A 56,042-nucleotide genomic window follows, 5' to 3' on the forward strand; every position below is an offset into this window, starting at 1 on the left:
GTCTACGTGTCTATCCCCCACGACGACTGGGGGCATGCGGTCGACGACGATACCGCGCTGCTCGGCGCACGCCAGGTGGCGAGCGCCGCACAACCCGCCGAGGCCCAGGTCGAGGCGCTCGCCGAGCGCCTGAACGCGGCCCGCAACCCGGTGCTGGTGCTGGGGCCGGATGTCGATGCCTACGGCGCCAATGCCCAGGCGGTAGCCCTGGCCGAGCGGTTGAATGTGCCGGCCTGGGTGGCGCCCTCGGCTTCGCGCTGCCCCTTTCCGACGCGTCATGCCTGCTTCCGTGGTGTGCTGCCGGCGGCGATCCGGGGGATTTCTGACCGGCTCGACGGTCATGACCTCATCGTGGTCATCGGCGCGCCGGTGTTTCGCTATCACCAATACGCGCCGGGCCGTTACCTGCCCGATGGGGCCGCACTGGTGCACCTCACCTGCGACATGCAGGAAGCCGCGCGGGCGCCCATGGGCGATGCCCTGGTGGGCGATATTCACGCCATCCTCGAGGCCCTGTTGCCGCGTCTTTCGCAGAGCGACCGGACACGCCCCGAGCCGCAAGCCGCCCCCGAGCCGCAGGCCGACCCCGAGGGGATGCTGACGCCGGAGACGGTGTTCGACGTCATGAACGCGGTGGCCCCGGAAGACGCGATCTACGTCAAGGAGTCCACCTCGACGGTCACGGCGTTCTGGGAGCGTGTGGAGATGCGTCATCCGGGCAGTTACTTCTTTCCCGCCGCCGGCGGGCTGGGCTTCGGCCTGCCGGCGGCCGTCGGCGTGCAGCTGGCGCGTCCCGAGCGGCGCGTGATCGGGGTGATCGGCGATGGCTCGGCCAATTACGCCATCACCGCGCTGTGGAGCGCCGCGCAATATCGCATTCCGGTGGTCTTCGTGATTCTCAAGAACGGCACCTACGGCGCGCTACGCTGGTTCTCCCGCCTGCTGGATGCGGAGGACGCGCCCGGGATCGATGTGCCCGGGCTCGATTTCTGCGCCCTGGCCGAAGGGTATGGCGTCGCGGCCGTGCGCACGTCGTCGCGCCGGGATTTCGAGGCGGCCCTGGAAGACGCCCTCAAGGACGACAAACCCCTTGTGATCGAAGTGCCGACGACGACCATCGAACCGTGAGTTCGGGACGCTCGGCGCACGCCATGCCAGTGAATACCCAACAATGACAACGAGGGCTCACCATGAAGCACGCCATCTCATCCTGCCTTCTGGGGCTCGGTCTCACCGTCGCCACGGGCGTCCATGCCGACACCACGCTGCGTCTGGGCCATCTGTGGCCGGCGCAGTCCGCCGTCAATCAGGATCTCATCGAGGCCTGGGCGGAGCAGGTCGAAAAGGACGCGTCCGGCGAGCTCGAGGTGGAGATCTATCCCTCGCAGACGCTGAGCAAGGCCAGCAGCGCCTACGAGGGGGTCGTCAACGGCGTCGCCGATATCACCGTCACGCTGCAGGGCTACACGGCGGGACGCTTCCCGCTCACCGAGATCGTGCAGTTGCCGGGCGTGTCGGCGAGTGCGCCGCAAGGCGCCTGCATCCTGCAGTCGCTTTACGATGAAGGCGCGCTCGGGGACGAATACGCCGACTCCCATCTGCTGTTTCTGTTCACCACCGGGCCGGCCCCGCTGCACACGCGCGACACCGAGGTGCAAACGCCGGCGGATCTCGAAGGGCTGCGCATGCGCACACCCAGCGAAGTGTCCAGCGACATGCTGGAAAGCATGGGCGCGGACCCGGTGGGCATGCCGGCACCGGATATCTACACCGCGCTGCAGCGCGGCGTGATCGATGGCCTGAGCCTGCCCTGGGAGGCCATGAAGGTCTTCCAGGTCAATGAGCTGGCCAGCTATCACCTGGACATTCCCTACTACACGGGCGCCTTGATGGCGACCATGAATCGAGACACCTACGAGGCGTTGCCGCCCAGGGCAAGGCAGGCGATCGACGCCAACAGCGGCATGCGCTGGGCCAAGACGGCCGGCGAGGTGTTCTATCGTCTCGATGCCGAGGGCAAGCAGCAGGCGCGCGAGCAGGGCGATACCATCCACAGCGTGGAGGATCCCCTGAACGATCCGCAGTGGTCCGGTCCCTTGAAACGCGGTACCGAGCGCTACCTCGAGCGGCTGGAGGAGCGCGGCCTTGCCGATGCCGAGAAGGTCTACCAGGCCGCGCTCGAGCTGCGGAACACGACCTGCCAGCGCTGATGGCTTCGTCGGCCTGATTGATTGATCGGCGGCGGTCGCCACGGTCGAGGACGCCCGGCCGGCTTCGACGTGAGGTGCCATGAAGGCTGACCCGGCCCCGCCGCTGGGTTACATTCGTGGCTTCGTGCCAACAGGACCCGCTCGCGTCATGCTCAACCCGCGAATCAAGCTGCGCCACCTGCAGGCCTTTCTCGAACTCGCCAAGCGGCGCAGCTTCGTGCGCGCCGCCGAGAGCCTGGCGATCACCCAGCCGGCGTTGTCCAAGGCGATCCGCGAGCTCGAGGACAACCTGGGCACGACGCTGTTCGATCGCAGCCCGCAGGGTGCGTCGCTCAACCAGGCCGGGCTGACCCTGCTGCGCCATGCCGGGCCGGCGCTGCGCACGCTCGACGCGGGGCTCACGGCGATCGGCGAGGATTCGGGGCGTGAGCGCTGGGTGCGTGTCGGCGCCCTGTCGACCGTCGAGAGCCGCCTGGTGCCGCTGGCCATCGAGCGACTGCATGCGCGCTTCGACGACATCGGCGTGCGGGTCGATTCGGGACCCAGCGCTTATCTGTTGTCGCGGCTGCGCGGCGGCGAACTCGACCTGGTGGTGGGGCGCATGACCGCCGCCCGCGAGATCGGCGATCTGGCCTTCGAGCACCTCTACTACGAACCGCTGGTGGTAGCGGTGCGCAGGGGCCACCCGCTGGCCGGCAGTACGCCCGCGCTGGCGCGTCTCGTGGACTATCCCTGGATCCTGCCGCCGCCGCAGACCACCCTGCGTCAGCAGGTCGACAGCTTTTGTGTCCAGCACGGCTTGCGCGTGCCCGTGAGGATGGTGGAGACCCTGTCGCTGGCGATCAGCCGGCGCTATGTGCTGGATGGCGAGGCATTGTGGATCGCCCCCCGCGAGGCGGTCGACGAAGACCTGGCGGCGGGACGGCTGGTGCTGCTGGACGTGGGGCTGGAACGTCAGGGCGGTTCTGTCGGGGTGTGCCTGAACGCCAGCATGCAGCCCAAGCTCGCGGTCGAGGCGTTCTGCGAGGCGCTGCGCGAGGTGGCGACCGAACGCTAGCGCCTCGCAGAACCGCGTCTGGCTCGAAAGTGACGGTCAGTCGCTGTTGTTGAGCGCGAGCAGCCCGATACCGGTGGTCATCGGGGCGTAGTAGAAGCGGTGCACTTCCTCGACGCGCTCGGTCATGGCTCCGCGCATCACGAACCACATGATGACTTCGCCGCCCTCGGCGCCGGCCTCCGTCATGACCTCCTTGTGCGACAGTGCGGCGAGCTCGCGGGGCGCGTCCTGGATGCGTTGCAGCCACTGCTTGTCCCACTCTTCGTTGACATGCCCGAAACGCTCGCCGTTGAGCTGGTGCGAGAGACCGCCGGTGCCGACCACGGCGACCCGGATATCCTCGGGGTAGGCTTCGACGGCGCGGCGAATGGCCTCGCCCAGCTTGTAACAGCGCTGGCCGGTGGGCAGGGGATGCTGGATGACGTTGACCAGCAGCGGCACGACCTTGACCGGCCAGGCCGTGTCGTCGTGCTCCCAGAGCAGGGGCATGGCGGTGAGAAAGCCGTGGTCCAGCGCCATTTCCTGGCACAGGGTCAGGTCGAACTCATCGGCGACCAGGTGGTTGGCGAGATGTTCGGAGAACGCCGCGTCGCCGGGGAAGTCCGGCAAGGGGCGTTTGCCGTAGCCTTCGTCGGCCACGGCGTAGCTGTCGGCGACGCCCAGCGCGAAGGTGGGATAGCAATCGAGGAAGAATTCGGTGCCATGGTCGTTGTAGACGAGGATGACCACATCGGCCTTGACCTCCTCGGCCAGCCAGCGCTTGACGGGCGCGTAGCCGTCGAAGAGGGGCTGCCAGGCGGGGTCGGCCTGCTTGTGCTGGTCGTAGGCGCGCCCGATCGAGGGCACATGGGAGGAGCCGATACCGGCGACGATCTTGCCCATCAGGTTGCTCCTGGCACGTTGCGGGTGGACATGAACTGCTCGTAGCTCTCGCCGCGCATCTGCGCGCCGATGGTGTAGAGTCCGTAGCCCAGGGTGGCGCCGAGCTTGAGGAAGAAGAACAGGTTGCCGCCGAGCTGGGTCAGGCGTAGCCAGTCGCGTTCACGAATGGCCTGCTTCTGTTCTTCCGACAACCCGTAGCGCTCCTTGTAGGCTTCCTCGTCGGCCTTGAAGGCCTCGCGGTTCTCGGCGAACTTGAGCGAGTTGCACATCTTGTTGATGGCATACCCCTGCCGCGAGAGCGCGAGATCGAAGACATAGGTGCCGGGAATGCCCCAGCGGTCTTGTGCATCCGACATGACGTGTTCTTCCTTCTTTAATTGTGCGGTTGCCGGTGGCGTGACGCCTGACATGCGTCAGTCATCGCGATGCATGACGAAACGGGCGTGGCGTTCGGCGAAGCGCCAGGCGCCCTGGTCGAGCACGCACAGATCGTCGAATTCACCGATCATGGTACGGCCCGCCAGCGGCCAGCCGAAGTGGCCGTCCGGCGCGTTTTGGGTATCGGCGGCGAAGACCTGCACGTAGGTGCTGACCCGCGCGCGTTCGGGGCTTTCCACCTGGACACGGACATTGCTGCAGAAATGCCTCGTGATGCGCTGTGCCGGCCGTGCCCGGTAGCTTGCCAGGATCGCCTCGCGCCCCGCGAGCGGGGTCTCGGGGGCGGTGGGCCGAAACAGCTGGCCGTCGGGCGTGAAAAGCGCCACGAGGCCGGCATAGTCCTGACGGTCGGTGGCGGCGGCGGCCTCCAGGACCAGTCGGGTGCAGGCCTGTTCGATGGCGGCCCGGGATTCGTGGGGCAAGGCGGTCATGCGTGGTTTCTCCAGTCGTCGAGCGCTCGGGCGACGGCGGCGGGACGCTCCATGGGGCTCATGTGGCCGGCTTCCTCGATGATTTCGAGGCGGCTGCCGGGAATCAGCCCCGCCATTTCTTCGTGGCGTTCCAGCGGGCTCCAGGCATCCTGGCGTCCGCACAGCAGCAGGGTCGGACAGGCGATGCCGGCCAGTTGCCCGGTGGCGTCAGGGCGGGCCAGCAGGGCGTCGATCTGGGCGGCGAAGGTATCGGGATCCTTGCGCTCGATCATGGCGAGAATCGCTCCGACGAGTGCCTCGTCGTCGAGCCGTTCGGGGGGCACCATGCCCTGCAGCCAGGTCGCGCCCATCGCGCGCATCCCTTCCTGCCGGGCCCTGGCCAGCAGCGCGTGTCGGTTATCGCGCTCGCGTTCGCCGGGTTCTCCCGCCGCCCGGCCACGGAACCCGGTATCCAGCAGCGCCAGGCCGGCGACGCGTTGCGGGGCGCGACGCTGGATCTCGAGGGCGACGCGACCGCCCATGGAATGGCCCACCGCGATGAAGCGCTCGGGGGCGCCTTGCAGGGCGACATCCGCCATGGCGCCGATGGAGTCGGCCATGCCGTAATCGGGGGTGGGCAGCGTGGGGGCGGTGAGACGGTCGCGCATGTCGGCCCACACGGCGTCGTCGCACAGCAGGCCCGGGAGCAGCAGCAACGGTGTGGAGGTCATGGGGTGGCTCCCGGCTCTCGCCGTGCAGCGCTGCGCAGGGCGACGCGAGTGTATACGAAGTCCGCCGAGTGTGAGCTGACCACCAGGCCGGTGGGGGAAGAAGACGCGACAGTCATGGACCAGAACCTAGCGTTGAAGACAGTTTCTTTATCCTCTCAGCTCGTCCGCGGCGCGAATAATGTTTTTCACTGGTGCCAACATGCGTTTTGCTTATGCCTCGAATGCCATCGCGGCGCGGATGGCCATGCTCCCTTTATGGCATATCCCGCGGCAGCGACGTGCGGCATGCTGGGATGAGATCACGTCGAGGAGCCTTTCATGACCGAGTTGCATCACGAGGCGTTCGACTACGAGCCCAATATGCGACGTTTGCGCGCGGTCATCGCGGTGGCCGAGGCGGGCAGCGTCATACGCGCAGCCGAGGCCTTGCACCTGTCGCAGCCCGCCGTGACGCGCGCGGTACGCGACCTGGAGAAAGAGCTCGGCCTGGCGCTGTTCGAGCGTCACCGCAACGGCATGTTGTGCACCACGGCGGGCAAGATCGTATTGCATCGCTTTCGGCGCGCCCTGCACAAGCTCGGCGATGCCGAGTCCGCGCTGGCGCGGATGCAGCCCGAGGGCCATTTCGAGCGACTCACGCAGCGTCTGTCGCACCGTCAGTTGACGGTCCTTGTGGCCGTCGCCGATTTGCATAACGAACCCTTGGCGGCGCAACGGCTGGGTCTGACCCAGCCGGCGGTCAGCGGCAATCTGCGTGACCTGGAGCGCCTACTGGGCGTGTCGCTCTTCCTGCGCACGCAGCGCGGTATGCTGGCCACGGACTGTGGTGCGGTGCTGATTCGCCATGCCAAGGTGGCCCTGCGCGAGCTTTCCCTGGTCAGCGACGACCTTTCCGCCTGGCAGGGCGAGGTGCGGGGACGGCTGGTGATCGGCACCTTGCCGCTCTCCAGCTCGCTACTGGTGCCGCATGCCGTGGATGCCCTGCTGCGTGAATTGCCGGGGTTGAGCGTGACGATCATCGAGGGGACCTACGCCGCGCTGTTCGAAGCGCTCCGTAATGGCGAAATCGATATCCTCATCGGCGCGCTTCGCCAGGCGGGTACCAGCGAGGATACCCATCAGCAGCGCCTCTTCCACGACCGACTCGCCGTCGCGGTGCGCCGCGGCCACCCCCTGATGCAGCATGCCTCGCTGACACTGCGCGACCTGCTCGATGCGCAATGGATTGCGCCGCGACAAGGCACGCCGGCGCGCGTGAGCTTCGAGCAGGAATTTCGCAGCGCCGGTCTGGAACCGCCCTCGGTGGCGGTGGAGTCCGGCAACCTCAGTACCATTCGTACCCTATTGCTTAATAGCGACCGCGTGACCCTGGTATCGCCACACCAGGTGTTCTTCGAGGTTCAAAGCAACCAGTTGTCGCTGCTTCCCATCAAGCTTACGGGCACGCTCCGCCCGATCGGCATCACCACTCGCGTCGACGATTCCCCGACCCGGGCCCTGAAAGTGCTCAAGGACATCTTGCTGAGGCTCGGAGAGCGCATGGCCGATCCTGCTTCTCTCGCCCGTACGTGAGCGGGATAGCAAAAACGTATACCCAAGCACGCGATTTGAATTTGTTGCGATGACTGAGAGCCGGGTAGGGTTCATTCAGACCATTCCTTTTGTGCTTTTAACGTAGCGAAAGGAAATAAAACAAGACTAAAGTTCAATAAAAATCGGGAGACGCCGGAATGAAAACGCTAAAAAGCCGTGCCCTGTTAACCCTGACCGCAGGCGTGGCGCTGGCCGCCAGCGCCGGCGCCAGTTCCGCGGAAACCTTGAAGCTCGCCCATTTCGTCGCGCCCGCTCATGTCGTCAATAGTTCCATCGTTGACCCCTTCAAGTCGGGTGTCGAGGAACAAACGGATGGCGAGCTGGACATCAGGGTCTACCCGGGCGGAGAGCTGGGCTCTGGGCCCAAGGAACAATACCCGCGTGTACTGCAGGGCGTTTCGGATATTGTCTGGGGAATTCCGGGTTATACGTCATCGCAATTCAAGAAATCGATGGTCGTCGAAATGCCCGGTGCCATTCCAGAGGGCATGCACGGCTACGAAATGCTATGGAACGCCTATGAAGATCAGTTGAAAAGCGAGTTTCCCGGAACCAAGCCATTGGCGCTCTGGACCAGCGAGCCGAATATTTTCATCATGAAAGACGACGAGATCCACAGCCCGAAGGACCTGGAGGGACTCAAGATTCGTGTTCCGGGCGAAATGGCGGCGGCATTGATCGACGCCTATGGGGGCACGCCACTGCAAATGCCCGCGGGGGAAGTTTACAATGCCTTGCAGACGGGGCTGATCGACGGTCTTGTCACCGGGGCGAGTGCCGTCAACGATTTCAAGCTCGATGAAGTGGCCAACGTCTATTCGGTGGGCGCACCGCTGGGCCATATCATGTTCTATCTGACCATGAACCAGAATAAATACGATGGTCTTTCCGATGAGTTTAAGCAGGCTATCGACGACAGTAGCGGAATGAAACTGTCACGCAGCGGGGAACAGGGTTGGAACGCGCTTGCCGATGAGACGCTGGAAGCATTGCGTGCCGAACCCGACAATACGGTGATCGAACTCAGCGATGAGGAAGTTGCCAAGTTCGAGGAAATCGCCGATGCATTTCGCAAGCAGCGCCTGGCAGAAAAGGGTGCCGAGGACGTACTGAACGCCATGCGTGGGGAGTGAATTCCCGATGAGTCACTTTCCCGCACTGGTGATCCGTACGCTGGATAGGTTCGTGAATCTATCCAGTGTCATCGGCACCCTGGCCCTGATCTTCGCGGTGCTGGTCACCCTGGTCGATGTCACGGGGCGCCTGTTCGGCGCCCCTCTGCCAGGGGGGCAGGATCTGTCGCAAATGACCATGGTAATCATCGTCTTCGGCGGCATGGCTCTTTGCGATAGGCAGGGGGGCAATATCGCCGTGGATATATTCGAGGACAAGTTTCCCCGGCGAATGAATCATTGGCTGGATGTCGCGGGGTGGGCGCTGGGGTGTGCCATCTTCGCGGCGATCGGCTACACGATGCTCGACGCGGCGGAAATATCGAAAATGCTCAATTTGAGCACCAACATCATTGCGATTCCCAAGGCGCCCTTCCAGTATATCTTGTCCTTTTTTGCCTTCTTGACGGCACTTTCCATGCTGGCCCGCATCGTCACGACAGTGTCGACCTCCGCCCCCGACAGCGCGCCCCCGCGAAAAGGAAGATGATTTATGAGTACCGAGTTGGTTGGTGCCTTGGGCGTCCTGGTGCTATTGACGCTTTTGGTACTGCGAATCCCCGTGGCCTTTGCAATCTTCATCGTGGGCTTCGGTGGGATAACATTGCTCGATAGTCTCAACTCCGCATTGAGCCTGCTGGCCAGCGAAACCTTCACCATTGCCTCGAATGCCGAGCTGATCGTCATCCCTTTATTCATTCTGATGGGCAACATCGCCACCGAGGCGGGAATGAGTCGCAAGCTGTATGACGCCGCCTATGCGCTCATCGGTTCCGTGCGCGGTGGCCTGGCCTCGGCCACGGTGGTGGGCTGTGCGGGGTTCGCCGCGCTATGCGGCTCCTCCGTGGCCTCGGCATTGACCATGGGGCGTGTCTCGCTCAGCGAGATGGAGCGCTACGACTATAGCCCCAAGCTCTCGACCGGCTCGGTGGCCGCGGGCGGTACGCTGGGAATCCTCATTCCGCCTTCGACCGGCTTCGTGATCTACGCCATCCTGACGCAGCAGTCCATCGGCCGCCTGTTCCTGGCGGGCGTGCTACCGGGCCTCATGCTGTGTCTGCTGTTCGTCGCCCTGATCATGTTGCTGGCGACCCTCAAGCCCGTCCTCGCGCCCCCGGGGCCCAGGACTTCCTGGCGAGAGAAGCAGCAGGGGCTGCTGGGGGCGACGCCCATCCTGATCATCATCCTGTTGACGATCGGGGGGATCTATACCGGCATCTTCTCGCCGGTCGAAGCGGCCGCCGTGGGCGCCGGACTGGCGATCGTCTTCGGCGTGGCCATGCGCAAGCTGACCCTTTCCGCCTTCTGGCGTGCGGCGCAAAGCTCGATCACCACCACCGCCACCGTGATGCTGATTCTCATCGCCGCGCACATGCTCAATCCTTTTCTGGCCTTGAGTCACATTCCTCAGGCCCTGGGCGATTTTCTGATGGCCCTGGATATCGGTGCCTATGGCGTCCTGCTCTTGATATTGGCCTGCTATCTGGTGCTGGGGTGCTTTCTGGAAGGCTTCGCCATGCTGGTGCTGACCATGCCGATCTTCTTTCCGGTGATCACCCAGCTGGGTTTCGACCCCATCTGGTTCGGCGTGCTCGTGGTGTTGACGCTGGAAATGGGGCTCATCAGCCCGCCGGTAGGCGTGAACGTATTCATCGTCAAGTCCGTTGCTCCCAACGTGCCTCTACGCGACATCTTCGTGGGGGTCATGCCGTTCTGGCTGGTAATGATCGTGGCCGTCGGGCTGTTGATCGTCTTCCCCGAGATCGTGCTGTTTCTTCCCGATACGATGATGGACTAGCGCCGCATCGCGGCAGATTGGCGACAACCGTAGTATCGTTATACTTCTAGAACAAAAACCAGAGACCGGGGCAGGTTGAAGCAAGGGGATACCCTTTGAGGGGACCTGCTCCCGGCGCAGTGCCGCTCGCGAAACGCGTTACCAGGGACGAAACCTGATTCTAGGTCAACCCCGTTACGCCATGGCCAGGCGATGCATGATACGCCTGGCCATCAGGCCGGGCTTGTCGGGCGCGAAGCTCAACTCGAACTGTTGGGCTTCGTTGTCGGTCAGGACGACGTCCATGATCCATTCCAGCGCTTCGACGTCCTCATGATACGCTTGTGTACTCGCATCGCGCATGAACTCATCGATGCCGGTATCGTCGATGCAATAGTCGCGTGAGTTGAACCACCAGTAATGGATGGAGTGATTGGTCTCCGGGGTAAAGCAGTGCGTGATGTAGTAGCCGTATACCGACGGTTTTCCAGGCTCTGGATGTTTATCGAAGATCTGAGCATGAGCGGTATGCACGGCGGGTGAGAGGAAGCGCGCCTCGGAGGTGCGGTCGACGTTCTTGTGCATGATATCGGCCGGCTTGCCGTAAATGCCCGGGGGTGGCGCGTTATCCAGGCGGCGATGAATCAATACCTGATCGCCCTCGGTGGTGGCGTTCATGCTGGCCCGCGCGTACTCGGGCGTTCCCACCGTACCCGGGTGCAGGAAGGGAAAGTGGGTCTGATCGATGAGGTTTTCATGCATCGAGACATAGTCGGCCTTGATATGAAAATCGCCGGTCACGTTGCCCCACTCGGGAGAGGCCAGCCAGGGCAGTTCGGGAATCAATGCCTCGTCGGCGAGGTTGGCATCGCCCATCCAGATCCAGGTCAGTGGGCCACGGTCGGCGATGGGGTAGGTTTGCACGCAGGCATTGGCGGGCACATGGGAGATCGCGGGCAGGTGCGCGCAAAGCCCGTCGGGTTCGAATTGCATGCCGTGATAGCCGCACACCAGCCGGTCCCCTTCCAGCCGACCTTTGGCCAGCGGAAAGGCACGGTGCGGACAGCGGTTGTGCATGGCCACCGGGCGGCCGTCCCGGGTGCGATACATGACCACATCCGTATCGAGCAGGCGGCGTGAGATGGGGGTGCGACCCACTTCGTCGCGCCGTGCGCAGACATACCAGCAGTTGCGAATCAAGGGCGTGGCATGGTTGGCGAACTGGCCCCCTTCTTCCATGGGCATGGCGTCGAAGATGGCTTCCTCATCGAGCGGTATCGCTTGGCTAGCGTGGTTCATGACAAAGGTCTCCTTTATCGCTTTTTTATCGTCTAGAGTTCGAGCTCGATCGACGTCGAGCGGGGACGAGAGCAGCACAGGGCGATTTGCCGGTTGCTGCGTTTTTGATCAGAGGTGAGAAAGCGGTCGCGATGGTCGATATCACCGACGACCTGCCTGACCGGGGTGATACACAGGCCGCACTCTCCACGGCGACAGTCCGAGAAAGTCTCGACGCCAGCCGCTTCGAGTGCTTCCAGCAAGGTATGGTCGGGCGAGACGTGAACGCTCGTCCCCCGGATGTGGACCGTGACGGCTTGATCCTCTTCCTTGTGGGCGGCGTTGAAGACTTCGTGGCGCAGGCGTTCCGCCGGCCATCCCAACTGCTGCGCCGCTTGGCGGGTGCCCTCGATCAGCGCCGGAGGACCGCATACGTACACCGTGGTACCGGCGGGCTGCCGGGCGAGCAATGCCTTCAGGTCCGGTCGACCACGGGATGACGTCGCGTCATGCACCGTGACGGCGTCGCCGCCCAGCGCCTCGACCTCCTCGACATAGGCCATGGCGGCACGGCTGCGCCCGACATAGAGCATTCGGACATCGCGACGGCGCATCACGCAGGCGCGCAGCATGGGCAGAATCGCGGTGACGCCGATACCGCCTGCGATGAGCAGAACGGGGCCGTCATCGGAAGTCAGCCGAAAGGGGCTGAGGGCGGGAGACATCAGCACAGGGGTACCTGGAGTGAAATGCCGGTGGATGTAATCGGACCCCCGGCGGCGATTTTCGCGCTGTACGGCGATACGCCAGAAAGGCTCATGAGCGCTGGTGAGCTCGAGTGGCCCGACAAGTGAATAATGGCGCAAGAATCGGCCATCATTTCCGCCAAAGCGCAGCTCGACATGAGCCCCGGCGCGAGGCGCCGGTAGTGGCGTGCCGTCGGTCAGCCCCAGGGTGATTTCACAGATACGTTCAGTCAGTGGTTGTCGCTCGAGAACCACTGCAGCTTGATGTTGGCCATGCATGTTGTTGCCTCTTCTTGCTGCCGATCCATGTCGTCTTTCTTGACGTTAGGGGAAAAAGGAGAGGGCGTCTCATGCGGAAATGAAATAGCGCTTTGCATCTTTGATATAGTCAAAATCGGCTGCCAAGGGTCTCGATAATGTCGCATGACGCGGTGTCGCCAAGTCTTTCCCTTCGTGAAATTCGTGCCATCCTGGCGGTGGCGGAGCAGCGTGGTTTTTCCCGGGCCGCCCAGGTGCTCAATATCAGTCAGAGCAGCCTTTCACGTGCCATCCATCGTGCCGAGGCGGCGCTGGGCATCGCGCTGTTTCAGCGTGGCTGGAGCGGCGCTGAGCCAACGCCGGAGGGGGAAGTGGTCCGCCGGTGCTGTGCCCGCGTAATGGCCGAGATGACACATGAACGCGACTCGCTGATGGCGGCGGGACTGACCAGGATGCCGCTGCCCCTCGATTTGCGCTGGAGCGACCTGGCGTGTGTGGCTGCGGTGATCGATACGGGAAAGGCGACCGCGGCGGCCAGGTGGCTGAATACCTCCCAGTCGCATGTCAGTCGAACCCTCGGTGCCTTGTCGGTCAGGCTGGGATACCCCTTGTTCCGGCACACCGGAGAGGGATTGCGCGCCGAGCCACTGGCGAAAAGACTCGCCGCGTTACGCGATCGGTTGTGTGTCGAGATTCAGCCGCTCCAGGAGGAGCTGAGTCGTCTGTCGGGGCAGGTGACGGGGCGATTGGCGGTGGGGATGACACCGTTTTGCGAACAGGACAGTGTCGCCCAGGCCTTCGGCGATTTGCTGGTGGCCTATCCGCAATTGCATTTATCGGCGCTGCCCGGTAGCTATGTGATGTTGACGGACGCCCTTCGCCGAGGAGAAATCGACCTGGTGGTCGGCTTGTTACGGGAACTAGGACCGGATGATGAGTTGGCCGAGGTCAGGCTTTCCGAGGAAGAGCTCACGGTGCTGGCTCGCTCGGATCATCCCTGTGCCGAACCGCCCGTCTCGATGGAAGATCTGGTGCGGCAGACCTGGATCGTGGCGCCGACCGGGACGCCAATACGTGCCTACTTCGAACGCCTTTTCCTGGGCATGGGGAAGACGCCGCCCGTGCAGACCTGTGAAATCGTGACCTTCCATCTCGCCGAAAGCATGGTGCGCGAGAGCCAGAGCCTGGCTTTGTTGCTGTATTCGCCGCGCAAGGCGCGGGACCTGCCGTCGGGCCTGGTCCGCGTGCCGGTGACGCTGCCGGACAACCGGCGACACATCGGCGTGACCTATCGGCGCAGCGCGGGGCTGAGCTTCACGCAGCGGCAGTTCATCGATGGCTTGGCCAGGCGGCTCGCGGCTGATAGCAACGCTGGGAAAAACGCGTGTTAGAGATGCATGCCAGGGCCCTGGGCCCTGGCATCCACGACGTTTCTGTCATGACTCTCAAGCGCCGACCGCTAATTTCAGTATGCCGGTTGCATCGAAGTCATCAGGTATCGTGTCGCCGGCCCAGGCAACGAACTGGTCAGGGCGCACGAGAATGAGTGATGCGCCGTAGTCGGCCGTTTCGTCCTCCATCCCCGGGGCGGCGCTTTCGATGACCGTCAAGGGGATGTTCAGCCGGGTCGCGTCATCGGCAAAACGTGCCGCGGCGTTGGCTTGCCCGAGCGCGATCAGCGAAAACCCCGTGCCGAGCCGGTCGTGGGTCGTGCCGCCCTCGGGAAGCGCGCGCGGCGCGAGATGATAGCCAGCTTGAGCGGTGAAGCTATGCGCGCCCTTTGCGCTGGCGGTGCCGTCCCGGACGCCGGCCACGACGCGAGAGCCACGGTAGTTGGGCTGGAAGTCGCCGACTTCGTTGACTGCACCACGCGCGCGGGCGGACCAGACGGCCTCGAATGCGGCCGGGTCCGTGGCCGGGTCGTAGGTGGCCAGGAACTCGCGATCGGTCTCGATGGATTTTTCGATGAAGTCCTTCGCGGTGGACCAGAAGACCGGCCGGCGCTCGGCATCGTAGGAGGCCAGCAATTCGGGACCGCCCCAGCCCTGGAGGCGCGCGGTGAGTTTCCAGCCGAGGTTGCGGGCATCCTCGAAGCCGGTGTTGATGCCGTAACCGCCATAGGGAGGATGGTTATGTGCGGCGTCCCCGGCGATGAAGGTGCGGCCACTGCCGTAACTGTCGGCGATGGCGACGCGGCAGTCCCAGAATCCACGATGGCGGATATGCATGTCGATGGATTGGCCGACAGCGAGTTCGACGTACCACTGGAAGTCGAAGGTCTCTGGATCGGCACCGTCGGGCACGGGCGCATGGAAGAAGAACTCGCCTTCCAGGTCGACGCGACCGAAGAACATCCAATAGCCCTGGAGATCCGGGTGCAGGACATTGAAGAAGCTCTTGCCGGGATGCTTGTCCAACAGGGCGCGGTGCAGCGTATCGGACTGAAAGACCAGCAGGACCATCAATCGGTCGTGATCGAATACGGTCTGCGTCAGCCCGGCGGATTCGCGCACCGCCGACCGGCTACCATCCGCCCCGACGGCATAGGCGGCGCGGAACGTCGCCTCCGTACCGTCGGTGCGGTCGTGAACCGTGACGGTCACGCCTTCCGCATCCTCGCGAACTTCACGTACCTCCCGCCGGGTCAGCAGCGTCACGCTGTCCAGAGAGGCCGCCCGGGCGCGCAGGACGTCCTCGGTGGCGTATTGTGGCAACCGCTCGTTGTCGGCGCCGTAATAGGAGTGGACGAGTTCGCGCTTCATCCAGTCGTAGTGATAATCGCCCAGCAGCGTGCCATAGCTGGTCAATCCGCCAATGCCGAAGCCGGACGGCACGGTGCGGGCCGCGCGCAGTTCGGACTCGGCGCCCCAGACGCGAAAATGTTCCATCGTCCGTTGCGTCAGGTTCTGTCCCTTGGGGACGCGCTGCGGCGAAGGGTGCTTTTCGATCACCAGGACGTCGATGCCGCGCTGGCCAAGTTCTATTGCCAATCCCATGCCGACGGGGCCGCCCCCTGAAATGATGACATCCGCATCTTGTTGGTTTTTCATTGGTGTTTAACTTCCTCTTGTGGGGGGAGGTTGGTGTGTTCCGCGCCGGTGTGACGGGACTGTCGCAGCGTTACGGTGATGCTGGTGGCGGCGACGGGCACTGCCTGCGTGATCAGGGTGCGCAACTCGCGGGGACAGTCTTCCTGGCGCATGGTCATGCACAGCGCACCGGCGGGTTCCGCGGCTTCATCGAAAATCGGCGAGGCGACGCCGACGACGCCGGGCGTGACCTCGCCGAACGCGATGGCGTAGCCGTTCCGGCGCACCTCGCGCAGCGCCGAGATCTGCTCGTCGATATAGGCTTTTCGGGCGTCTTCGGGACCTTCGGGGGCAAAGGACTCGATGATCTTGCGCGCCTTACGGGATTGCAGGTGGGCGAGGATCGTGCGTGCAATGGCCCCTCGGTTCATGGGCATGACGCGACCGCGTGGATAGCTGCTGAGCGGGGCTTCCAGCGACGTCTCCGAGTGCATGCACAGGAGTCGGTTGCGGTACCAGCGCACGAGGAAGGCGGTACAGGCGTACTGTTCGGTCAGTCGTTCGACGACGGGACGCCCTATGCCGACCAGACGATCGGATAACCGCAGGAGATGGTCCATCTCGACGACCTTGGGCCCGAGCGTGTAGATGCCATGTCCGTTGGAGGCGAGCATGCCGGAGTCGGTCAGGACCTTGAGATAGCGGTACAGCGTCGGACGTGGATAACCGAGCTCAGCTATCATGGCGTCCGACGACCATTCCGGCCGTGTTTCGGTGAAAATGTCGAGGATCGACATCAACCGCGTAAGGCTTGATGAGGAGCTTCCTTCGGCCACCAATCAACTCCTTCCAGATAGACTCGGGATCAGCCGAGTGCGAAATATGAGAACCACGCCTACACAGATGGCCAGCAGATTGACCAGATAGCCACCCCAGCCCAGCGAGAACGGTAATATTCCCGCCAGCGCAATCATACCCAGAAGCACGCGTTCCATGAGGCCCAGAGACCGGGTCAGATAGCCGTAGATGGCGCCGGTCGCGAACCAGACTCCCACCAGCGCCCCGATGAGTTGCCATATGATGTCGGCGGGGGCGGCCTGCATGACCAGGCCGGGCTCGAACACCATGACGAAGGGGATCAGGTAAGCCACCCAGCCCATGCGGAACGCCTGCCAGCCGGTCTTCATCGCTTCGGCGCCGGCCATGGTCGCGGCGGTAAAGCTGGCCAGGGCGACGGGAGGCGTGATCATCGACAGCATGCCGAAGTAGAGCAGGAACATGTGCGCTGCAATGGGGTCGATCCCGGCTTGCACGAGGGCGGGGCCGATCAGACTGGCCAGAAGCACGTAGACCCCTACGGTGGGCATCCCCATGCCCAGCACGACACTGACGAGCGCCGCGATGATCAACAGTAGCATCAGGCTACCTTCCGCCATCGCCACCAGATTCAGCGTTAGGGAAAACGCCAGGCCCGAGATATTCAGGACGCCAATGACCATCCCGGCGGCGGCCGCGATGATGACGATCTCGATCATGCCTTTACCCGCGTCGGGAAAGGCGCGCAGCAGATCGCCCAGGTGACTGCGCTTGCCGCGGTAGGGCAACACCAGTGCCAGCACGGCCAAGGCCAGGGCGGCTGCGAGTGCGGCGAGTTCCGGACGCCAGTTCAGGCCGAAGAGGCCGAAGATGAGGATCGCGAAAGGGGCGACGAACTGCCAGCCATCCGCCAGCACGCGTCGCAGCGGACGAATTTCCACGTCCTCGGGCAGGGACATGCCGTTCGCGGCGGCGTGGGCGTCGATGTAGAAGAAGATCGCCAGGTAATAGAGCAAGGATGGGATCACCGCCGCCAGGATCACCGTGCCGAAAGAAATCTGCAGGAACTCCGCCATCAGGAAGGCGGCCGCCCCCATGATCGGGGGTGCCAGTTGCCCGCCGGTGGACGCCAGGGCCTCGATGGCGGCGGCCATGTGGGGCTTGTAACCCGCCCGGCGCATCAGCGGCAGGGTGACGCCGCCCGAGGCCGCGACATTGGCGACCGCGCTGCCCGAGACGCTACCGAAGAGAAAAGACGAGACCACTGCAATCTTCGCCGCCCCGCCTCGCGAACGTCCCACCAGGGCCAGGGCCAGGTCGTTGAAGAATGCACTACCGCCGGAACTGACGAGAAGCTGACCCAGAAAGATGAATGAAAACACCATGCTGGCCGTGACCATCAGTGGCAAGCCGATCAGGCCGTTGGTGTCCATGACCACGTAGATCGCGAGCCGGTCCCACAGGATCTGTCGCGTCATCCCGAAGGGGAGCAGGTAACCGACGAGGCCGTAAGCGAGAAACAGGGCCACGATGACAGTCAGTCCGGGTCCGGTCAGCCGGCGTACGGCCTCGATCGTCAGCAAGCCGATAACGAGGCTGACGACCAGGCCGTCCACGGGCCGGTAGACCAATTCGTTGACGATCGTCGGGTAGCTCAGGGCGATATAGCCCGCGGCACAAAAGCCTGCCAGCGCCAGAGTCGGATCGAGGAAGCGAAGCCGTCCGGTGAAACGGGGCGCCACGAGAAAGGCCATGCCGAGCGCGAAGGCCAGAATTGCGGCCAGATACTGTTCGGTGTACAGGCTGAATCCCAGACGCTGCGGGACATCCAGCGCTTGAAGAATGGCGCAGAGACTCATGATCGTGGCCAGCGTCACCGTCAGCAGGCCATAGGGAGTGGATCGTCGTGGGGTGCCTGGAGATGAGAAGGTCATGGCGGTCATCCAGCAATCAAATAGTGGCAAGGTCCGGGCGCCTGCTGCGACCGCGGAAAGAGACGCGCATCCCACGGACGAGCCGTTGCGGTGTCCGTGAGGGAGTCGCGCTCCTTAGTTGTCGTTGTTCAGCACATTGAGCGCGCCGGGATGGTAGGGAACGCCAATATCGACATACATGGCCTCGGGATCCATGCTCTGAAACGCGCTGAAGGAGTCGACAAGCGCCTGCTTGTTGTCACGCAGGATCGTGACGATGCGCGCCACCGTCTCGTCGGGCACATGGGTACCCACGACCAGCAAGTAGTCATAGGCCATGACCGGCGTGGGAGTGTCGATGCCCGTCAGGCCCTCGCGTGGCTCGAGGGTCTCCATATAGGCTTGCGGGACGACCTCCTGCAGGCGGGATTCCGTCTCGTCGTCTTCCGGCAAGGGCAGAAATCGGACGCCGCCCGTGGAAGCGTCGACCTCGGTCACCTTGCCGGAACCGGCGGCGAAGAAGGCGCCCTCGGCCCGGCCAGCCACGAAAGCCTCCGCACCGCGAATGATATTGGGCACCATGACGTGCTCGATGTCAGATGGCTTGAGGCCGCCCGCGGCGAGTATCGCGTCGAGCACGCGATTCATCGTGGCCTGACTGGTGAAGCCGTAGGTCACGGCGTGCCCGGCCAGGTCGGCAACCGTCTGCATGTCGCTGTCGTCGCGCACGAAGACCCCCACCCGAAAGGGATAGAGACGTGCGGCCGGCGCAATATGTTCCAGGGCGTGGCCTTCGAAGTAGCCATGGCCCGAGATCGCATCGCTGACCTCGATGGCATTGGCAATGCCGAGATCAAGTTCCCCCATGTCGATCAGTGGCAGATAGGAGCTGGTGCCCGCACTGGGTTGCACCAGGGCGTCCATGCCGTTTTCCGACAGCACGCGTGCAATTGCGGCCCCCATGGAATATCCACTGGTGCCCTGACCCATCGTGCCGATGCCGAGTTGCTGTGCTTGTGTCGCCGAGGCGAGCAGGAAAAGCGCCGCAAAAGCGACAGTTTTTATTTTGAGATGGCTCATATTGACTCCTAAGACCTTCGCGAACGGCTTATTGTCATGCTTGGGATTTTGATTGTGTAATAATCTCGTATTTTGAGACATTATACGTTTGTTTATGCGACCAAGTGGTAACATCGCAGGGTGGGAAAGAATCCAAACGCAGTCAGCCCGGGATGCGACGCCACTCGGCGCCTATTGGCGGGCCTGCCGCTCGAGAGGAAAGAGACGGGAACGCCGCCGATATTCGCAACGATGGCGCGATACGCAGCGCAGCCATATCGCGCCGCGGGTCATCGTGAAGGAAACGCGTGAGGACGGCGGTGTCCCGGGGTCAGGCATCAGGGCACCGCCAGCGGGGATGGATAGGTGGGTCTTACAAGTCCAGCACCAGCATCTTGCTCTTGGCGCGTGAGCAGCATGGCGTGAACTGGTCGTTGGCGGCGCGCTCGTCGTCGTCGAGATAGAGGTCGCGGTGGTCCGGCTCGCCCTCCAGAACGCGTGTCAGGCAGGTGCCGCAGACGCCCTGTTCGCACGACACCATGATCTCGACGCCGTTTTCGCTCAACACCTCGTAGACGCTCTTGTCCTTGGGCACCGAGAAGGTCGCGCCGCTGCTGGCGATCTTCACGTCGAAACTCTCGTCGTCCTCGGAACTCGTCTCCACGCCGCTGAAATACTCGGTATGCAACTGCGACGACGGCCAGCCATTCGCCTTGCAGGTCGACATGACGTGATCGATGAAGCCGCCGGGGCCGCAGACGTAGATATGCGTCTCGTCGTCCGGCTCGCCGACGACGGTCGCGACATCGAGCTTGCCGGCTTCCGGGGCGTCGTCGTAATAGAAATGCACCCGGTCGGCATAGGCCGACTGTGAAAGGCGGTCGGCGAAGGCCATGCGCTCCCGCGAGCGGGCGCAATAGTGCATGTCGAACTGTGCCTGGGTGTGCGACAGGCGCTCGGCCATGCACAGGATCGGGGTGACGCCGATGCCGCCGGCGAACAGTACCGAGCGCTTGGCGGGCTCGAGCGGGAAATGATTCTTGGGCGCGCTGATCTGCAGGAGATCGCCCTGTTCGATCTCGTCGTGCATGGCGACGGATCCGCCGCGAGAAGTGGGCTCGCGCAGGACGCCAATGAAGTAGCGGTCGCGTTCCTCGGGGTGGCCGAACAACGAGTATTGGCGAATCACGCCCTCCTTGACGCGCACATCGACATGCGCGCCGGCGCTGAAGGCAGGCAGCGGACGCCCGTGGGGGTCGGACAGCTCGTAGCTGACGATGTCTTCGGTTTCCTGACGCTTCTGGGTGACTCTGACGAACAGAGACAGCGTGCTATCGTTCATGGAATGACCTACTGCCGGATAATCGGCGAACCGGGAAAGGGCCGGCGCGCACGCCGGTCCTTTCGTTATGCGATGTCCATCAACCGGCGGCAGCCTGCCGTTGCGGCTGTGCGTTTTCTTCCTTGAGGATCCGGTCGATGACCCGACGTGCCTGAACGCCGCCGCCGTCGATGTTGAGCATCAGCAAGCGGCGGTCCGGATAGCGAAGCAGGTTGCGCTGCTGGGACTCGAGCATCTCCAGATCTTCGGAGAAGATCTTGCCCTGACCTTCGCGAATCTGCTCGGTGAGGGCCTCGTCCTGCGGATTGAAGTTGCGCGCCATGCCCCAGAAGTACCAGATCGAGGTCTCGGTTTCCGGCGTGATGAAATCGACCACGATGCTGGCGGCCTTGTATTCGGCGGGGGCGTCGTAGCCGCCCTTGCCGGCGTGCGCGACCCCGACTTCGATCAGGATGTGGCTGGGCGGCGTGAAGCGGCAGATCTGCCAGCGATCCACCGGCACGTCGTCGGCGAGGTTGTTGCCGCGCAGCGCGGATTGCCAGAACGGCGGCGCGGGGATGTTTTCCATGTGCCGGGTGGTCAGCACTTCGTCGCCATTGACCTTGGTTTCCGGTGCGGCCTCCTCGATCTCGGGCTGGCCGATGCTGGACGCATGCACGTAGGTCTCATGGGTCAGGTCCATGAGGTTGTCGATCATCAGGCGATAATCGCAGTCGATGTGATAAAGGCCGCCGCCATAGGCCCATTCGGGGTCGTTGGCCCAGTGCAGCTCGGGAATCTGATCGGGGTCGGCCTGTTCGGCGTCGCCGGGCCAGACCCAGATGAAGCCATGACGCTCGACGACGGGGTAGGCCTGGATGCTGGGAAAGCCGCGCACGCGTTGTCCCGGCATGCTGGAGCACTTGCCGTCGCAGCCCATTTCGAGGCCGTGATAGCCGCACACCAGCTGGCCGTCGCGCACGAAGCCCAGCGACAGCGGGGCGCCACGATGGGGACAGAAGTCTTCCACGGCGGCGACCTGGCCGCCCTCGGCGCGGAAAAAGACGATTTGTTCGTTGCAGATCGTGCGGCCCAGCGGCTTTCCCTCGATCTCATCCGGTGTGCAGGCCACATACCAGGTGTTCTTGGGGAACATGGTAATCTCCTCATGATTGGTAAGTTTTGTTGTTCTTTGGATCCAAAGTAAAGGTTTTTGGCCCGTATAGCGTCAAGTTATCCTTTAGTTGGATCCAAAAAATCGGACGCGACAGGAGCGCCTAGATGCCGGATAAATCGGGAAAAAGTGGCCGCCTCGATGTCATTGCCAGTTTGCGAAAACTCATCAGCGAAGGGGTCTACGCCCCCGGCGAGCGGCTCAAGGAGCTGCACATCGCCGAGCGGCTCCAGGTTTCGCGAATGCCGGTGCGGCTGGCCTTTCGTACGCTCGAGCAGGAAGGCCTGCTGCAGAAGACCGGCACCCGCGGCTATGTCGTGCGTCAATTCTCGGAAGAGGATGTGCTGTGCGCGGTGGAAGTGCGCGGCGCGCTCGAGGGGCTTGCGGCTCGGCGTCTCGCGGAACAGGGCATGAGCGAGGTCGTGGAGGCAAGGCTGCGGGAGTGCCTGGATCGGGGCGAGGCTCTGCTCGAGAAGGGCTATCTGATCAAGGCGGATATCGAGGGCTGGAGCGGCCTCAATCAGGATTTTCATCGCGCCATCGTCGGCGCTACCGGCAGTAGCGTCATCCACGACGCGATCGCGCGTAACGATCACTTGCCCTTCGCGTCCGCCGACTCGATCGTCATCGACGACGCGGCGCTGGATCGTGAATATGGCAAGTTGCGCATGGCTCATGCGCACCATCAACTCGTATTCCAGGCATTGTCGCGTGGCGAAAGCGCTCGGGCAGAGATGCTGATGCGCGAGCATGCCTATATAGGCGTCCGCTACGGCGACCTCTTTGGCCTGGGCCAGGGCCCGGGGCTGTCAGGGCGGTGACGAGCGGCGGCGAGGGTGTTCCAGCGGGCCTTTCTTCAGCGTGCGCGCGGGGCGGATAGATATAACCCATGGGTTATAGGGCCAGGGCGACTTTTCATTTCACTGCCTCCTGGAAAGCGAGGGAGACTGGTGTCACAGGCTCGTTTCGGCGGGCCGCTTTCATTTCCATGACGATGCCAGCCATCGAGGACCGCCCATGAAGAACACGGACAACAAGCGCTTCATCCCGCGCGAGCGCAACTGGCATCCACCGGCCTATGCGCCGGGCTACAAGACCACCGTGGCCCGCTCGCCGCGACAGGCGCCGGTGAGCTTGCAGCACCCTTCACGCTCCGAACTCACCGGACCGAACTTCGCCTCGCTGCGGCTGGGCCCGCACGACAACGACCTGCTGCTCAACTTTCGTGAAGACCCCGCGCTCGCCGGGCAGGCCGGCCTGCCGATCGGCGAACGTATCGTCATGTTCGGCCGCGTGGTCGACCAGCTCGGCAAGCCGGTTCCCGAGACCCTGGTCGAGATGTGGCAGGCCAACGCCGGCGGCCGTTACCGGCACAAGAAGGATCAGTACATGGCGCCGCTGGATCCCAACTTCGGCGGGGTGGGGCGCTGCATCACCGACGAGCAGGGCTGGTATCACTTCCGTACCATCCGCCCCGGCCCCTATCCCTGGCCCAATGACATCAATTCCTGGCGTCCGGCGCATATCCACGTGTCGGTGATGGGCCCGGCGATCTCCACCCGCCTGGTGACCCAGATGTACTTCGAGGGCGATCCACTGATTCCGCACTGTCCGATCGTGCACACCCTCAACGATCCCGAAGCGGTCGACACCCTCATCGGACGGCTCGACATGGCGCGCAGCCGGTCGATGGATTACCTCGCCTATCGCTTCGATATCGTCACGCGCGGCGAACTCCAGACCTACTTCGAACCCGGAGCGACGCTATGAGTCAACGACCGACCCTGAGCCAGCAACCGACCCACGGCGGTTGCGTACTGTATCGCGAGACGCCGTCGCAGACCGCCGGCCCCTATGTGCATATCGGCCTGGCGCTGGATGTCGCCGGGATACCGCTGCGCGACGAGGAGATCTGGAGTCGTCTGGCCACGCCCGAGGCGGACGGCGAGCTGATCGAGGTGGTCGGTACGGTGATCGACGGCAACGGTGATCTGGTGCGCGACGCCTTCCTCGAAGCCTGGCAGGCCGACGCTCATGGCGACTATCAGCCCGATTATGCCCTGAACCGGCCATTCAACAGCTTCGGGCGTACCGCCACCACCGCCGAGGCCGGCAGCGAGTGGTCGTTCACTACCGTCAAGCCGGGGCGGGTGCCGGCGGCCAACGGCAAGCCGATGGCGCCGCATATCAACCTGGCGATATTCGCCCGGGGCATCAATGTGCACCTGCAGACGCGGCTGTACTTCGACGACGAAGGCGAGGCCAATGCCGAGTGCCCGGTGCTCGGTGCCATCGAGTCGCCGACACGTCGCCAGACGCTGATCGCGCGGCGCGAAGAGGGCGCGAACGGCACACCCCGCTATCGTCTCGACATCCGCCTGCAGGGCGACGGTGAAACGGTCTTCTTCGAATTCTGAAGTGAGTCGCCGTTGCATAGAGAACCCCCGCCATCCCGAGATGGCGGGGGTTCTTCGTTATCGTCAGGCGTCCGGGCCCGATACTTGCACAGGTGACTGGCCCGGGTATTAAAATCGTGGGAGGTCGTGTTTCGGTCGCTATTCTGTAGGCGTGTGGCTCGGAGGGTCGGGCATCGGCTTGCTGGCGTGCCGCTGGCTGACGTGTCATCTTCGTGGTTCAGCGAAAGCGAATAGATGGGTTATGCAGATATACAATCAAGATTGCCGCACCTCGAGCGGTGAACCCTTCAATCTGCGCGCCCTGCGTGGCCAGGTGCTGCTGGTGGTCAATGTCGCCAGCCGCTGCAGCTACACGCCGCAGCTCGCCGAGCTCGAACGGCTCTATCGGCGCTATCGCTACCAGGGCTTTACCGTGCTGGCGTTTCCCTGCAACCAGTTCGCCCACCAGAGTCCGGAATCGGCACGCGCCTTCGGGGCCTTCTGCGAGCGTGAATACAATGTGACCTTTCCGGTCATGGAGAAGGTTCGGGTCAATGGCCGGCATGCGCATCCGCTGTTCGTGCTGTTGCGCCGTCAGGCCCCCGGAATGCTGGGCAGCACCCCGATCAAGTGGAACTTCACCAAGTTCCTGGTCGGCCGCGACGGCCAGGTGATCCGCCGTTTCTCGCCGCGCGCCGACCGGCTGAGCATCGTGCCGGAGCTCGAAAGGGCCCTGCAGATCCCCTTCTCGGCCTAGCCGCCATCGCCCCGGCCCCTCAACGCGGCGGCTGCTGGCCGCGGACGACCATCAGGCGGGTCATCAGGGTGTTCCAGCGCGGCCGGGTGAGCATCGTGGTGAGCCCCGAGAACAGGGCCCAGAAGCCCTTGCGCCAGCCATGAAGCCGGCGATTGTGACCGACCAGCTGACGCAGCAGGCGATCCTCGTCGATGTCGCGCCAGCTGTCGGTGACCCCCATCTGCCGCCGGGCCAGCACCGGGGCGAGTTCCAGACGGAAGATCCACTCCAGCTGCTCGAGACTCAGCTCGTGGCGTTCGATCACTTCGATCATGCGCGCGTAGTCGGTTTCGCGGGGCTCGCTTTCCCGCCACAGCGTCGCCAGGGCGAGCCACAGTTCGCCCCGCTCGTCGACCAGGGTTTGCGGATCCTTCATGGCAGGGGCCTCCTCGGTGGCGATAGAGTGTGCAGGGTACGCGCCGGTGTTGCGAGGCGCGGTCGTTGCGCGTGGCTGTCCGACGCCCGGGGAGCGGGGCGGACAGTGCGCCGGCAAACCGCTAGAATAGCCGCATCGGCCGGTCCCGGTGAAACGGGGCTTCAGGCAAGGAACGTCCAAGTTATTCCAATAGAGAGTCGAGGTCTGACGTGATCATCAAACCCAAGGTCCGCGGTTTCATCTGCACCACTACCCATCCCACCGGCTGCGCGATGAACGTGCTCGAGCAGATCCAGGCGACGCGTGCCGCGCTCGGTGAACGCAAGGCCGCCGACGCGGGGCCGAAGAAGGTCCTGGTGATCGGCGCCTCGAGCGGCTATGGCCTGGCGGCGCGGATCACGGCGGCGTTCGGCTACGGTGCCAGCACCCTGGGGGTGTTCTTCGAGAAGCCCGGCAGCGAGAAGAAGCCGGGCACCGCCGGCTGGTACAACTCGGCCGCCTTCGATCGCTTCGCCAAGGAGGAGGGACTCTACAGCAAGGCCATCAACGGCGATGCCTTCGCCCACGAGACCCGCGAGAAGGCGATCGAGATTATCAAGCAGGACCTCGGCGAGATCGACCTGGTGGTCTACTCGCTGGCCTCGCCGGTGCGCAAGTTGCCCGACAGCGGCGAACTCAAGCGCTCCGCGCTCAAGCCGATCGGCGAGACCTACCGCGCCACCGCCATCGACACCAACAAGGACGCGATCATCGAGGCCGAGGTCGAGCCGGCCAGCGAGCAGGAGATCGCGGATACCATCCAGGTGATGGGTGGCGAGGACTGGGAGCTGTGGATCGACGCGCTGGACGAGGCCGGGGTGCTCGCCGAGGGCGCCAGGTCGGTGGCCTTCAGCTACATCGGCACCGAGATCACCTGGCCGATCTACTGGCACGGTGCGCTGGGCAAGGCCAAGGAGGATCTCGACCGCGCCGCCGGCGAGATCGACAAGCGCCTGGGCGAGAGCGGTGGCGGGGCCAATGTCGCGGTGCTCAAGTCGGTGGTCACCCAGGCCAGCGCGGCGATCCCGGTGATGCCGCTGTACATCGCCATGGTCTACAAGGTGATGAAGGAGCAGGGCCTGCACGAAGGCACCATCGACCAGCTCAACCGACTGTTCCGCGACCGTCTCTACGCCGACACGGCGCCGGAGACCGACGATGCCGGGCGCCTGCGCCTCGACGACTGGGAGCTGCGCGACGACGTCCAGCAGGCCTGCAAGGAGCTGTGGCCGAAGGTGACTACCGAGAACCTGTTCGAGATCACCGACTACGCCGGCTACAAGCATGACTTCCTCAAGCTGTTCGGCTTCGAGCGCGACGACGTCGACTACGACGCCGAGGTCGAGCCGGTCGCCGACTACGACGTCGTCCAGCTGTAAGGCGAGGTCATGATTCGGAACATCCGACACGGGGCGGGACGCTTGTTGCTGGGGGCGCTGCTGCTCGGCGTGCTGGGCGCAGCGGCCGGCTGCCAGAGCGTCTACTACGGGACCCTGGAGGAGATCGGCATCCACAAGCGCGATGTGCTGGTCGACCGCGTCGAGGATGGCCGCGACGCCCAGCAGGATGCGCAGGCGCAGTTCGACTCGGCGCTCGAGCAGTTCCGGGCGGTGGTCGAGGTGCCCGACAGCGAACTGTCGCGGGCCTACGAACGCCTGAAAAGCGAGTACGCGCAGAGCGAGAACGCCGCCGAGCGTCTCGAGGCGCGCATCGCGGCGATCGAGGAGGTCGCCGAGGCGCTGTTCGACGAGTGGCAGGACGAGCTCTCGCTCTACGAGAGCGACGAGTACCGGCGGCTCTCCGAACGGCAGCTCGATGCCACTCGCGAGCGCTACGCGGCACTGCGCGAGGCGATGCACGAAGCCGCCGAGAGCATGCAGCCGGTGCTCGCGGCGATGCGCGACAACATGCTGTTCCTCAAGCACAACCTCAACGCCCGCGCGATCGGCGCGCTGCGCGGCGAGGTCGACGGCATGGAGCGTGATGTCGTCGCGCTGCGCCAACGCATGCAGGCCGCCATCGCGCGTTCGAACGCCTTCATCGCCGAACTCGATCGTCGCGATGCCCCAGGAGAGTAACCCGGCGGGTGTGCCCCGGCAGGTCGGCTTCGTGTTGCTGCCGGGTTTTTCGCTGCTCGCCCAGGCGTGTGCCCTGGAGCCGTTGCATGTCGCCAACCTGCTGGCCGGCGAGCGACTGTATACGCCATCGACCTTCGGCCTCGACGAACGCGCGGTAAAGAGCGCCGCCGACCTGGCGCTGTCGCCGCACAGCGTGGCCGGCGACGATGCCGGCGCGCTCGACATGCTGTTCGTCTGCGCCCCGGCGGCGGTCGCCGGCGAGCATGCCGCGCTACTGGCGTGGCTGTCGCGCCTGGCCGGTCGTGGGGTGGCGCTGGGCGGTATTGCCGGCGGCACCGAGGTGCTGGCACGCGCCGGCGTGCTCGACGGCTATCGCGCCACGCTACCCTGGCAGAGTGCCGAGTCGTTCGTCCAGGCGCATCCGGCGGTGCGGGTCAGCCAGCAACTGTTCGAGATCGATCGCGATCGGCTGACCTGCGGCGGCGGCACCGCGTCGATGGACATGATGATGACGCTGATCGCCCAGCATCATGGCCAGCCGCTCGCCGAGCGGATCTCCGAGCATTTCGTCTGCGAGCGGATCCGCATGGGCGACGAGCCGCAGCACGTGCCGTTGCGTTCGCGCCTCGGCCACGCCCCGCAGAGCCTGACCGATGCCGTCACGCTGATGGAATCCAACGTCGAGGAGCCGCTGACCACCCACGAACTGTCCACCCACCTGGGCATCTCGCGACGTCAGCTCGAGCGGCTGTTCAAGAAATACCTGCAGGCGGTGCCCAGCCGCTACTATCTCGACCTGCGCCTGCAGCAGGCCCGCAAGCTGTTGCGCGAAACCGACCAGGCGGTCGGCGACATCGCCCTGCAGACCGGGTTCTCCTCCGGCGCGCATTTCTCCACCGCCTATCGCAACCATTTCGGCATGACCCCGCGCGAGGAGCGCCTGGGTTAGCCGCCATGACCGACCGTTAGTCGGGCGACCCGGTATCGACAGTCGCCGGCGGCGCTTTCCTCGCCAGCAGAGCCCGGAACAGCGCGCCCATCATCACCGGTCGATCCTCCTCGATGACGAAGCCCGCCCCGCGCAGCAACGGGCCGGCCTGGCGGGTGATGTCGGTGGCGATGACGCTGGTGATCCCGTTCAAGGCGCGCCGGCCCCATCCCGAAGGGTGATCGTCGGGCTGAAACTTGTCCATGACACACAGCTGACCATCGTCGGCGAGCACCCGATAGGCTTCGCGAATGCCCTGCTCGGGGTCCGGCATCACCGCCAGGATCAGGTGCATGATCACCACGTCGAAATGGCCATCGGGGTAGTCGAGCCGTTCGGCGTCCATCTCGCGGGCGTCGAAGTCGAAGCCCAGCGCATCGGCGCGGGCGCGAAAGCGTGCCACCATCGCCGGGCAGAGATCGCCGGCGTGCAGTTCGATATGCCGGGGGAGGTAGCGCAGGTCGAGCCCGGTACCGGCGCCCACGACCAGCACCCGCTGTCCGCCCCACCAGTCCACGGCATCCAGGGCTCGGCGCCGCGCCCGGCGAAAGGCGCGGTCGGCGATCAGGTCGTAGACCGGGGCGTACAGCGAGTAGCGCAAACGGTTCCAGGCGGTGATGTTGAACATGGCGATCGTCCCCAGTGCGTGACACGTGCGACTCCACGAGCCTAAAGGGGATGATAGCGCTAGTTATGTGTCAACGGCTCGCGACGTCAGCGCGTCACGCCATGGTATCGACGATCCCGCCCTCGACGCGCAGCGCCGCGCCGGTGGTGGCGCTGGCCTGCTGTGAAGCCGCGTAGACGCTCATGTTGGCGACTTCTTCGGTCGTCGCCAGGCGCTGGATGATCGACGAGGGGCGGTTCTCCCTGACGAAGCGCGCTTCCATCTCGGCCTGCGAGACGCCCGCCTGGTCGGCGGCCTGCCTGATCATGTCGAGCACCCCTTCGGAGCGAGTCGGCCCCGGCAGGATGGCGTTGACGGTGACGTTGGTGCCGCTGAGCACCTTGGCCAGCCCGCGCGAGATCGACTGCACGGCGCTCTTGGTCATGCCGTAGTGGACCATCTCGCTGGGGATGTTGAGCGCCGACTCGCTGGACAGGAACTGGATGCGCCCCCAGTCGCGCTGCTTCATGCCCTGGGCGTAGTGCCGCGACAGGCGCACCGCGCTCATCACGTTGACGTCGAAGAACTGTTGCCAGGTGGCGTCGTCGATCTCGAAGAAATCCTGCGGGGCGAAGATGCCCACGTTGTTGATCAGGATGTCGGTCTCGGGCCGGGCATCGATCAGCGCCTGGCAGCCCTCCGCGCTGCCCAGGTCGGCGGCCACGCCGGTCACCCCGGCCCCGGGTACGACTTGCTCGATGGCCTCGATGGCGGCATCGACACGGGACTGGGTGCGCCCGGTCACGGTCACCTCGGCGCCGGCCCGGGCCAGGCCCTGGGCGATGGCGAAGCCGATGCCGGCGGTGGAGCCGGTGACGATGGCGCGCTTGCCGGTGAGATCGATCTGCATGGGTTTCTCCCTGTTCGGTGGCAGTCGGCGCTCGGCCGTGGCTGCGGGTGTCAAACAATGTCCTTGCTAATCGCCTGCCAACTAGATGGTGTCGACCTGCGACGATCACAAGTGGCCGCTGCCTGACGCTATCGCTTGTGGCCTCCCTGGCCGCCGCTTTTCATAATTCATCGTCCCATTGCTGTAAGCCCGAGCGACGCGCGCTCCTTATACTCGACTGGGTCGTGCACGAACGTCGACACGCGGGTCGTTCCGCGCCGTTCGGCGATCGCCGCGCGATTCCTGTCAACCGATCCCTGCCACCGGATGGAGCTCCCCATGACCGACACCCCGACCCGCGCCGATTTCGATCGTTACATGGTGCCCAACTACGCGCCGCAGCAGAGGATCCCGGTGCGCGGCGAGGGCAGTCGCCTGTGGGACCAGGAGGGCCGCGAGTACGTCGACTTCGCCGGTGGCATCGCGGTCAATTCGCTGGGTCACTGCCATCCGGTGCTGGTCGGCGCGCTCAAGGAGCAGGCCGACAAGCTCTGGCACCTGTCCAACGTCTACACCAACGAGCCGGCACTCAAGCTCGCCCGCGCGCTGGTCGAACGGACCTTCGCCGACAAGGCGTACCTGTGCTCATCGGGCGGCGAGGCCAACGAGGCCGCGCTCAAGCTGGCGCGGCGCTGGGCCCACGACACTCACGGCGAGCGCAAGTCCAGGATCGTCTCGTTCCGCCAGTCGTTCCACGGCCGCACCCTGTTCACCGTCAGCGTCGGTGGCCAACCCAAGTATTCCGAGGGGTTCGGTCCGGTGCCCGGCGGCATCGTCCATGGCGAATTCAACGACCTGGAAAGCGTGCGCGAGCTGATCGACGCCGATACCTGCGCGGTGATCGTCGAGCCGCTGCAGGGCGAGGGCGGCATCGTCCCGGCCACCCAGGCGTTCCTCGAAGGGCTGCGCGCGCTGTGCGACGAGCACGACGCGCTTTTGATCTTCGACGAGGTGCAGTCGGGCATGGGCCGCCCCGGCACCCTGTTCGCCTACATGCGCTACGGCGTGACCCCGGACATCCTGACCAGCGCCAAGTCGCTGGGCGGGGGCTTCCCGGTGGGGGCGATGCTGACCACCGATCGCATCGCCCCGGTCTTCAAGCCGGGCACCCACGGCTCCACCTACGGCGGCAACGCCCTGGCCTCGGCGGTGGCGCTGGCGGCGCTCGAATACATCGATACCCCGGAAGTGCTGGCGGGCGTCCAGCGCCGTCACGAGCGCTTCCGCGAGCATCTCGACCGGCTCAACTCGAAGTACGGGGTGTTCCAGGACGTGCGCGGCATGGGCCTGCTGATCGGTGCGCAGATGGCGCCCGAGTACGAGGGGCGCGCCAAGGAGATCCTGCCGCTGGCCATCGAGGAGGGGTTGATGGCGCTGATCGCCGGGCCCGACGTGCTGCGCATGGCGCCGTCGCTGGTGATTCCCGAAGCCGACATCGACGAGGGCATGGCGCGTCTCGACCGGGCCATCGCCCGCTTCGTCGAGTCGGCATGAACACCCAGTCGTCATCGATGAGTTCGCCGATGCCACCGACGAGAGGAAGCGCCATGCTGGTCGTGCGTCCCGCCAAGCCGGCCGACCTGCCGGGCCTCGAGCGTCTGGCAAGCAGTGCCACGCCACGTCTGACCAACCTGCCGACGCACCGTGACCGGCTCGAGGAGCGGATCACCCGCTCGCAGCGCTCGCTGTCCCGGGAGGTCGATTTTCCCGGCGACGAGAGCTACACCTTCGTGCTCGAGGATCTGGATCGCGGCGAAGTGGTCGGCACCGCCACCATCCGCGCCCATGCCGGCGCCCAGGAGGCGTACTACACCTATCGTCAGGAAACGCTGATCCACGCCTCGCAGCAGCTCAACGTGCGTCGCGAGGTGCAGACGCTGTCGCTGTCCCACGAGGTCTCGGATGCCAGCCTGCTGTGCGCACTGTCGCTGGATGCGCGCTACAAGGGCACCAGCGCCGAGAGCCTGCTGCGCCGCTCGCGGCTGATGTTCATCGCCCAGTATCCGGAACGCTTCGCCGAGATCCTGGCGATCGCCTTCCCCGGTTACCTGGACGACGACGGCGAGTCGCCATTCTGGAATAGCGTCGGTCGGCACTTCTTCGCCCGCGGCTATCAGGAGATGAACCACCTCGCCGGGGTGCGCTCGAAGAGCTTCATCGCCGAGGTGATGCCGCAGTTCCCGCTCTACCTGCCGCTGCTCACCCCGGCGGCCCGCGCGGCGATCGGTCAGGAGCACCCGGCGCACGAGCCGGCGCTGGCCGAGATGCTCGCCGAGGGCTTCGCGCGCTCGCGGCACGTCGACATCTTCGACGCCGGTCCGCTGGTCAAGGCCGATCGCGAGCGCCTGGCGACCTTCCGTCACAGCACCTGGCATCCGGTGCGCATCCGGCCGGCCGGTGCGCTGCCCGACGCCGAGCCGGCGCTGATCGCCAACCAGAAGCTCGGCGATTTCCGCTGCGTGGTGGCGCGCTATGCGCTGTCGCCCACCGGCCAGTTGATGCTCTCGCCCGAGCATGCCGCGGTGCTCGGCGTCGAGGAGGGTCGTGCGGTTCTTGCCACGCCCCTGGCGCTGCCCGATGCGGAAGACACCATCGACGAGGGGGAACTGTGATGCGCATTCGTCCCATCGCCCGCGGCGACATCGACGGCCTGCAGCAGATCGCCCAGGAAACCGGCGTGGGCTTCACCTCGCTGCCCGACAACCGTGACTTCCTGGCCGGCAAGATCGACTCGGCGGTGCGCGCCTTCGCGCAGCAGACCCCGGTCGACGACCGGCTCTACTTCTTCGTCCTCGAGGACGACGCCAGCGGCGAGCTGGCCGGCTGCTGCGCCATCGAGGCCCAGGTGGGCCGCGAGGTCCCGTTCTACCATTACCGGCTGGGCACGCTGGCTCACTCCTCGGTACAGCTCGACCTGCACCGTACTATCGACACGCTGTTTCTGAGTTCGGACCATACCGGAGACGCCGAGGTGGCCTCGCTCTACCTGCGTCCGGAATACCGCGGCGGCCAGCGCAATGGTGCCTTGCTCTCCCAGGCGCGCTGGTTGTTCATGGCCCAGTTCCGCGACAGCTTCCCCGACAAGGTGCTCGCCGAGATGCGCGGCAAGTTCGACGACAACGGCATAAGCCCCTTCTGGCAGTGCCTGGGCAGCCATTTCTTCCCGATGGACTTCAACGAGGCCGACCGGCTCACCGGGCTGGGCCAGAAGAGCTTCATCGGCGAATTGATGCCCAAGTTCCCGATCTACACCACCTTTCTGAGCGACGAGGCGCGCGCCTGCATCGGCGAGGTCCACGCGCACACCCGGCCGGCGCTGGAGATGCTCAAGAAGGAGGGGCTGCGCTGGGAGGGCTACATCGACATCTTCGATGCCGGCCCCACGGTGGAAGCCTACATCGACGACGTGCGCGCGGTGCGTCACTCCCGGCTGTGTCCGGTGGAGATCGTCAGCGACTCGCGGGCCGGCGCGTCGAACGGCGGGCGGCCGGCCTGGCTGGTGTCGACCACCCGCATGGAAGACTTTCGCGCCAGTTGGGTCGGCCGCGGTCCCGACGCGGACGGCAGCCTGGCGCTGACCGACGCCGAGGCGCACCGGCTGGGCGTCACCAGCGGCGATACCCTGCGGGTGCTCGAAAGCTGAGCTTCGAGCTTCGAGCTTCGAGCGAAGGGGTGGCGAACGTTGTGTGTTGACTGAAGCTGCCTCTCGCGGCTCGCGGCTTACAAACCAATCACCAGGAGCGATGTATGAACGCCAAGCAACAACTGTTCATCGGCGGCCGCTGGCTCGACGGCGAGGCCGAGCGCTTCGCCAAGAGCGATCCGATCACCGGCAATACCCTGTGGCAGGCCGATGCCGCCAGCGCCGAGCAGGTCGAGCGGGCGGTAGCCGCCGCGCGCCAGGCGTTTCCCGACTGGGCGCGGCTGGGCTTCGAGGCCCGGCTGGCGGTCGTCGAGCGCTTCCGCGACGCGCTCGAGGCCAGCCGCGAGGAACTCGCCGAGAGCATCGCCCACGAAACCGGCAAGCCGCTGTGGGAGGCGCGCACCGAGGTCGGCGCGATGATCGGCAAGGTGGGCATCTCGGCCACCGCCTATCGCGAGCGTACCGGCGAGCGCAGCCGCGACGTGGCCGGTGCCAGGGCCGTGCTGCGGCATCGCCCGCACGGGGTTCTGGCGGTGTTCGGCCCCTACAACTTCCCCGGTCACCTGCCCAACGGACACATGGTGCCGGCGCTGCTGGCCGGCAACTGCGTGGTCTTCAAGCCCAGCGAGCAGACCCCGATGACCGCCGACCTGACGCTGCAGTGCTGGCAGGCCGCGGGGCTGCCCGACGGCGTGATCAACCTCGTCCAGGGCGGTGCGTCGGTGGGGCAGGCGCTGGCCGGCGCGGGCGACATCGACGGCCTGTTGTTCACCGGCAGCGCCAGGATCGGCAAGCTGCTGCACCAGCAGTTCGCCGGCCAGGTCGACAAGATCCTGGCGCTCGAGCTGGGCGGCAACAATCCGCTGGTGGTCAAGGACGTGCCGGACGAGGATGCCGCGGTATTGACCATCCTGCAGTCGGCGTTTCTCTCCGGCGGTCAACGCTGCACCTGCGCGCGGCGGCTGCTGGTGCCCGAAGGGGGGGCCGGCGACCGGCTGATCGAGGCGCTGACCGATGCCATCGCCAGGCTGCACGTCGCCGCACCCTTCAGCGAGCCGGCGCCGTTCTATGGCGGGCTGGTCAGCGTGGCGGCGGCCGACGGCCTGCTCGAAGCGCAGGAAAAACTCGAGGCGCTGGGCGGCACCGTGCTCGCGCGCATGAAGCGCCTGGTCGGCGACACCAGCCTGCTGTCGCCGGCGCTGATCGACGTCACCGGCCTGGCGGTGCCCGACGAGGAGCATTTCGGGCCGCTGCTCAAGGTGCATCGCTACCGCGACTGGGACGAGGCGATCGCGCTTGCCAACGACACCCGCTACGGGCTTTCCGCCGGACTGATCGGCGGCGACCAGGCCGACTGGGACGACTTCCTGCTGCGCATTCGCGCCGGCATCGTCAACTGGAACCGTCAGACCACCGGGGCATCGAGCGACGCGCCGTTCGGCGGCATCGGCGACAGCGGCAACCATCGCCCCAGTGCCTACTATGCCGCGGATTACTGCGCCTACCCGATCGCCTCGATGGAGAGCGAGGCGCTGGTGCTGCCCGACAACCTGCCGCCGGGCGTGACGCTGGGGGAGGGCTCATGAGCGCGACCTCGAACGATGCCGATACCCGGCGCGGGGTGCGCGAGGTCAATTTCGATGGCCTGGTCGGCCCCACCCACAACTACGCCGGGCTGGCCCACGGCAACGTGGCCTCGATGCGCCACGGCGGGCTGGCCTCCAACCCTCGCGAGGCCGCGCTGCAGGGCCTGGCCAAGATGAAGGCGCTGGCCGACGCCGGTTACGCCCAGGGGGTGCTGCCGCCGCAGCAGCGCCCCGATCTCGGTGCGCTGCGCGATCTGGGCTTTGGCGGCAGCAATGCCGAGGTGCTCGAGCGCGCCGCGCGCGAGGCGCCGCAGCTGTTGCGTGCGGTGTGCTCGGCCTCGAGCATGTGGACGGCCAACGCCGCCACCATCACCCCGAGTCGCGACGCCGCCGACGGCCGGGTGCATTTCACCCCGGCCAACCTGCAGTCGAGCTTTCATCGCTTCCTCGAACCGCAGACCACCGGGCGGGTGCTGGCGGCGATCTTCCATGACCCGATGCACTTCGCCCACCATCCGGCGCTGCCGGCGACCCCGGCGTTCGCCGACGAGGGCGCGGCCAACCACACCCGGCTCGCCGCCGAGCATAACGCGCCCGGCGTGCATCTCTATGTCTACGGTCGCCAGGCGTTCGACGGCGACGCCAAGCGCGAGCCCGGGCGCTACCCGGCGCGCCAGACGCTGGAAGCCAGCCAGGCAGTGGCTCGCCAGCACGGCCTCGGCGAGGATCGGACCGTGTTCGCCCAGCAGCATCCCGGCGCCATCGACGCCGGCGTGTTCCACAATGACGTGATCGCGGTGGGCAACGGCCCGGTACTGCTCTACCACGAGATGGCCTTCCTCGACGAGCAAAGGACCCTCGACGAGCTGCGGCGCAAGATGGCCTCGCCGTTGATCCCGGTGCGCGTGCCCGTCGAGGCGGTGAGTCTCGACGACGCGGTGAGCACCTACCTGTTCAACTCGCAGCTGCTCTCCGCTCCGGACGGCTCGGGGGCGATGACCCTGGTGGTACCCGGCGAGTGCCAGGAGAACGAGGCGGTGTGGCGGACGATCCAGGACCTGCTGCTGGCCGGCCACAACCCGATCAACGAGGTGATGGTCAAGGACGTCAAGCAGAGCATGCGCAATGGCGGCGGGCCTGCCTGTCTGCGCCTGCGGGTGCCGCTCTCTGAGGTCGAGCGCGCCGGGCTATCGGGACGGGTGCTGCTCGACGACGCGCTGTACGGCGAACTCACCGGCTGGGTCGAGCGCCACTACCGTGACTCGCTGACTCCGGCGGATCTCGCCGATCCGCAGCTCGCCGACGAGACGTTGACCGCGCTCGACGAACTGACGCGGATTCTCGAGATCGGCGATGTCTATCCGTTTCAACTCGCTTGACGTCTGACGTCGCTCAATCGAGGCGCATGCGTACCCGCCAGGTGGCGACCACCATCGCCACGCCGGCGAACAGTGCCATTGCGGCGAAATCGACCCACAGCTCGCCGAGTGCTGCATCGCGTAGCATGATGCCGCGCGCCAGGCGTACGAAGTGGGTCAGCGGCAACAGTTCGGCAAGCCACTGCGCGGGACGTGGCATGCCTTCGAAGGGGAACATGAATCCCGACAGCAGTAGTTGTGGCAGGAAGGTGAGTATCGCCGCCTGCATGGCCTGGAACTGGCTGGCGACCAGCGTCGACAGTAGGATGCCCAGAGCCAGGCTGGCGATGATGAACACCAATGAAGCGAGGTAGAGGTCGAACAGGCCGCCACGCACCGGCACATCGAAGATCCAGTGGCCAAGCAGCAGTATCAGTGTCGTCTGTGCCAGGCCAATGGCAATGAACGGCAGTACCTTGCCGACCGTCAGTTCGGCGGAGGAGAGTGGTGTGGTGATCAGGAATTCCAGGTTGCCGCGCTCGCGTTCGCGCACCAGAGCGATGGCCGTGAACATTACCAGGGTCAGGGTAAGGATGGCGCCGATCAGTCCGGGCACGGTATTCAGCGGTGCCTGACGTTGTGGGTTGTAGTAACTGACCACCTCGATGGGGGAGGCGCTCGGCGTGACGGGGTCGCCGCGTAGGTAATCGACGACTGGAAAACGGGCCACCTGGCGCGCCGTCTGCTGGACCACCTGATCGGTGCCGTCGACGATCAGTTGCAGGTACGGTGTCGTCCCCATGGCCACGCGTCGCTCGAAGTCGCTGGGAATCACCAGCGCAACCTTTACCTGGCCGCGCCGCAGCAGATCGTTCACCGCCGCCGGATCGTGGCCGGCAATGCGGAAGTCGAACACCTGTGACTGTTGCAGTTCGTCGCTCAACTGGCGGCTGTGGGCACTCTGCGCCTGATCGATGAGTGCGGCGGGCAGGTGGCGCACGTCGAGATTGATGGCGTAGCCGAACAGCAGCAGTTGCATCGCCGGGATGCCGACGATCATCGCATAGGTCAGCCGATCTCGGCGTAGCTGATAGATCTCCTTGAGCATCACCGCAAACAGTCGGCGCAAGTTGATCCTGCTCATGATGCCTGCCCCTCTCGATGGGTGGCGGCGACGAACACGTCTTCCAGATTGGCTTCGGCGGTCGCCACCCGGGCGTCGATGCCGGCTGCACGCAGGTGCTCGCGGATTGCCGGCTCAGCGTTGGCATCCGACACCAGCACGCGCAGGCTGGCGCCGATCTGGGCGCAGGAACGCACGGTCTCGAGTCCGACCAACGCCTGCTGGGCGCGGCGCGGGGTCGCGCATTCGACCAATAGCGACACGCCGGGAAGCGTATGCTTGAGATGCTGTGGCGTACCCTCTGCCATCAGTCGACCGCGCTGCAGGATCGCCAGGCGGTGGCAGCGCTCCGCTTCATCCATGTAGTGGGTGGAGACCAGTAGGGTGGTACCGGCATCGGCGAGGGCGAACAGCGCCTCCCAGAAGTCGCGGCGCGACTGCGGGTCGACGGCGCTGGTCGGTTCGTCGAGGAACAGCAGTTCGGGCTCGTTGAGCACTGCCGCCGCCAGGGCCAGGCGCTGGCGCTGACCACCGCTCAGCGTTCCAGCAAGCTGACCGGTGAGTTCCGCGAGGCGGTAGATGGCGATCAGGGTGTCCAGGCGTTGGCGCGCTCGATGGTGGTCGAAGCCATAGAGCCGTGCGACGAAACGCAGGTTCTCTATCACGCTCAGGTCGCGATAGAGCGAGAAGGTCTGGGTCATGTAACCGATGCGCGCCTTGAGCGCTCGGGCCTGGCGGGGAACATCGAGATCGAGCACGCGGACGGTTCCCGCGCTGGGGGTGAGCAGGCCGCAGAGCATGCGAATGGTGGTCGACTTGCCGCAGCCGTTGGGACCCAGGAACCCGTAGACCTGACCGCGCGGCACCTGCAATGCGAGGTCGTCGACCGCGGTGAATTCGCCGAAGCGCCGGGTCAGGCCCTGCGCGACGATCGCCGGTTCGCTCTGGTGTTCAGCGCTCGTCGTGGTCATCGTCGTCCCCGTCGTGCGGCCAAACGTGGCAGGGCACGCCGGCCGGCAAATCGTGGGCGCTCGCTCCTTCGAGCACCAGTTCCGCGCGGTAGGAGAGACGGGTGGCGTCGTCGCCGGTCAGGGCGTAGTAAGGGGTGAAGGCAGGATCGCTGCGTACGCTGCGCAGATGGGCCTCGAAGGTTTTATCGATTCCATCCACCTTGATCCGGAAACGCTCTCCGGGATGCGCCTGGGCGCGCCAGCTTTCGGGAAGAAAGATTCTTGCATAGGGTGCCTCGCCGCCGAGCAGGCTGACCAGGGTGGCCCCCTGTACGGGCTGGTCACCGAGACGATGCGGCAGAGCATCGACCCGCCCTGGCGCCGGTGCAGTGACATCGAGACGTTGACGAGTGACGGTCAGTCTGGCGGCTTCGGCCTCGGCGCCGGCTACATTGGCTCGCGCTCGTTCCAGTTCCTCGATTCTCGTGCCATGCAGTAGCTCGTCCAGTTGGGCTTGCCGGTTGCGGGTCTGCGCCGAGTTCATGTGGAGCGTATTCTCGGCGTCATCGAGTTGGGACCGGGCCAGGTTGTGACTCGCGAATAGCCGACGCGCCCGGTCATAGGCCAATTGAGCATTGTGTTGGTTGCTTTGCGCTTCGGCGAGGGCGGCACGGGCGGCGTCGATGGTTTCCTGGCGGGCGCCGTGTCGCAACTCGTCGAGAGTGGCTTGCAGGCTAGCCAGGTTGGCGCGTGCGGTATCGAGCTGTGCCTGAACGCGGCGTGGATCCAGGCGTAGCAGCAACTGGCCGCGCTGGACCTGGTCACCCTCGTGCACGGACAGCGCGACGACGGGCTCGGAAACGTCGGCGAGGATGTCGATTCGATCCCATTCCACGGTACCGGGTAGCCCCTCGTCGGGCCCGTCGCAGCCGGCCAGCAGTATTGGCAGACACAAGGTCAGGGCCGACAGAAGGCATTTAAGCGGACGCATGAGGGACTCCCAGACCGGTGTCCAGCAACGCCAACACATGATCGGTCAGACCCCGCGTATCGATGTCGTCGCAGTCGGGCAGTTGTGACCAGAGTGGTCGCGTAGCCAGCGCGAACACACTCAGGCCTATCAGCGAAATGGGTACCAGCCGCGCATCCACATTGGGATTGATGCTGCCTTCTGCCTGACCGCGCTCCACCAACCGGCGCAGGCCGTGGGTCAGCGGTGGAGCCAACTCGCTAAGCAAAACCTCGCGCAGTTGGCCATTGGTGGCGAATACCTCCTTGACCCACAGCTGGGGCAACCAGGGAATGGACGCCACGGTCATGATGAAATGCCGTGTGAATGTCTCGATGGCCTCACGCGGTGGCAGTCCTCGATCGAGCTGTCCGGCGGTTTCGGCGACCGGTCTGAGCCGTGCCAGCACGCGCTCCTCCACTACCGCCTGTACCAGTTGCGGCTTGTTGCCGAAGTAGTAGTGCAAAAGAGCGGGGGTCACCTTGGCATACCGAGTGATGGCATTGAGAGGCGTGGCAGCGATCCCATGCTCGCTGAACAAGGTTACCGCTGCGTCGAGTAACTTTTCACGCTGGTCGCCCGCATCGATTTTGGGACGGCCACGCCGCCGGGATTTTGAAGCACTCATGGCTTTATTTAAATTTGAATTTAAATAAATTTCAAGCCTGCCGTCAGACATGGTCAGTGCACAGCTGAAGCAGCACGCCCTGACCGGCATCCAGCCGTGGCGGACGGCGCCGTTCAGAACCCGAAAAGAAGAATGTGCGTGACCGAGTCCACCGCTATCGTCAGGCTGCATGCCGCTTTGCCCCACGCCAGGGACCGTGGCGGGCTGGGTCCATGATGCCTGGGGGCACCTGCACCCCGAGACTCCGGCCGCGGCGTATCGCCGGGAGTTCCATGCGCAGTGCGGTGAGTGCGGCGTGCCCTCGGTGTTCGTGGCGATGAGCGGTGATACACCAATGGGCACGGCGAGTCTGGTCGCCGATGACATGAGCGTCCGGCGTGAGTTGACGCCCTGGCTGGCCTCGGTATTCGTGCTGGCCGAATGGCGCGGTCACGGTGTCGCTTCGCGCCTGGTGCGGCGGGTCGAGGCGGAAGCGCTGGCCAATGGTATCCACCACTTCCATCTCTACACGCCCGACCAGCAGGCGCTGTATCGAAGGCTGGGCTGGCGGGACCGCGAAGCGCTGAATTACCATGGCGAGTCCGTGACCGTCATGAGCCGGCGGCTGGATGCCGCCACGGTCTGATCCTGGCCCGCCACGCGCGGGCCAGTCCGGGCCCGCAGTCTGCCCGGGATCTGGTTTTCCGGTATCGTCTCTCTATTACCTTGGACATGGTATCCCGCTAGGACAGGAGCACCGCAAGCAATGAGCATGGCGCCTTCGCCGGCGGCGGCCTACCGACAGGCGATTCACGACGGCGAGTTAGTCGATGACCCGGCGCAGCATGCGGCGGTGGCCGAACTCGACGCCTGCCACCAGAGGCTGCATGCAAGCAATCCTCACCGGGGGCCGCGCGACGGGATCCCCGGCGTCTATCTCTGGGGGCCGGTCGGGCGCGGCAAGACCTGGTTGATGGACAGCTTCCATCGCGCCCTGGCGGTGCCCGCACGGCGCCAGCATTTCCATCACTTCATGCGCTGGGTCCATCGTCGCCAGTTTCAGCTCTCGGGCAGCCGCGACCCGCTCGTCCGGCTCGCCGAGGAGCTTGCCACCGAGCTCCGGGTACTATGTCTCGACGAACTGTTCGTCAGCGATATCGCCGATGCGATGCTCCTCGGTGGGCTGCTGACCGCGCTGTTCGATCGTGGTGTAGTGCTGGTGGTCACTTCCAATCAGAAGCCCAATCAGCTGTATGCTGACGGTTTCAATCGTGAGCGCCTGATGCCGGCTATTGCCGCGATTCAGGCACATACCCGGGTGGTTGCGCTGCATGCGGGGCAGGATCATCGCCTGCGTCCCGGACCACACCAGCGCCGCTACTGGGTCGTCGAAACTGCTTGGCGCGGCCAGGCAACTCCGTTGGCATCGGTGTACGCACAACTGGCCGCAGGCCAAGCTGAGTCCACCGAGGCGTTGACGCTCGGCCATCGCACCATCGAGGTCGAACGCCGCAGTGCGTCGGTGCTCTGGTGTCGCTACGCCGCGTTGTGCGAGCAGCCGCTTTCGGCGCTCGATTTCATCGCACTGTGCGACCGCTTCAGCCAGCTATTGCTGAGCGAAGTGCCGAGACTGAGCGCAGCACCGCAAGCGGCGTCCATCGCCCGTGGCACTGAGGATGGCGTGCAGCGTGTCGATGCCGGCGATCGCGAACTGCCCAGCCTGTCGCGCCATGACGATGGTGTGCGGCGCTTCATCGCCCTGGTCGATGAATGTTACGACCGCGGCATTCCGCTTTATATCGAAGCCGAGGTGCCACTCGATTCGCTCTATACCCAGGGCTATCTGGCTTTTGCCTTCCGTCGTACGCTGAGCCGGCTGCACGAGATGCAACTCAAGCGTTTCGCCGCTCACCGGGGGAATCTCGCCTAGTCAGCGGATGACGAGACCAATCCATCGCGCCTGGAGGCATTGCCGATCGGCGCGGTGACCGCGGCTGACTACTCCGGTTGCTGTCTACCGGGCATGAAACCCTGAGCCTCAAGCGAGTCGGTCCAGACGATGCAGCGGTTGCGGCCGCTCTGCTTGGCCTGGTAAAGCGCTTCATCGGCGAGCCGTAGCAGCTTCTCGGGGGCGTGGCTGTGGTCGGGATGGGTGGCTATCCCGCAGGAGAGGGTGATGCGTGCCAGGGGGGTGCCCTGATAGTTCAGTGCCCGATGGGATACCGTGGTCAGCAGGGCGTTGGCCCGGGCTTCCGCGTCGTTCCCCGAGGTCGCCGGAAGCAGGACGACAAATTCCTCGCCCCCGAACCGGCAGATCACGCCCTGGCCTTCGAAGTGCCGGTCGAGCAGCGAGGCAATCTCTACCAGCACGGCATCCCCCGCCTCGTGGCCAAAGCGGTCGTTGATCCGTTTGAAATGATCCACGTCCAGCATCAGCAGCGATAGTTGGCTGCTGTGTTGTCGAGCCCGGCAACATTCGTGGTCGAACACCGTGTTGAAATGGCGCCGGTTGTGAAGGCCGGTGAGAGGATCTTCGAAGGAGAGGCCTTCCAGCTCATGAACGAGGCGGTCAAGCTCCGCCGTGCGCGATGCCACTTGCTGCTCGAGGTTTTCGTTGGCGATCGCCAGCTGCTGCTGGGTGTGCCGGTAGTGCCATAGAAAAATCGTGGCATTGGCCAATGAAAAAGCGAGGGTGCCGTAGCTCAAGGGAACCGGTCGCCAGGGCATGAAACCGTGGGCCACCAGCATGTCGGCCAACAGCAACGGGGCGAAAAAGGTGAAGCTGAGCACCAGCAAGCGCTGCTCGAGGCTCAGTTGGGGAAAGCGGAACAGGGCGAGCAGCAGCATGGTCGGTAGCGTCACCGCCAGCAGCATGTCGAACACCGGAAAGGTCAGCGAGAGGCTGACGATGCCGGCCTGAACCAGGCCTATGGCGGTCGCCAGGTAGGCCAGGTGCAGCGTCCATAGCCGCTTCATCCATCGCCTGGCAGTGCCCTCGAGCCAGTGACTCAGCAACAGCCCCAGGGCGACCGGTAGCGTATAGTAGCTGCCCGCCCGCAGTGTATCCCAGGCCAGCGCGTCGTCGGCGAGCAGTTGGCGAGCCGGCGTCTCGGCCAGCAGCATGAGACCTGACGCGCCTGCAAACAGGGCGATGGCGCCGAATCCCCGTCGTTCGGGTCCGATCAGCGAGAAGATCGAGGCCAGGGTGGCCAGCACCAGAACGAACGCACTAACCGCGAGATCCTGAGCCGAGTCCTGGATCACCTGCTTCAGCACGTCGAGGCGCTCCATTACCTGAACCTCGCCCCACAGGCCGATGCCGGTATAATCGGAGAACACGCGGATATGGAGTGGCTGACCGGCAAAGTTCCCGGGCAGGTCGATCATGTGCCAGGGCCAGCCGGCAAAGTCGCCACGGCCCTGGGCGTCGAACTCCCCGTATCGATAGATCGGCTCGCCGCCCAGGTAGAGCTGCCCGATCAGATCGATGCTGGTGATGTAGAGCACGGGGTCGTTCCAGCCGCCCTCGGGCAGCACGGTGCGGAACCAGACATGCTGTCGGCCATCACGCCCAGGCGGGTTGGCGGGAAAGCCGATCGAGTGCCAATGCGTCGAACTCTCATGCAGCCACAGGGGAGAGCCGTCGGAATCCAGCGGAGAGTCTCCCCAGCGATACTCCCAGTTCTGCAGTGGCTTGATCGAGGTGTCGGCTTGAGGGGCGCCAGGAAGCGTCATCAGGATGGCCAGGATCATGATCAGTGGAATGCCATGGCGTGCAGCGAACCCACGGTGCAGCATGATGAGCGTCCTAATCCCCGATGGTGGTCATTCTACCGATAAGTGCCCCGACTGGCCCATGGCCCAGAGTTGACGCGCCGTGATGTGCGCGGGCCGGATCTGTGGTAGGGCGACTGGCCAGTCGCGCCGCCCTGGCATCGACGACGACCTTGCCGGTTGCGTGGGTCTCCGTGTGCCCGATGAATTCAAAAAAACCGGGCCATCGACGACCCGGCTTTACACACTTTTTCTGATCGGTGCCTGAAGGGCTCGGCTGCCGCTGGCCGCTCCGCCAAGCATGCCGTCGCGCGGCGCTTGCGCTCGGCGGCCATCTGCAGGCGCATGGCGGTCTCCACCTCCTCGGGCATGGCGATGTCCTGAACCTCGACCCGCGATCTCTTCATGCCTTGATCGGGTGACCCGGCGTATGCAGCAGGACCAGGCTGGAAGTCGATACTGTCGGTGTCCGGATACAGCGCTATTGTCAGGGCAGGCCGGCGGGCAGGCAACAAAGAAAAAGCCGGCAAGCGCGCGGGGCGGCTTGCCGGCCTTGAAGGTGGCGCAATCCTACGGTATCAGCGCCGCCGCCTGGCCAGCGCGACGACACCGAGCACGGCTCCGGCGACCAGGGTCGAGGTCAGCACGGGATGCAGCGAGCTTTCGGTATAGATGCTCGACTTCGCGACATGCTTGGAGTAATGAGTCGTTTCGCGGCGATCCGTGGTGGGTTCGCGCAAGGCGAAATGTTGGCGCTGTTCCGGATTTCCCGATTTTTGCTGACGGATGATCGTCGCTTCCATGAGCCTGTCGGCCAATCGTGTGGCGATGCTTCGCTAAGAATAGAAGGCGTTCGGGGAATGCACAGTCCAGGCGTGGCGGCCAGGCGTGGCCCGACCAGGCGTGGCCCGACCAAACGTGGCCCGACCAAACGTGGCCCGACCAAACGTGGCCCGACCAAACGTGGCCCGACTAGTTCCTGTCGGGGGTGCTGGCCTCGCTGAGCTGACGCAGCGCGGCATCATCGAGCTCCAGCCGGGTGGCGGTGACCATCTGCACGAGCTGTTTCTGCGAGGTGGCGCTGGCGATCGGCGCGGTGACCGCCGGCTGGGCCATCAGCCAGGCCAGCGATACCGCCGCCGGGGTGGCGTCGACGCGCTTGGCGACGTCGTCGAGCGCGTCGAGGATGCGCATGCCGCGCTCATCGAAATACTTGTCGACGAAGCCTTCGCGGGCCCTGCCCCGGGCGTCCTCGCGAGAGCGGTACTTGCCGGTGAGGAAGCCGCTGGCCAGCGAGAAGTAGGGGATCACGCCGATATCGTACTTGAGGCACAGCGGCGCCAGCTCGGCCTCGAAATCGTCGCGGTCGTACAGGTTGTAGAACGGCTGCAGCGTCTCGTAGCGCGGCAGGTCGTTCTTCTGGGCGACCTGGCTGGCCTCGTCGAGCCGGTCGGCGGTGTGGTTCGAGGCGCCGATGATGCGGACCTTGCCCGCCTCGATCAGCCGATCGTAGGCCCCGAGGGTCTCCTCCAGAGGGGTGTCGGCATCGTCGACGTGGGACTGGTAGAGGTCGATGTAATCGGTCTGCAGCCGCTTGAGCGAGGCCTCCACCGCGCGCTGGATATGGCCCCGGGAGAGCCCCTTGTTGCCGTTGCCCATGTCCATGCCGACCTTGGTGGCCAGCAGTACCTTGTCGCGATTGCCACGCGCCTTGAAATAGGCGCCGAGCACGCGCTCGGACTCGCCGCCGCTGTGGCCGTCGACCCAGCGCGAATAGACATCGGCGGTGTCGACGCTGGAGAAGCCGGCGTCCAGCCAGGCATCGAGCATCTCGAACGACTGGCGCTCGTCGAGGGTCCAGCCGAAGACATTGCCGCCGAAGATCAGCGGATCGGTTTTCAGGCCGCTGTGGCCGAGAGGGAGTCGATTCATTGCGATTCCTTGCGTTGTGATTCCAGGCCGGAGCCATGAGCGTGCTACATATCGCTGCCTCTAGCGTAGACGACGCGGCCAGGGGTTGCGGCATCGGCCGCCGGGTGCGAAATCCTCGACAAACAGGGCGACGGCAAGGGGCGTGAGCCAGTAAGCTGGCGCTAAACATACGGGAGGTTCCGCTGTGGCCGGTAGCAGTCTGCTGACACTGATCGATGACATCGCCACGATCCTCGACGACGTCTCGTTGATGACCAAGGTGGCGGCCAAGAAGACCGCCGGCGTGCTGGGCGACGATCTGGCGCTCAACGCCCAGCAGGTCACCGGCGTCAAGGCCGATCGCGAGTTGCCGGTAGTCTGGGCGGTGGCCCGCGGGTCGCTGCTCAACAAGCTGATCCTGATCCCCGCGGCGCTTTTGATCAGTGCCTTCCTGCCCTGGGCGGTGACCGTGCTGCTGATGCTCGGCGGCGCGTATCTCTGCTACGAGGGCGTCGAGAAGCTGGCGCACAAGTTCCTGCACCGCGACGAGGAGGATGACGAGCATCGTCGGCGGGTCGAGGCGATGGCCGACGAGCAGATCGACATGCGCGCCTTCGAGCGCGGCAAGATCAAGGGCGCGGTGCGCACCGACTTCATCCTCTCCGCCGAGATCATCGTCATTACCCTGGGCACGGTGGCCGGCGTCTCGCTGGGTCAGCAGGTCGCGGTGCTGGTGGGCATCGGACTGCTGATGACCGTGGGGGTCTATGGCCTGGTCGCCGGGATCGTCAAGCTCGACGACCTGGGGCTGTACCTCAGCCGCTGCAAGGGTCTGCTCAACGCGATCGGGCGCGGCCTGCTCGCCGGCGCGCCCTACCTGATGAAGAGCCTCTCGGTGATCGGCACGCTGGCAATGTTCCTGGTCGGTGGCGGCATTCTGACCCATGGCATTCCGGTATTGCATCATCTGGTCGAGGGCGTCGCCGAGAGCGATTTCGCCGTGCCCGGGCTCGATGCGGTGGTTCATGGCCTCGGCCCGTCGCTGCTCAACATGCTGGTCGGGCTGGTCGTCGGTGCGCTGGCGTTGGGCGCGGTGATGCTGGTCCGGCGCCTGGTCGGACGCGGTGCGACACACTGAGCGTACGGGCCTTATCATGACCGCCGTCATCGTTGTCTTGGAGAGGAAAGGTCCATGCCGTTCGATCCGATTCTGACCGGCGCCCTGGCGGCGCTGGTCGCCTTCGTCGTGGCCTGGAGTCTGGCCAGCATGCGTGGCGGACGGCGCCTGCAGGCGGCGCGAGAGGAAGTCGCCGGACTCGAGGATCGCCTGGCCCGCCAGCAGGACGAGCAGCGCGAGGCGCAACTCGCCCGGGCCCGGCTGGAAGCCGAGCTGGCCGGAGTCAGGGCGCATCAGGACAATCTGCGCGAAGGCTTCGACGAACGCCTGCGCGAGCGCGACGCCGAGCGTCAGCGCCTGGAAAGCCAGCGCCGCGAGGCGCAACTGGCGCTCGAGGCCAGCCAGGAGAAAGTCGCCGAGCTGCGCGAGGCGCTCCAGTCGGCGACCACCCAGCTCGACGCCAAGCAGCAGCATTTTCGCGAGCAGTTCGAATTGCTCAAGGAGAGCCGCGATACCCTCAAGCAGGAATTCGAGAACCTCGCCAACGAGATCCTCGAGCGCAAGGGCAAGGCCTTCTCGGAGCTTTCCTCGGAACGAATAGGCGGTCTTCTGCAGCCTATCCAGTCCGAGATGAAAGGCTTTCGCGAGAAGGTCGAGTCGATCCATCAGCAGGAGAGCGAGCAGCGCGTGCAGCTGCGCACCGAGCTGCAGCAGTTGCAGAACCTCAACCGCGCGATCACCGATCAGGCCGACAAGCTGACCACCGCGCTGCAGGGGCAGAAGAAGATCCAGGGCAACTGGGGCGAGCTGATGCTCGAGAACGTGCTCGACGGCGCCGGGTTGCGGCTGGGCACCGACTACCAGCGCGAGATCAGCTTTACCACCGAAGAGGGCCGCAAGCGCCCCGACGCGATCGTCTACCTGCCGCAGGGCAAGCACCTGGTGATCGACGCCAAGACCTCGCTGGCCGCCTATACCCGCTACGTCAACGGCGACGACGACGCGACGCGGCGCCAGGCACTGGCCGAGCACTGCCAGGCGGTGCGCGAGCGCATCACCGAACTGGCCGATCGCCACTACTACGATCTGCCGGGGCTCAACTCGCCGGAAGTGGTGATCATGTTCGTGCCGGTGGAGTCGGCCTACGTCGAGGCGCTCAAGCACGACGAAGGGCTCTACCAGCGCGCCATCGAGAACAACGTGCTGGTCGCCACGCCGACCACGCTGCTGACCAGCCTCAATATCGTCCGCCAGCTGTGGCGCTTCGAGGATCAGAGCAAGCATACCGCCGAGCTCGCCAATCGCGCCGAGAAGTTCTACTCCAAGCTGGCGACCTTCCTGGGCAGCATGGAAGACGTTGGTAAAAAGCTCGACAGCGCACGGGGCAGTTACGACCGGGCGATGAACCAGCTGGTCAGCGGCAAGGGCAACCTGATCAAGCAGACCGCCGAGTTCAAGGAGCTGGGCGTGGCGGTCAAGAAGGAACTGCCCAGCGAGCTGGTCGATCGCGCCCGCCTGGAACTCGATAGCGGCGCCGCGGCCGAGGGTGAGACCGAGAATGACCGGGACCCGGCGTCACAGGTGGATCGCGAGACGACGCGCTAAGCGTGCGGAGTTTCGGTCCATCTCGCGTCGCCGTCGTCGGTCAGCGAAAGCCGTGCTGTTTCAGGCGCTCGCGCAGCCCGTTCATGTTGTCGCTGATGTAACTCCCGTCGAAATCCGCCTCTTCGTAGAGCTTTTCGCGATCCAGGACCTGGATGTGATCGCGATGCTTTATCAGCACGCGCTCCCTTTCCATGGAGGTCAGCGAGCGACTGATATGAACCGAGGTCAGGCCGAGTATTTCACCCAGGACCTTTTGGGAAATCGGCAGGTAGAACGAGTCGAAGTCAATGCTGCGGACACGGTTGAGGCGGGTATAGGTTTCGACGATGAAATGTGCGATGCGTGAACGCGCGCTGCGGTGAATCGACATCAGCATGCGTTCGGTCAGGATGGATTCCTGCCTGGACAACGAGGCGAGCAGGGCGACCGTCAATGGCGTCGAAGCTTCGATGATATCGATGATCTTGTGATTGGGGAAAGGGCAGATGACGCCCTCGGTGATCATCTGGGCCTGTGAGAGGTGAGTCGCGAAGGTGAGTTCGCGCAGGCCGAGGACATCGCCGGGGAGCACGATATCGACGACCTGCCGGGCGCCATCGAGGTTGTCGCGGCAGGTATAGGCCCAGCCGCTCTTGAGCGTATAGAGCTGATCGACCTTGTCGCCGGCCGCCCATAGGACCTGCTTCTCGGTGACGCGATGGGGGGTTTTCTCGAGTTCCTTGAGCAGTTGCTGCTCGTTCTCACCCAGCGGAAAAAACTGGTTGAGGTTGGCGAGGATACAGCTTTCATTGCGGAGCATCAAAAAGCGCCTTTTTCAGACAAGACAGGTGGGAAAGCCCAATGGCCAGCCGCACGCGGGGAGGGATTCAGAGAAGCGACGACAGCTTTCGGTAAGATTTTCTTGGTTCTTATTATTGAATCTACTAATGAACTGGCTGTGTCGGATGGCGGCGAATTGAGGGCGAGTGAGGCAAGTATAGGCGCCATGACAAGCAGGCGTTAATTATTTGTCGAAGAAAATGTAAGCAAGTGTCAGAAGGGCGCAATGCCCGGCTGGGCTATTGCTGCTCCAGCCGGTAGCCATGCTGGTAGACGCTGCGCAGACGCAACCCGTGGCGACCGTCGAGTTCGAGCTTCTGGCGCAGCCGGCTGACATGCGTGTCCACGGTACGTGTCGTGACGTCGGCGCTGATGCCCCAGATCAATTCCAGCAGTTGGCCGCGCGAGAACAACTGGCCCGGTTGAGTGAAGAACAGGCTGGCCAGGCGGAATTCGCGGTCGGTCAGCTTCACCTCGCACTCGCTGAGCTGGATACAGCGCTGTTCATGGTTGAGCTCGAAAGGGCCGATCCGCTCCTTGCTGGCCGTGGTGCGTAGCCCGGCACGTCGGCCGAGCGCGGCGATACGGGCGCGCAGTTCGGCGGGACGCAGCGGCTTGGCGAGGAAGTCGTCGGCGCCGCGTTCGAGTGCCGTCACCACGTCGTCCTCGCCGTCGCTGGCGGTAATGAACAGCACCGGTCCGTTCCAGCCGTGGTGCTGGCGCAGCTGGCCCATCACGTCCATGCCCGAGGCATCGGGCAGATACCAGTCGATGATCACCAGGTCGAAGGCTTCCTCGCGCATGGCACGCTCGAACTGGCTGGCGCGTTCGAAGGCGCTGACCCGGATAGCCTCGCCGTCCAGGCACTGCCGGATGAAATCCTGCTGGTCGTGATCGTCTTCCAGTAAACCGATATGCATCAGGCGCCTCGTCCCGGTGTGAGAAGTCTCAGGTTTCAGCATAAGCGGCCGATGACTGAGAGACCAAGGGTCATCATCGTATCGCGTCGTCCTGACGAGGAGCGACGCCCCGGAGGCTTACCGTATGCTCGACCGTTTTGCTCGCTTGCTTGCCGTGGGGGTACTCGCCCTGGGTGCTCTTGCCGCGTCGGATGCCGTGGCGCTGGAGTCCCCGAGCGGCCCGGTGATACTGGTGGTCAGTGGCGCCATCGGTGAAACCAATGTCGGCGGCGAGGCGCATTTCGACCGCGCCATGCTGATGGCGCTGCCCCAGCACGAGACGCGAACCCACACGCCCTGGCACGACGGGCGAATCCTTTTCACCGGCCCGCTGGGACGCAGCGTGCTGGAGGCGGTGGACGCCCGGGGTTCACGGATGCGCGTGATCGCGCTCAACGATTACGCTTCGACCATTCCGGTCGCCGATTTCGAAAAGCATGACGTGATCCTGGCGATGACGGCCGACGGCCGGCCGTTGAGCGTGCGCGAGCAGGGACCGCTGTTCGTCATCTATCCCTTCGACGACGAGCCCGACCTGCTCAACGAGGTGATCCTGTCGCGCTCGGTATGGCAGGTCGCGCATATCGTCATCGACTGATTAGCCGAGCCGCCGCCAAATGTACTCCTCGCTTGCCCTGCGCTTTCGGATCGCCACGTTCGCGGTGATCCTGTTTTTCCTGGCGGCGCTGATCACCGGCGGGGTCATCTACCAGCGCCACCACGCGCTGGAAAATCGCCTGCTGGAGAACCTGGTGTGGACGGTCTACCAGTTCGACCGCGAGGCACGGGAGGTGCGTTTCGATCTGGCGGCGTCGGGCAGGCTCGACCCCGACGAACTGCTGCTGCGTTTCGACATCCTCTACAGCCGCATGCAGATGTTTCGCCAGGGCGATGTCGCGGCGGCGCTGAACGACATTCTTCATATGCACAAGACCCAGCACGTTCACGCTTCGCTGCAACGGGCGATTCTGCTCATCGAGGCCATGGATGAGCGCTTCGGCGAACTGAGGGCGGGCAATGAAGCGCTATCGGACGAATTGCGCCAGCGCCTGCACGCGCAGAGCGAGGCATTGCTGAAAGTGACCGGAGCGATGCTGGTCGAAACCAACGCCCATATTGCCGAATTGCGCACCTCGGAAAGCGCCACGCTGTTGCGGCTCTATACCATGGTGTTCGTCCTGGTGGTGTTGCTGACCGCGATCGGCGGCGTACTGGTCGCGGCGCTGGCGCGCGAGGGGCGCGAGCACAGCCGCAAGGCCGGGCAGCTGGAGGCGCGCACCGGAGAGCTCGATCAGGCGGTCGAGCGGGCCGAGGCGGCGAGTCGCGCCAAGTCCGAGTTCATGGCGGTCATGAGTCACGAGATCCGCACTCCGCTCAATGGCGTGGTCGGTGTCGCCGATCTGCTCGCCGACGAGCCGTTGGGCGAGCGTGGCCGGGCGCTGGTCGGGACCCTCAAGGAGAGCGCGCTGGGGCTGCAGGCGGTGATCAGTGATGTCCTCGATTACTCGAAGATCGAGGCCGGCTCGCTGGATCTGGAACACGAGCCGTTCGCGCTGCGCAGTTTTCTCGATCAACTGTGCGCCAGTTACCGGCTGCGCGGCGACGCCGGCACGCTGGAGTTCAATTGCCAGCAGGATCCGCGCCTGCCGGCCTGGGTGCGCGGCGACGTCAATCGGCTGCGCCAGGTGCTGATGAACCTGCTCAACAATGCCTTCAAATTCACCGAGACGGGATTCGTCAGCCTGCAGGCCTGGGTCGAGGGTGACGCGTACATCCGTTTCGAAGTGCGCGATACCGGCTGCGGCATCGATCCCGCCGAGCAGACCCGGTTGTTTGCCCCCTTCACCCAGGTCGACAGCTCGATCGCCCGGCGCCATTCGGGCACCGGGCTGGGGCTGGTGATCTGCCAGCGATTGGTGCGCGCGATGGGCGGAGAGATCGGCCTCGACAGCCACCCCGGTCTCGGCAGCCTGTTCTGGTTCAGCATTCCCCTGGCTGTCGAAAGCGCCCTGGATATCGGCGTGGTGGTCCACGATGCGACGTCGCTGTCACCACGGCGGCACGTGCTGATCGTCGAGGATAACCCCATCAACCAGACGCTGGCCTGCGCCATGCTCGAGCGGCTGGGCCAGCGTTTCAGAGTCGCCGACAATGGCGAGGATGCGCTGGTCCTGCTGGCCCGCGAGCGCTTCGACCTAGTACTGATGGACATCCAGATGCCGGTGCTCGACGGGCTCGAGACCACCCGTCGCTGGCGGGAGATCGAGCACCGCGGGGGCGGCCATCTGCCGGTGGTAGCGATGACCGCCAACGTGATGGCCGAGGATCTGGCGCGTTGCCGAGAGGCGGGCGTCGACGATGTATTGTCCAAGCCGTTCACCCGGGCCGATCTGGAAGCGGTGCTGCGGCGGTCGTTCGCGCCGGACGCGTCGTCTTCCCGCGATCCGTCGATGGAGTGTCCCGAAGCGGTGGCGGAGGGGGGCGCCGGAGTCTCGGTGGCGCCGGCGGCTGAAGCGCGTTCCCCGGCCGCTCCCGTCGGCACGACGCGCGCGTTGCTCGACGCGGCCCTCTGCGAAGAGCTGCGCGAAGCGCTGCCAGCCGAGGCGCTGGCCAATCTGTTGGCGACCTACCTCGATCGCCTCGGGCAGCGTCTGCGGCGCTTCGGCGTGTTGCTCGAGGAGCTCGACCGAGTGGGACTGGCCCGCGAGGCACATTCGCTGAAGGGGGCTTCCGCGTCGCTGGGCTGTGTCGCCATCGCGCGTGCCGCTTCGGAGCTCGAGAAATCGGCCCTGGAAGAGGCACCGCATCGCTTGCAGTTGCGCGTGGCGGAACTGGCCGGGCTGGCCGATGAGACCGGCGAGGCGTTGCTGGCGACCGGATTGCTGGCTGTGCTGCCCGGTTCCATGCGCGCCCCGACCGGGAGCTGATCCGCCGTCGATGTCACGCAAGCGTCTCGCTCAGAAGACAGTCTGGTGATACTGCGCCAGCCAGCCGGCCAGCTGGTGGGCGGGCATCGGCCGGGCGAACAGGTAGCCCTGACCATGATCGCAGCCCAGGCCCTCGAGCAGCGCCCGTTGCCCCGGGGTTTCGATACCCTCGGCAACGGTCCTGAGCTTGAGCCGCTTGCCGAGCTCGACGATGGTGGTGGTGATGGCCCTGGCCTCGGCACAGCGGTCGCTGGCGCCGACGAAGGTTCGGTCGACCTTGAGCTGATCGAATGGCAGATGATAGAGCTGAGCCATCGACGAATAGCCGGTGCCGAAGTCATCCATCGACAGGCTGCAGCCGCGCTCGCGCAGCCCGTTGAGTCGTTGGCGAGCGTAACTCAGGCAATCGATCGCCGCGCTTTCGGTGATTTCCAGATCGATTCGGGTCAGGGGGATGCCGTGGCGCTCGACCAGGGCGTCGAAGGTCGCCAGGCAGCCGGGCTCGTAGAGCATCTGCGGCGCCACGTTGATCGCCAGGCCGAACGTGTGGCCGGCGGCTTGCCAGCGTGCCTGCTGGGCAAATGCCTGCTCGATCACCTGCCAGGACAGCGGCACGATCTGCCGGCTGGCCTCGGCGAGCGAGATGAAGCGGTCCGGCGTGATCACCCCTCGTAACGGGTCCCGCCAGCGCACCAGTGCCTCGACCCCGACGAGTCGGCCGCCGGCCAGCTCGAGCTTGGGTTGATAGACGAGAAACAGGCGCTCTTCACGCAGTGCTTCGGCCAGGTCGCCGGCATCGAGTGGCCGAGGCGCGTGGTCCTGCCGCGCGATGAGCTCCCGCAGCATCGATGCCCTGAGCGGCTTGGGCAGCAGGCCGAGCATGCGCAGGCCGTGGCGCGTGCCGGTCGCCAGCGCGGCCTCGCCAACCGCGTGGCTGCATCCGCTGACCAGGATGACGGCGGCCTGGCTGTGCTTCTCGTCGAGAAACTGCAATACATCGATGCCGGTGAACTCACCCAGGTGAAAATCCAGCAGGATCAGCTCGACCTGTACCAGCTCGGGGGCGTGGGCGAGGGCCTCGAGGCCGTCGACGACCCGTACCGTATAGCCCTGCTGCTCGAGCAGCAGGGCGAGCAGCGTCTGGATCTCGCAGTCATCGTCGATCACCAGGGCCCGTTTGTCGGTCATCGCCGGTGCCGATGGGGAGCGGTCGATCGATCTCGGCTCGGCGCTCGGAGAGGCATAGAAGTCAGGCATCAGGAAAGCGCACCGGCTGGCTGGGGTGACGGCAGCATAGCGTAGCCATGATGCCGCTGGCAGAGCCTGGGGCGCAGTTGTGACAGATGTTTGCAGTTGCCTTTGGGCGCTTTCCGGGCGCTGCGTGGCCTTTCAGATGTGAGTGTAACGGTCGGCGGATACGGGGGGGGGCGCGTACTGTCGGGTGAGTTCGTTCTCGATGTGTCGATACAGGTCGTGCAGGCCGGGCTGCAGATCGACGACGGCCTGGCGTTGATCGATATAGAAGGCGCGTCGCTTGCCGTGGAACACGATCGGCTCGCCGACACAGGTAAAACGCAGGCCGTAGATCGCCAGCAGGCGCGGCAGGCGCGACTGCATCATGGCGAATACATGATAGTGCCCGGACAGCCCGACCAGAGCCGTGGCCGCCAGGAACAGGCCGACGCCAATCAACGGGAAGGTGGCGCGATCGGCCTCGCTGAACACGTGATCGGTGGGTGCCGGCTCGTCCGCCGAGGACGGCTCGCGGGAAGAACGACGTCGGAAATAGTGCGGTACGGCGAGCCGCGAGATCTCGCAGATCCGGTCGCGGGGCAGCCTGCCGGGATGCAGCGTGGGGTGAGTCAGGCTCGGCAGGCAGTGAGCCTCCAGGGGGAGCTGACGCAGCGGCGGGGCGGACGACTCGCAGGGGTAGACCAGCCGCATGCTGCCGGCGGCCAGCCCGCTGGCCGGGTGCTCGAGCAGCACGATCAGCGACTTCTCGTCGTATTCGTCGCTTTCCAGCTGTTGCAGCGGGTCCTCGCGCATCTGGTAATCGAGTTCGCGGCGAAACACGCTGTGCCTGAGCGCATAGGCTCGGTTCCTGGCTTCGGTAGTCGTGGCAAGACGAAAGCGGAAACTTGCCGAGAAATGATCCAGCATGCTGACTCCGGTTCCCTGGATTTTATCGTTATGCCCGGCTGCGCGTCCGGGGCCCTGTATGCCACCCATGGTAGCGTTTGGCCGGCAAAAGTCAGCTTGCCGGAGCCGGGGCTATGCTTCGCGGGCCAGACCGTAGCGGGCGAGTATGTCGGCCATCGGTACCGGGCGGCCGATGTGATAGCCCTGAGCATAAGTGATGCCATACTGCTGCAGCAGCGGCAGCATGCCCGCCTGGTCGACGAACTCGGCGATGGTCTCCTTGCCGAAGCCGGCGGCGATGTCGGCGATCGCCTTGACCACCAGACGGTCCTCGGCGCTGGTCAGCAGCTTCTGGATGAACGAGCCGTCGACCTTGATGTAGTCGGCCGGCAACTGTCCCAGATAATGGAAACTGCTGAAAC

General features: G+C 64.9%; 53 protein-coding genes and 1 pseudogene (2 of these 54 only partly in view). 26 read left to right on the forward strand and 28 right to left on the reverse strand.

The features are described from left to right. From mdlC to pcaQ, 3 genes are all read left to right on the forward strand, one after another. Positions 1-1,128: the 3' portion of a benzoylformate decarboxylase gene (mdlC, locus tag HR9077_RS17415; RefSeq protein WP_244613336.1), read on the forward strand. The gene continues 483 nt to the left of window position 1, outside the view; the window shows 1,128 of its 1,611 coding nt (coding positions 484-1,611); the start codon falls outside the window, past its left edge; the stop codon is at positions 1,126-1,128. A gap of 62 nt (positions 1,129-1,190) precedes the next feature. Then, complete coding sequence (locus HR9077_RS17420; RefSeq protein ID WP_136068572.1) at positions 1,191-2,210, forward strand: TRAP transporter substrate-binding protein; 1,020 nt, start codon at positions 1,191-1,193, stop codon at positions 2,208-2,210. 148 nt (positions 2,211-2,358) lie between these two features. Further along, positions 2,359-3,267 (forward strand): pca operon transcription factor PcaQ, encoded by a 909-nt coding sequence (pcaQ, locus tag HR9077_RS17425; protein ID WP_136068573.1) that lies wholly within the window; start codon positions 2,359-2,361, stop codon positions 3,265-3,267. Between the two features lie 36 nt (positions 3,268-3,303). Here pcaQ and HR9077_RS17430 read toward each other — a convergent pair whose 3' ends face one another. Genes HR9077_RS17430 through HR9077_RS17445 form a run of 4 tightly spaced genes read right to left on the reverse strand, consistent with a single transcriptional unit; the run spans position 3,304 to position 5,728 of the window. Continuing rightward, positions 3,304-4,149 carry a class III extradiol dioxygenase family protein gene (locus HR9077_RS17430; protein WP_136068574.1) on the reverse strand — a complete coding sequence of 282 codons (846 nt, stop codon included), beginning with the start codon at positions 4,147-4,149 and terminating at the stop codon, positions 3,304-3,306. Continuing rightward, a complete protein-coding gene (locus HR9077_RS17435; RefSeq protein WP_136068575.1) occupies positions 4,149-4,505 on the reverse strand; it encodes a protocatechuate 3,4-dioxygenase in 357 nt (118 codons plus the stop codon). The genes HR9077_RS17430 and HR9077_RS17435 overlap by 1 nt, the downstream gene beginning before the upstream one ends. A 57-nt stretch (positions 4,506-4,562) precedes the next feature. Continuing rightward, on the reverse strand, positions 4,563-5,018 hold the full coding sequence (locus HR9077_RS17440) for a nuclear transport factor 2 family protein (RefSeq protein ID WP_136068576.1): 456 nt from the start codon (positions 5,016-5,018) through the stop codon (positions 4,563-4,565). After that, positions 5,015-5,728 (reverse strand): alpha/beta fold hydrolase, encoded by a 714-nt coding sequence (locus tag HR9077_RS17445; protein WP_136068577.1) that lies wholly within the window; start codon positions 5,726-5,728, stop codon positions 5,015-5,017. Before HR9077_RS17445 ends, HR9077_RS17440 begins: the two co-directional genes overlap by 4 nt. A gap of 318 nt (positions 5,729-6,046) precedes the next feature. Here HR9077_RS17445 and HR9077_RS17450 point away from each other — a divergent pair, with 318 nt between their 5' ends. From HR9077_RS17450 to HR9077_RS17465, 4 genes are all read left to right on the forward strand, one after another. After that, positions 6,047-7,300, forward strand: coding sequence for a LysR family transcriptional regulator (locus HR9077_RS17450; protein ID WP_136068578.1), 1,254 nt, complete (start codon positions 6,047-6,049; stop codon positions 7,298-7,300). Between the two features lie 158 nt (positions 7,301-7,458). After that, positions 7,459-8,454 (forward strand): TRAP transporter substrate-binding protein, encoded by a 996-nt coding sequence (locus HR9077_RS17455; RefSeq protein ID WP_136068579.1) that lies wholly within the window; start codon positions 7,459-7,461, stop codon positions 8,452-8,454. Between the two features lie 7 nt (positions 8,455-8,461). Next, entirely contained in the window at positions 8,462-8,983 is a 522-nt protein-coding gene (locus tag HR9077_RS17460) for a TRAP transporter small permease (protein WP_136068580.1), read from the forward strand. A gap of 3 nt (positions 8,984-8,986) precedes the next feature. After that, positions 8,987-10,291 carry a TRAP transporter large permease gene (locus HR9077_RS17465; protein WP_136068581.1) on the forward strand — a complete coding sequence of 435 codons (1,305 nt, stop codon included), beginning with the start codon at positions 8,987-8,989 and terminating at the stop codon, positions 10,289-10,291. A 174-nt stretch (positions 10,292-10,465) separates the two neighbouring features. Here the strand turns inward: HR9077_RS17465 and HR9077_RS17470 are convergent, their stop codons facing one another. Continuing rightward, positions 10,466-11,569, reverse strand: coding sequence for a Rieske 2Fe-2S domain-containing protein (locus tag HR9077_RS17470; protein ID WP_136068582.1), 1,104 nt, complete (start codon positions 11,567-11,569; stop codon positions 10,466-10,468). 32 nt (positions 11,570-11,601) lie between these two features. Continuing rightward, positions 11,602-12,573: a PDR/VanB family oxidoreductase gene (locus HR9077_RS17475; protein ID WP_136068583.1), complete on the reverse strand. Its 972-nt coding sequence runs from the start codon at positions 12,571-12,573 to the stop codon at positions 11,602-11,604. Between the two features lie 137 nt (positions 12,574-12,710). Between HR9077_RS17475 and HR9077_RS17480 the strand changes: the two genes are divergently transcribed. After that, on the forward strand, positions 12,711-13,943 hold the full coding sequence (locus HR9077_RS17480; RefSeq protein ID WP_136068584.1) for a LysR family transcriptional regulator: 1,233 nt from the start codon (positions 12,711-12,713) through the stop codon (positions 13,941-13,943). 54 nt (positions 13,944-13,997) lie between these two features. On the opposite strand, the gene HR9077_RS17485 is transcribed toward HR9077_RS17480, so the two are convergent. From HR9077_RS17485 to HR9077_RS17510, 6 genes are all read right to left on the reverse strand, one after another. Beyond that, entirely contained in the window at positions 13,998-15,602 is a 1,605-nt protein-coding gene (locus HR9077_RS17485) for an FAD-dependent monooxygenase (protein WP_136068585.1), read from the reverse strand. Continuing rightward, a complete protein-coding gene (locus HR9077_RS17490; protein WP_136068586.1) occupies positions 15,599-16,417 on the reverse strand; it encodes an IclR family transcriptional regulator in 819 nt (272 codons plus the stop codon). Before HR9077_RS17490 ends, HR9077_RS17485 begins: the two co-directional genes overlap by 4 nt. Before the next feature lie 3 nt (positions 16,418-16,420). Further along, complete coding sequence (locus tag HR9077_RS17495; protein ID WP_136068587.1) at positions 16,421-18,340, reverse strand: TRAP transporter permease; 1,920 nt, start codon at positions 18,338-18,340, stop codon at positions 16,421-16,423. 105 nt (positions 18,341-18,445) lie between these two features. Then, positions 18,446-19,390 (reverse strand): TAXI family TRAP transporter solute-binding subunit, encoded by a 945-nt coding sequence (locus HR9077_RS17500; protein ID WP_136068588.1) that lies wholly within the window; start codon positions 19,388-19,390, stop codon positions 18,446-18,448. Positions 19,391-19,742: 352 nt separating this feature from the next. Then, on the reverse strand, positions 19,743-20,711 hold the full coding sequence (locus HR9077_RS17505) for a PDR/VanB family oxidoreductase (protein WP_136068589.1): 969 nt from the start codon (positions 20,709-20,711) through the stop codon (positions 19,743-19,745). Positions 20,712-20,790: 79 nt separating this feature from the next. Further along, positions 20,791-21,846, reverse strand: a complete 1,056-nt coding sequence (locus tag HR9077_RS17510) for an aromatic ring-hydroxylating dioxygenase subunit alpha (RefSeq protein ID WP_136068590.1) — start codon at positions 21,844-21,846, stop codon at positions 20,791-20,793. A gap of 125 nt (positions 21,847-21,971) precedes the next feature. Here HR9077_RS17510 and HR9077_RS17515 point away from each other — a divergent pair, with 125 nt between their 5' ends. From HR9077_RS17515 to HR9077_RS17530, 4 genes are all read left to right on the forward strand, one after another. Next, a complete protein-coding gene (locus HR9077_RS17515; RefSeq protein ID WP_136068591.1) occupies positions 21,972-22,685 on the forward strand; it encodes a GntR family transcriptional regulator in 714 nt (237 codons plus the stop codon). Positions 22,686-22,881: 196 nt separating this feature from the next. Next, positions 22,882-23,634: a protocatechuate 3,4-dioxygenase subunit beta gene (gene pcaH, locus HR9077_RS17520; protein ID WP_136068592.1), complete on the forward strand. Its 753-nt coding sequence runs from the start codon at positions 22,882-22,884 to the stop codon at positions 23,632-23,634. Further along, entirely contained in the window at positions 23,631-24,281 is a 651-nt protein-coding gene (gene pcaG, locus HR9077_RS17525) for a protocatechuate 3,4-dioxygenase subunit alpha (RefSeq protein WP_136068593.1), read from the forward strand. The genes pcaH and pcaG overlap by 4 nt, the downstream gene beginning before the upstream one ends. Before the next feature lie 241 nt (positions 24,282-24,522). Further along, positions 24,523-25,017: a glutathione peroxidase gene (locus HR9077_RS17530; protein ID WP_136068594.1), complete on the forward strand. Its 495-nt coding sequence runs from the start codon at positions 24,523-24,525 to the stop codon at positions 25,015-25,017. Positions 25,018-25,036: 19 nt separating this feature from the next. Here HR9077_RS17530 and HR9077_RS17535 read toward each other — a convergent pair whose 3' ends face one another. Continuing rightward, positions 25,037-25,432 (reverse strand): DUF7079 family protein, encoded by a 396-nt coding sequence (locus tag HR9077_RS17535; protein WP_136068595.1) that lies wholly within the window; start codon positions 25,430-25,432, stop codon positions 25,037-25,039. Between the two features lie 209 nt (positions 25,433-25,641). Here HR9077_RS17535 and fabV point away from each other — a divergent pair, with 209 nt between their 5' ends. The 3 genes from fabV to HR9077_RS17550 are packed head-to-tail and all read left to right on the forward strand — an operon-like array spanning position 25,642 to position 28,498. Continuing rightward, on the forward strand, positions 25,642-26,850 hold the full coding sequence (gene fabV / locus HR9077_RS17540) for an enoyl-ACP reductase FabV (RefSeq protein WP_136068596.1): 1,209 nt from the start codon (positions 25,642-25,644) through the stop codon (positions 26,848-26,850). Between the two features lie 9 nt (positions 26,851-26,859). Next, positions 26,860-27,549: a DUF2959 family protein gene (locus tag HR9077_RS17545; RefSeq protein WP_136068597.1), complete on the forward strand. Its 690-nt coding sequence runs from the start codon at positions 26,860-26,862 to the stop codon at positions 27,547-27,549. Next, positions 27,533-28,498 carry a GlxA family transcriptional regulator gene (locus HR9077_RS17550; protein WP_210725959.1) on the forward strand — a complete coding sequence of 322 codons (966 nt, stop codon included), beginning with the start codon at positions 27,533-27,535 and terminating at the stop codon, positions 28,496-28,498. The genes HR9077_RS17545 and HR9077_RS17550 overlap by 17 nt, the downstream gene beginning before the upstream one ends. Before the next feature lie 16 nt (positions 28,499-28,514). On the opposite strand, the gene HR9077_RS17555 is transcribed toward HR9077_RS17550, so the two are convergent. Together HR9077_RS17555 and HR9077_RS17560 are read right to left on the reverse strand one after the other, a co-directional pair. Further along, complete coding sequence (locus HR9077_RS17555; protein WP_136068598.1) at positions 28,515-29,165, reverse strand: class I SAM-dependent methyltransferase; 651 nt, start codon at positions 29,163-29,165, stop codon at positions 28,515-28,517. Positions 29,166-29,259: 94 nt separating this feature from the next. Next, positions 29,260-30,054 carry an SDR family NAD(P)-dependent oxidoreductase gene (locus HR9077_RS17560; protein WP_136068599.1) on the reverse strand — a complete coding sequence of 265 codons (795 nt, stop codon included), beginning with the start codon at positions 30,052-30,054 and terminating at the stop codon, positions 29,260-29,262. A 318-nt stretch (positions 30,055-30,372) separates the two neighbouring features. Between HR9077_RS17560 and HR9077_RS17565 the strand changes: the two genes are divergently transcribed. The 5 genes from HR9077_RS17565 (at position 30,373) to astB (ending at position 36,701) form a co-directional block, all read left to right on the forward strand. Further along, positions 30,373-31,587 carry an aspartate aminotransferase family protein gene (locus HR9077_RS17565; protein ID WP_136068600.1) on the forward strand — a complete coding sequence of 405 codons (1,215 nt, stop codon included), beginning with the start codon at positions 30,373-30,375 and terminating at the stop codon, positions 31,585-31,587. Between the two features lie 53 nt (positions 31,588-31,640). Beyond that, positions 31,641-32,705 (forward strand): arginine N-succinyltransferase, encoded by a 1,065-nt coding sequence (locus tag HR9077_RS17570; protein WP_136068601.1) that lies wholly within the window; start codon positions 31,641-31,643, stop codon positions 32,703-32,705. After that, positions 32,705-33,736, forward strand: a complete 1,032-nt coding sequence (astA, locus tag HR9077_RS17575) for an arginine N-succinyltransferase (protein ID WP_136068602.1) — start codon at positions 32,705-32,707, stop codon at positions 33,734-33,736. Before HR9077_RS17570 ends, astA begins: the two co-directional genes overlap by 1 nt. 104 nt (positions 33,737-33,840) lie before the next feature. Further along, positions 33,841-35,322 carry a succinylglutamate-semialdehyde dehydrogenase gene (astD, locus tag HR9077_RS17580; RefSeq protein ID WP_136068603.1) on the forward strand — a complete coding sequence of 494 codons (1,482 nt, stop codon included), beginning with the start codon at positions 33,841-33,843 and terminating at the stop codon, positions 35,320-35,322. Continuing rightward, a complete protein-coding gene (gene astB / locus HR9077_RS17585; RefSeq protein ID WP_136068604.1) occupies positions 35,319-36,701 on the forward strand; it encodes an N-succinylarginine dihydrolase in 1,383 nt (460 codons plus the stop codon). Before astD ends, astB begins: the two co-directional genes overlap by 4 nt. Before the next feature lie 13 nt (positions 36,702-36,714). On the opposite strand, the gene HR9077_RS17590 is transcribed toward astB, so the two are convergent. From HR9077_RS17590 to HR9077_RS17605, 4 genes are read right to left on the reverse strand one after another with little or no spacing between them, the layout of a single operon-like run. Further along, positions 36,715-37,824: an ABC transporter permease gene (locus HR9077_RS17590; RefSeq protein WP_210725960.1), complete on the reverse strand. Its 1,110-nt coding sequence runs from the start codon at positions 37,822-37,824 to the stop codon at positions 36,715-36,717. Further along, the gene (locus tag HR9077_RS17595) at positions 37,821-38,774 is read right to left on the reverse strand and encodes an ABC transporter ATP-binding protein (RefSeq protein ID WP_210725961.1); all 954 of its coding nucleotides are present in this window, start codon (positions 38,772-38,774) and stop codon (positions 37,821-37,823) included. Before HR9077_RS17595 ends, HR9077_RS17590 begins: the two co-directional genes overlap by 4 nt. Then, positions 38,755-39,744, reverse strand: a complete 990-nt coding sequence (locus HR9077_RS17600; RefSeq protein WP_136068605.1) for an HlyD family secretion protein — start codon at positions 39,742-39,744, stop codon at positions 38,755-38,757. Before HR9077_RS17600 ends, HR9077_RS17595 begins: the two co-directional genes overlap by 20 nt. After that, positions 39,731-40,561: a TetR/AcrR family transcriptional regulator gene (locus tag HR9077_RS17605; protein ID WP_136068606.1), complete on the reverse strand. Its 831-nt coding sequence runs from the start codon at positions 40,559-40,561 to the stop codon at positions 39,731-39,733. Before HR9077_RS17605 ends, HR9077_RS17600 begins: the two co-directional genes overlap by 14 nt. Here HR9077_RS17605 and HR9077_RS17610 point away from each other — a divergent pair. Together HR9077_RS17610 and zapE are read left to right on the forward strand one after the other, a co-directional pair. Further along, the gene (locus HR9077_RS17610; RefSeq protein ID WP_136068607.1) at positions 40,560-41,015 is read left to right on the forward strand and encodes a GNAT family N-acetyltransferase; all 456 of its coding nucleotides are present in this window, start codon (positions 40,560-40,562) and stop codon (positions 41,013-41,015) included. The genes HR9077_RS17605 and HR9077_RS17610 overlap by 2 nt on opposite strands. Before the next feature lie 120 nt (positions 41,016-41,135). After that, positions 41,136-42,299, forward strand: a complete 1,164-nt coding sequence (gene zapE / locus HR9077_RS17615; protein ID WP_136068608.1) for a cell division protein ZapE — start codon at positions 41,136-41,138, stop codon at positions 42,297-42,299. A 68-nt stretch (positions 42,300-42,367) separates the two neighbouring features. On the opposite strand, the gene HR9077_RS17620 is transcribed toward zapE, so the two are convergent. The 4 genes and pseudogenes from HR9077_RS17620 to HR9077_RS17635 form a co-directional block, all read right to left on the reverse strand. Continuing rightward, positions 42,368-44,167, reverse strand: coding sequence for a diguanylate cyclase (locus HR9077_RS17620; RefSeq protein WP_136068609.1), 1,800 nt, complete (start codon positions 44,165-44,167; stop codon positions 42,368-42,370). Positions 44,168-44,418: 251 nt separating this feature from the next. Then, positions 44,419-44,553: pseudogene (locus HR9077_RS17625) on the reverse strand (SPFH domain-containing protein); the annotation flags it as partial. A gap of 168 nt (positions 44,554-44,721) precedes the next feature. After that, a complete protein-coding gene (locus tag HR9077_RS17630; protein ID WP_136068610.1) occupies positions 44,722-44,946 on the reverse strand; it encodes a hypothetical protein in 225 nt (74 codons plus the stop codon). A 169-nt stretch (positions 44,947-45,115) separates the two neighbouring features. Next, positions 45,116-46,075 (reverse strand): aldo/keto reductase, encoded by a 960-nt coding sequence (locus HR9077_RS17635; protein ID WP_136068611.1) that lies wholly within the window; start codon positions 46,073-46,075, stop codon positions 45,116-45,118. Positions 46,076-46,259: 184 nt separating this feature from the next. Between HR9077_RS17635 and HR9077_RS17640 the strand changes: the two genes are divergently transcribed. After that, a complete protein-coding gene (locus HR9077_RS17640) occupies positions 46,260-47,192 on the forward strand; it encodes a DUF808 domain-containing protein (protein ID WP_136068612.1) in 933 nt (310 codons plus the stop codon). A 54-nt stretch (positions 47,193-47,246) separates the two neighbouring features. Then, on the forward strand, positions 47,247-48,776 hold the full coding sequence (locus HR9077_RS17645; protein WP_136068613.1) for a DNA recombination protein RmuC: 1,530 nt from the start codon (positions 47,247-47,249) through the stop codon (positions 48,774-48,776). Positions 48,777-48,816: 40 nt separating this feature from the next. Here the strand turns inward: HR9077_RS17645 and HR9077_RS17650 are convergent, their stop codons facing one another. Continuing rightward, positions 48,817-49,575 carry a Crp/Fnr family transcriptional regulator gene (locus HR9077_RS17650; protein WP_136068614.1) on the reverse strand — a complete coding sequence of 253 codons (759 nt, stop codon included), beginning with the start codon at positions 49,573-49,575 and terminating at the stop codon, positions 48,817-48,819. A gap of 259 nt (positions 49,576-49,834) precedes the next feature. Next, on the reverse strand, positions 49,835-50,515 hold the full coding sequence (locus tag HR9077_RS17655; RefSeq protein WP_136068615.1) for a response regulator transcription factor: 681 nt from the start codon (positions 50,513-50,515) through the stop codon (positions 49,835-49,837). 124 nt (positions 50,516-50,639) lie between these two features. On the opposite strand from HR9077_RS17655, the gene HR9077_RS17660 reads away from it, so the two are divergent. Next, complete coding sequence (locus HR9077_RS17660) at positions 50,640-51,152, forward strand: putative pterin-binding protein (RefSeq protein WP_168380988.1); 513 nt, start codon at positions 50,640-50,642, stop codon at positions 51,150-51,152. 19 nt (positions 51,153-51,171) lie between these two features. Further along, positions 51,172-53,481, forward strand: a complete 2,310-nt coding sequence (locus HR9077_RS17665; protein ID WP_136068616.1) for an ATP-binding protein — start codon at positions 51,172-51,174, stop codon at positions 53,479-53,481. Positions 53,482-53,511: 30 nt separating this feature from the next. On the opposite strand, the gene HR9077_RS17670 is transcribed toward HR9077_RS17665, so the two are convergent. The 3 genes from HR9077_RS17670 to HR9077_RS17680 all read right to left on the reverse strand — a co-directional run. Then, positions 53,512-54,669, reverse strand: coding sequence for an EAL domain-containing response regulator (locus HR9077_RS17670; protein ID WP_136068617.1), 1,158 nt, complete (start codon positions 54,667-54,669; stop codon positions 53,512-53,514). 201 nt (positions 54,670-54,870) lie between these two features. Then, positions 54,871-55,641, reverse strand: coding sequence for a PEP-CTERM/exosortase system-associated acyltransferase (locus HR9077_RS17675; protein WP_168380989.1), 771 nt, complete (start codon positions 55,639-55,641; stop codon positions 54,871-54,873). Between the two features lie 111 nt (positions 55,642-55,752). Further along, positions 55,753-56,042, reverse strand: partial view of a bifunctional diguanylate cyclase/phosphodiesterase gene (locus HR9077_RS17680; RefSeq protein ID WP_136068619.1) — the 3' end only. The gene runs 2,566 nt beyond the window's last position; only the last 290 of its 2,856 coding nucleotides appear in the window; the start codon falls outside the window, past its right edge — the gene reads right to left on this strand; the stop codon is at positions 55,753-55,755.

This window comes from Modicisalibacter radicis, assembly GCF_900961225.1.
In the GTDB taxonomy this organism is placed as follows: Bacteria; Pseudomonadota; Gammaproteobacteria; order Pseudomonadales; family Halomonadaceae; genus Modicisalibacter.

Excerpts from the sequence above, each read along its gene's own strand:
- HR9077_RS17420 (WP_136068572.1), top strand. The coding sequence starts at position 1,191 with ATGAAGCACGCCATCTCATCCTGCCTTCTGGGGCTCGGTCTCACCGTC.
- pcaQ (WP_136068573.1), top strand. The coding sequence starts at position 2,359 with ATGCTCAACCCGCGAATCAAGCTGCGCCACCTGCAGGCCTTTCTCGAA.
- HR9077_RS17430 (WP_136068574.1), bottom strand. The coding sequence starts at position 4,149 with ATGGGCAAGATCGTCGCCGGTATCGGCTCCTCCCATGTGCCCTCGATC.
- HR9077_RS17435 (WP_136068575.1), bottom strand. The coding sequence starts at position 4,505 with ATGTCGGATGCACAAGACCGCTGGGGCATTCCCGGCACCTATGTCTTC.
- HR9077_RS17440 (WP_136068576.1), bottom strand. The coding sequence starts at position 5,018 with ATGACCGCCTTGCCCCACGAATCCCGGGCCGCCATCGAACAGGCCTGC.
- HR9077_RS17445 (WP_136068577.1), bottom strand. The coding sequence starts at position 5,728 with ATGACCTCCACACCGTTGCTGCTGCTCCCGGGCCTGCTGTGCGACGAC.
- HR9077_RS17450 (WP_136068578.1), top strand. The coding sequence starts at position 6,047 with ATGACCGAGTTGCATCACGAGGCGTTCGACTACGAGCCCAATATGCGA.
- HR9077_RS17455 (WP_136068579.1), top strand. The coding sequence starts at position 7,459 with ATGAAAACGCTAAAAAGCCGTGCCCTGTTAACCCTGACCGCAGGCGTG.
- HR9077_RS17460 (WP_136068580.1), top strand. The coding sequence starts at position 8,462 with ATGAGTCACTTTCCCGCACTGGTGATCCGTACGCTGGATAGGTTCGTG.
- HR9077_RS17465 (WP_136068581.1), top strand. The coding sequence starts at position 8,987 with ATGAGTACCGAGTTGGTTGGTGCCTTGGGCGTCCTGGTGCTATTGACG.
- HR9077_RS17470 (WP_136068582.1), bottom strand. The coding sequence starts at position 11,569 with ATGAACCACGCTAGCCAAGCGATACCGCTCGATGAGGAAGCCATCTTC.
- HR9077_RS17475 (WP_136068583.1), bottom strand. The coding sequence starts at position 12,573 with ATGCATGGCCAACATCAAGCTGCAGTGGTTCTCGAGCGACAACCACTG.
- HR9077_RS17480 (WP_136068584.1), top strand. The coding sequence starts at position 12,711 with ATGTCGCATGACGCGGTGTCGCCAAGTCTTTCCCTTCGTGAAATTCGT.
- HR9077_RS17485 (WP_136068585.1), bottom strand. The coding sequence starts at position 15,602 with ATGAAAAACCAACAAGATGCGGATGTCATCATTTCAGGGGGCGGCCCC.
- HR9077_RS17495 (WP_136068587.1), bottom strand. The coding sequence starts at position 18,340 with ATGACCGCCATGACCTTCTCATCTCCAGGCACCCCACGACGATCCACT.
- HR9077_RS17500 (WP_136068588.1), bottom strand. The coding sequence starts at position 19,390 with ATGAGCCATCTCAAAATAAAAACTGTCGCTTTTGCGGCGCTTTTCCTG.
- HR9077_RS17505 (WP_136068589.1), bottom strand. The coding sequence starts at position 20,711 with ATGAACGATAGCACGCTGTCTCTGTTCGTCAGAGTCACCCAGAAGCGT.
- HR9077_RS17510 (WP_136068590.1), bottom strand. The coding sequence starts at position 21,846 with ATGTTCCCCAAGAACACCTGGTATGTGGCCTGCACACCGGATGAGATC.
- HR9077_RS17515 (WP_136068591.1), top strand. The coding sequence starts at position 21,972 with ATGCCGGATAAATCGGGAAAAAGTGGCCGCCTCGATGTCATTGCCAGT.
- pcaH (WP_136068592.1), top strand. The coding sequence starts at position 22,882 with ATGAAGAACACGGACAACAAGCGCTTCATCCCGCGCGAGCGCAACTGG.
- pcaG (WP_136068593.1), top strand. The coding sequence starts at position 23,631 with ATGAGTCAACGACCGACCCTGAGCCAGCAACCGACCCACGGCGGTTGC.
- HR9077_RS17530 (WP_136068594.1), top strand. The coding sequence starts at position 24,523 with ATGCAGATATACAATCAAGATTGCCGCACCTCGAGCGGTGAACCCTTC.
- HR9077_RS17535 (WP_136068595.1), bottom strand. The coding sequence starts at position 25,432 with ATGAAGGATCCGCAAACCCTGGTCGACGAGCGGGGCGAACTGTGGCTC.
- HR9077_RS17545 (WP_136068597.1), top strand. The coding sequence starts at position 26,860 with ATGATTCGGAACATCCGACACGGGGCGGGACGCTTGTTGCTGGGGGCG.
- HR9077_RS17550 (WP_210725959.1), top strand. The coding sequence starts at position 27,533 with ATGCCCCAGGAGAGTAACCCGGCGGGTGTGCCCCGGCAGGTCGGCTTC.
- HR9077_RS17555 (WP_136068598.1), bottom strand. The coding sequence starts at position 29,165 with ATGTTCAACATCACCGCCTGGAACCGTTTGCGCTACTCGCTGTACGCC.
- HR9077_RS17560 (WP_136068599.1), bottom strand. The coding sequence starts at position 30,054 with ATGCAGATCGATCTCACCGGCAAGCGCGCCATCGTCACCGGCTCCACC.
- HR9077_RS17565 (WP_136068600.1), top strand. The coding sequence starts at position 30,373 with ATGACCGACACCCCGACCCGCGCCGATTTCGATCGTTACATGGTGCCC.
- HR9077_RS17570 (WP_136068601.1), top strand. The coding sequence starts at position 31,641 with ATGCTGGTCGTGCGTCCCGCCAAGCCGGCCGACCTGCCGGGCCTCGAG.
- astA (WP_136068602.1), top strand. The coding sequence starts at position 32,705 with ATGCGCATTCGTCCCATCGCCCGCGGCGACATCGACGGCCTGCAGCAG.
- astD (WP_136068603.1), top strand. The coding sequence starts at position 33,841 with ATGAACGCCAAGCAACAACTGTTCATCGGCGGCCGCTGGCTCGACGGC.
- astB (WP_136068604.1), top strand. The coding sequence starts at position 35,319 with ATGAGCGCGACCTCGAACGATGCCGATACCCGGCGCGGGGTGCGCGAG.
- HR9077_RS17590 (WP_210725960.1), bottom strand. The coding sequence starts at position 37,824 with ATGAGCAGGATCAACTTGCGCCGACTGTTTGCGGTGATGCTCAAGGAG.
- HR9077_RS17595 (WP_210725961.1), bottom strand. The coding sequence starts at position 38,774 with ATGACCACGACGAGCGCTGAACACCAGAGCGAACCGGCGATCGTCGCG.
- HR9077_RS17600 (WP_136068605.1), bottom strand. The coding sequence starts at position 39,744 with ATGCGTCCGCTTAAATGCCTTCTGTCGGCCCTGACCTTGTGTCTGCCA.
- HR9077_RS17610 (WP_136068607.1), top strand. The coding sequence starts at position 40,560 with ATGCCGCTTTGCCCCACGCCAGGGACCGTGGCGGGCTGGGTCCATGAT.
- HR9077_RS17605 (WP_136068606.1), bottom strand. The coding sequence starts at position 40,561 with ATGCAGCCTGACGATAGCGGTGGACTCGGTCACGCACATTCTTCTTTT.
- zapE (WP_136068608.1), top strand. The coding sequence starts at position 41,136 with ATGAGCATGGCGCCTTCGCCGGCGGCGGCCTACCGACAGGCGATTCAC.
- HR9077_RS17620 (WP_136068609.1), bottom strand. The coding sequence starts at position 44,167 with ATGCTGCACCGTGGGTTCGCTGCACGCCATGGCATTCCACTGATCATG.
- HR9077_RS17630 (WP_136068610.1), bottom strand. The coding sequence starts at position 44,946 with ATGGAAGCGACGATCATCCGTCAGCAAAAATCGGGAAATCCGGAACAG.
- HR9077_RS17635 (WP_136068611.1), bottom strand. The coding sequence starts at position 46,075 with ATGAATCGACTCCCTCTCGGCCACAGCGGCCTGAAAACCGATCCGCTG.
- HR9077_RS17645 (WP_136068613.1), top strand. The coding sequence starts at position 47,247 with ATGCCGTTCGATCCGATTCTGACCGGCGCCCTGGCGGCGCTGGTCGCC.
- HR9077_RS17650 (WP_136068614.1), bottom strand. The coding sequence starts at position 49,575 with ATGCTCCGCAATGAAAGCTGTATCCTCGCCAACCTCAACCAGTTTTTT.
- HR9077_RS17655 (WP_136068615.1), bottom strand. The coding sequence starts at position 50,515 with ATGCATATCGGTTTACTGGAAGACGATCACGACCAGCAGGATTTCATC.
- HR9077_RS17660 (WP_168380988.1), top strand. The coding sequence starts at position 50,640 with ATGCTCGACCGTTTTGCTCGCTTGCTTGCCGTGGGGGTACTCGCCCTG.
- HR9077_RS17665 (WP_136068616.1), top strand. The coding sequence starts at position 51,172 with ATGTACTCCTCGCTTGCCCTGCGCTTTCGGATCGCCACGTTCGCGGTG.
- HR9077_RS17670 (WP_136068617.1), bottom strand. The coding sequence starts at position 54,669 with ATGACCGACAAACGGGCCCTGGTGATCGACGATGACTGCGAGATCCAG.
- HR9077_RS17675 (WP_168380989.1), bottom strand. The coding sequence starts at position 55,641 with ATGCTGGATCATTTCTCGGCAAGTTTCCGCTTTCGTCTTGCCACGACT.